General features: G+C 67.2%; 52 protein-coding genes (1 of these 52 cut by a window edge). 23 read left to right on the top strand and 29 right to left on the bottom strand.

Annotated elements, in window-relative coordinates; translation table 11 throughout:
* A partial coding sequence (locus EAH84_RS11925; protein WP_140869304.1) for a transposase occupies positions 1–213 on the bottom strand: 213 nt, incomplete at its 3' end.
* Between the two features lie 1358 nt (positions 214–1571).
* Here EAH84_RS11925 and EAH84_RS11920 point away from each other — a divergent pair.
* The gene (locus EAH84_RS11920; protein WP_140872234.1) at positions 1572–2963 is read left to right on the top strand and encodes a DEAD/DEAH box helicase; all 1392 of its coding nucleotides are present in this window, start codon (positions 1572–1574) and stop codon (positions 2961–2963) included.
* A gap of 110 nt (positions 2964–3073) precedes the next feature.
* Here EAH84_RS11920 and EAH84_RS11915 read toward each other — a convergent pair whose 3' ends face one another.
* Positions 3074–3733: a nitroreductase gene (locus tag EAH84_RS11915; RefSeq protein ID WP_425326457.1), complete on the bottom strand. Its 660-nt coding sequence runs from the start codon at positions 3731–3733 to the stop codon at positions 3074–3076.
* Positions 3734–3799: 66 nt separating this feature from the next.
* On the opposite strand from EAH84_RS11915, the gene EAH84_RS11910 reads away from it, so the two are divergent.
* The 3 genes from EAH84_RS11910 to EAH84_RS11900 all read left to right on the top strand — a co-directional run bounded on the left by EAH84_RS11910 (position 3800) and on the right by EAH84_RS11900 (position 6447).
* Positions 3800–4969 carry an acetyl-CoA C-acetyltransferase gene (locus tag EAH84_RS11910; protein ID WP_140872230.1) on the top strand — a complete coding sequence of 390 codons (1170 nt, stop codon included), beginning with the start codon at positions 3800–3802 and terminating at the stop codon, positions 4967–4969.
* A gap of 106 nt (positions 4970–5075) precedes the next feature.
* Positions 5076–5858, top strand: coding sequence for an SDR family NAD(P)-dependent oxidoreductase (locus EAH84_RS11905; RefSeq protein ID WP_140872228.1), 783 nt, complete (start codon positions 5076–5078; stop codon positions 5856–5858).
* A 151-nt stretch (positions 5859–6009) separates the two neighbouring features.
* The gene (locus tag EAH84_RS11900) at positions 6010–6447 is read left to right on the top strand and encodes an acyl-CoA thioesterase (RefSeq protein ID WP_140872227.1); all 438 of its coding nucleotides are present in this window, start codon (positions 6010–6012) and stop codon (positions 6445–6447) included.
* Positions 6448–6451: 4 nt separating this feature from the next.
* Here EAH84_RS11900 and EAH84_RS11895 read toward each other — a convergent pair whose 3' ends face one another.
* From EAH84_RS11895 to EAH84_RS11885, 3 genes are read right to left on the bottom strand one after another with little or no spacing between them, the layout of a single operon-like run.
* A complete protein-coding gene (locus tag EAH84_RS11895) occupies positions 6452–7150 on the bottom strand; it encodes an NAD-dependent deacylase (protein WP_140872226.1) in 699 nt (232 codons plus the stop codon).
* A gap of 4 nt (positions 7151–7154) precedes the next feature.
* Positions 7155–7520 (bottom strand): hypothetical protein, encoded by a 366-nt coding sequence (locus EAH84_RS11890; protein ID WP_140872225.1) that lies wholly within the window; start codon positions 7518–7520, stop codon positions 7155–7157.
* Complete coding sequence (locus EAH84_RS11885; RefSeq protein ID WP_140872223.1) at positions 7517–8194, bottom strand: EI24 domain-containing protein; 678 nt, start codon at positions 8192–8194, stop codon at positions 7517–7519. Before EAH84_RS11885 ends, EAH84_RS11890 begins: the two co-directional genes overlap by 4 nt.
* Positions 8195–8310: 116 nt before the next feature.
* On the opposite strand from EAH84_RS11885, the gene EAH84_RS11880 reads away from it, so the two are divergent.
* Complete coding sequence (locus tag EAH84_RS11880; protein ID WP_140872221.1) at positions 8311–9309, top strand: adenosine kinase; 999 nt, start codon at positions 8311–8313, stop codon at positions 9307–9309.
* 213 nt (positions 9310–9522) lie between these two features.
* Here the strand turns inward: EAH84_RS11880 and EAH84_RS11875 are convergent, their stop codons facing one another.
* The 7 genes from EAH84_RS11875 to hisB all read right to left on the bottom strand — a co-directional run bounded on the left by EAH84_RS11875 (position 9523) and on the right by hisB (position 14870).
* Positions 9523–11097 carry an amino acid permease gene (locus tag EAH84_RS11875; RefSeq protein ID WP_140872219.1) on the bottom strand — a complete coding sequence of 525 codons (1575 nt, stop codon included), beginning with the start codon at positions 11095–11097 and terminating at the stop codon, positions 9523–9525.
* 96 nt (positions 11098–11193) lie between these two features.
* Complete coding sequence (locus EAH84_RS11870) at positions 11194–11571, bottom strand: histidine triad nucleotide-binding protein (RefSeq protein WP_140872217.1); 378 nt, start codon at positions 11569–11571, stop codon at positions 11194–11196.
* Positions 11571–11897, bottom strand: a complete 327-nt coding sequence (locus EAH84_RS11865; protein WP_140872215.1) for a phosphoribosyl-ATP diphosphatase — start codon at positions 11895–11897, stop codon at positions 11571–11573. The genes EAH84_RS11870 and EAH84_RS11865 overlap by 1 nt, the downstream gene beginning before the upstream one ends.
* Before the next feature lie 31 nt (positions 11898–11928).
* On the bottom strand, positions 11929–12699 hold the full coding sequence (gene hisF, locus EAH84_RS11860; protein WP_140872213.1) for an imidazole glycerol phosphate synthase subunit HisF: 771 nt from the start codon (positions 12697–12699) through the stop codon (positions 11929–11931).
* Positions 12700–12928: 229 nt separating this feature from the next.
* Entirely contained in the window at positions 12929–13681 is a 753-nt protein-coding gene (gene hisA / locus EAH84_RS11855) for a 1-(5-phosphoribosyl)-5-[(5-phosphoribosylamino)methylideneamino]imidazole-4-carboxamide isomerase (protein ID WP_140872211.1), read from the bottom strand.
* The gene (gene hisH, locus EAH84_RS11850) at positions 13669–14286 is read right to left on the bottom strand and encodes an imidazole glycerol phosphate synthase subunit HisH (protein ID WP_140872209.1); all 618 of its coding nucleotides are present in this window, start codon (positions 14284–14286) and stop codon (positions 13669–13671) included. The genes hisA and hisH overlap by 13 nt, the downstream gene beginning before the upstream one ends.
* On the bottom strand, positions 14283–14870 hold the full coding sequence (gene hisB, locus EAH84_RS11845) for an imidazoleglycerol-phosphate dehydratase HisB (RefSeq protein ID WP_140872207.1): 588 nt from the start codon (positions 14868–14870) through the stop codon (positions 14283–14285). Before hisB ends, hisH begins: the two co-directional genes overlap by 4 nt.
* Positions 14871–14945: 75 nt before the next feature.
* Between hisB and EAH84_RS11840 the strand changes: the two genes are divergently transcribed.
* From EAH84_RS11840 to EAH84_RS11825, 4 genes are all read left to right on the top strand, one after another.
* Positions 14946–15431 carry an SspB family protein gene (locus EAH84_RS11840; protein WP_140872245.1) on the top strand — a complete coding sequence of 162 codons (486 nt, stop codon included), beginning with the start codon at positions 14946–14948 and terminating at the stop codon, positions 15429–15431.
* Positions 15432–15618: 187 nt separating this feature from the next.
* On the top strand, positions 15619–17010 hold the full coding sequence (gene fumC, locus EAH84_RS11835; protein WP_140872205.1) for a class II fumarate hydratase: 1392 nt from the start codon (positions 15619–15621) through the stop codon (positions 17008–17010).
* A gap of 59 nt (positions 17011–17069) precedes the next feature.
* Positions 17070–17294: a hypothetical protein gene (locus EAH84_RS11830; RefSeq protein WP_140872203.1), complete on the top strand. Its 225-nt coding sequence runs from the start codon at positions 17070–17072 to the stop codon at positions 17292–17294.
* Positions 17291–17497 (top strand): hypothetical protein, encoded by a 207-nt coding sequence (locus EAH84_RS11825; RefSeq protein ID WP_140872201.1) that lies wholly within the window; start codon positions 17291–17293, stop codon positions 17495–17497. Before EAH84_RS11830 ends, EAH84_RS11825 begins: the two co-directional genes overlap by 4 nt.
* On the opposite strand, the gene EAH84_RS11820 is transcribed toward EAH84_RS11825, so the two are convergent.
* Positions 17494–18099: a DUF2585 domain-containing protein gene (locus tag EAH84_RS11820; protein WP_140872199.1), complete on the bottom strand. Its 606-nt coding sequence runs from the start codon at positions 18097–18099 to the stop codon at positions 17494–17496. The two genes, EAH84_RS11825 and EAH84_RS11820, sit on opposite strands and share 4 nt — an antisense overlap.
* Here EAH84_RS11820 and gmk point away from each other — a divergent pair.
* Positions 18098–18769, top strand: a complete 672-nt coding sequence (gene gmk, locus EAH84_RS11815; protein WP_140872197.1) for a guanylate kinase — start codon at positions 18098–18100, stop codon at positions 18767–18769. The genes EAH84_RS11820 and gmk overlap by 2 nt on opposite strands.
* Positions 18770–18926: 157 nt before the next feature.
* Here the strand turns inward: gmk and EAH84_RS11810 are convergent, their stop codons facing one another.
* Genes EAH84_RS11810 through EAH84_RS11800 form a run of 3 tightly spaced genes read right to left on the bottom strand, consistent with a single transcriptional unit; the run spans position 18927 to position 20472 of the window.
* A complete protein-coding gene (locus EAH84_RS11810; RefSeq protein WP_140872244.1) occupies positions 18927–19607 on the bottom strand; it encodes an ATP12 family chaperone protein in 681 nt (226 codons plus the stop codon).
* Positions 19604–19822, bottom strand: a complete 219-nt coding sequence (locus EAH84_RS11805; protein WP_140872195.1) for a hypothetical protein — start codon at positions 19820–19822, stop codon at positions 19604–19606. The genes EAH84_RS11810 and EAH84_RS11805 overlap by 4 nt, the downstream gene beginning before the upstream one ends.
* Complete coding sequence (locus EAH84_RS11800) at positions 19819–20472, bottom strand: HAD-IA family hydrolase (RefSeq protein ID WP_140872193.1); 654 nt, start codon at positions 20470–20472, stop codon at positions 19819–19821. Before EAH84_RS11800 ends, EAH84_RS11805 begins: the two co-directional genes overlap by 4 nt.
* Positions 20473–20756: 284 nt before the next feature.
* Here EAH84_RS11800 and EAH84_RS16400 point away from each other — a divergent pair, with 284 nt between their 5' ends.
* On the top strand, positions 20757–20969 hold the full coding sequence (locus EAH84_RS16400) for a hypothetical protein (RefSeq protein WP_241656579.1): 213 nt from the start codon (positions 20757–20759) through the stop codon (positions 20967–20969).
* A gap of 1 nt (position 20970) precedes the next feature.
* Positions 20971–22473 (top strand): L,D-transpeptidase family protein, encoded by a 1503-nt coding sequence (locus EAH84_RS11795; RefSeq protein ID WP_241656576.1) that lies wholly within the window; start codon positions 20971–20973, stop codon positions 22471–22473.
* A 41-nt stretch (positions 22474–22514) separates the two neighbouring features.
* On the opposite strand, the gene EAH84_RS11790 is transcribed toward EAH84_RS11795, so the two are convergent.
* From EAH84_RS11790 to EAH84_RS11780, 3 genes are all read right to left on the bottom strand, one after another.
* The gene (locus tag EAH84_RS11790) at positions 22515–23651 is read right to left on the bottom strand and encodes an RluA family pseudouridine synthase (protein ID WP_140872189.1); all 1137 of its coding nucleotides are present in this window, start codon (positions 23649–23651) and stop codon (positions 22515–22517) included.
* Positions 23648–24019: a fluoride efflux transporter CrcB gene (gene crcB, locus EAH84_RS11785; RefSeq protein ID WP_140872187.1), complete on the bottom strand. Its 372-nt coding sequence runs from the start codon at positions 24017–24019 to the stop codon at positions 23648–23650. The genes EAH84_RS11790 and crcB overlap by 4 nt, the downstream gene beginning before the upstream one ends.
* A gap of 63 nt (positions 24020–24082) precedes the next feature.
* Complete coding sequence (locus EAH84_RS11780; RefSeq protein WP_241656575.1) at positions 24083–24826, bottom strand: hypothetical protein; 744 nt, start codon at positions 24824–24826, stop codon at positions 24083–24085.
* A 111-nt stretch (positions 24827–24937) separates the two neighbouring features.
* Here EAH84_RS11780 and EAH84_RS11775 point away from each other — a divergent pair, with 111 nt between their 5' ends.
* A complete protein-coding gene (locus EAH84_RS11775) occupies positions 24938–25156 on the top strand; it encodes a hypothetical protein (protein ID WP_140872185.1) in 219 nt (72 codons plus the stop codon).
* Between the two features lie 229 nt (positions 25157–25385).
* Here the strand turns inward: EAH84_RS11775 and EAH84_RS11770 are convergent, their stop codons facing one another.
* From EAH84_RS11770 to EAH84_RS16115, 4 genes are all read right to left on the bottom strand, one after another.
* Positions 25386–25964 carry a hypothetical protein gene (locus EAH84_RS11770; RefSeq protein ID WP_140872183.1) on the bottom strand — a complete coding sequence of 193 codons (579 nt, stop codon included), beginning with the start codon at positions 25962–25964 and terminating at the stop codon, positions 25386–25388.
* Positions 25965–26062: 98 nt separating this feature from the next.
* Positions 26063–26488, bottom strand: coding sequence for an OsmC family protein (locus EAH84_RS11765; RefSeq protein WP_140872181.1), 426 nt, complete (start codon positions 26486–26488; stop codon positions 26063–26065).
* Between the two features lie 127 nt (positions 26489–26615).
* Entirely contained in the window at positions 26616–26921 is a 306-nt protein-coding gene (locus EAH84_RS11760; RefSeq protein WP_140872179.1) for a glycine zipper 2TM domain-containing protein, read from the bottom strand.
* A gap of 953 nt (positions 26922–27874) precedes the next feature.
* On the bottom strand, positions 27875–28018 hold the full coding sequence (locus EAH84_RS16115) for a hypothetical protein (RefSeq protein ID WP_170209862.1): 144 nt from the start codon (positions 28016–28018) through the stop codon (positions 27875–27877).
* Between the two features lie 89 nt (positions 28019–28107).
* Between EAH84_RS16115 and EAH84_RS11755 the strand changes: the two genes are divergently transcribed.
* The 10 genes from EAH84_RS11755 to EAH84_RS11710 all read left to right on the top strand — a co-directional run bounded on the left by EAH84_RS11755 (position 28108) and on the right by EAH84_RS11710 (position 38252).
* Complete coding sequence (locus EAH84_RS11755; RefSeq protein ID WP_140872177.1) at positions 28108–29634, top strand: acyl-CoA carboxylase subunit beta; 1527 nt, start codon at positions 28108–28110, stop codon at positions 29632–29634.
* Between the two features lie 44 nt (positions 29635–29678).
* On the top strand, positions 29679–29963 hold the full coding sequence (locus EAH84_RS11750; RefSeq protein ID WP_140872175.1) for a hypothetical protein: 285 nt from the start codon (positions 29679–29681) through the stop codon (positions 29961–29963).
* Positions 29960–30178 carry a hypothetical protein gene (locus EAH84_RS11745; protein WP_140872173.1) on the top strand — a complete coding sequence of 73 codons (219 nt, stop codon included), beginning with the start codon at positions 29960–29962 and terminating at the stop codon, positions 30176–30178. The genes EAH84_RS11750 and EAH84_RS11745 overlap by 4 nt, the downstream gene beginning before the upstream one ends.
* Positions 30178–30600, top strand: coding sequence for a methylmalonyl-CoA epimerase (mce, locus tag EAH84_RS11740; protein ID WP_140872171.1), 423 nt, complete (start codon positions 30178–30180; stop codon positions 30598–30600). The genes EAH84_RS11745 and mce overlap by 1 nt, the downstream gene beginning before the upstream one ends.
* A gap of 102 nt (positions 30601–30702) precedes the next feature.
* The gene (locus tag EAH84_RS11735) at positions 30703–31488 is read left to right on the top strand and encodes an enoyl-CoA hydratase-related protein (RefSeq protein ID WP_140872169.1); all 786 of its coding nucleotides are present in this window, start codon (positions 30703–30705) and stop codon (positions 31486–31488) included.
* Between the two features lie 16 nt (positions 31489–31504).
* Positions 31505–33733, top strand: a complete 2229-nt coding sequence (gene scpA, locus EAH84_RS11730) for a methylmalonyl-CoA mutase (RefSeq protein ID WP_241656574.1) — start codon at positions 31505–31507, stop codon at positions 33731–33733.
* Positions 33730–34200 carry a DMT family transporter gene (locus tag EAH84_RS11725; RefSeq protein WP_241656573.1) on the top strand — a complete coding sequence of 157 codons (471 nt, stop codon included), beginning with the start codon at positions 33730–33732 and terminating at the stop codon, positions 34198–34200. Before scpA ends, EAH84_RS11725 begins: the two co-directional genes overlap by 4 nt.
* Positions 34200–35003 (top strand): DUF3445 domain-containing protein, encoded by an 804-nt coding sequence (locus tag EAH84_RS11720; RefSeq protein WP_338326039.1) that lies wholly within the window; start codon positions 34200–34202, stop codon positions 35001–35003. The genes EAH84_RS11725 and EAH84_RS11720 overlap by 1 nt, the downstream gene beginning before the upstream one ends.
* A complete protein-coding gene (gene bioB / locus EAH84_RS11715) occupies positions 35000–36049 on the top strand; it encodes a biotin synthase BioB (protein WP_140872165.1) in 1050 nt (349 codons plus the stop codon). Before EAH84_RS11720 ends, bioB begins: the two co-directional genes overlap by 4 nt.
* 112 nt (positions 36050–36161) lie before the next feature.
* Positions 36162–38252 carry an acetyl-CoA carboxylase biotin carboxylase subunit gene (locus EAH84_RS11710; RefSeq protein WP_140872163.1) on the top strand — a complete coding sequence of 697 codons (2091 nt, stop codon included), beginning with the start codon at positions 36162–36164 and terminating at the stop codon, positions 38250–38252.
* Between the two features lie 6 nt (positions 38253–38258).
* Here EAH84_RS11710 and EAH84_RS11705 read toward each other — a convergent pair whose 3' ends face one another.
* The 6 genes from EAH84_RS11705 to EAH84_RS11680 form a co-directional block, all read right to left on the bottom strand.
* Positions 38259–38876, bottom strand: a complete 618-nt coding sequence (locus EAH84_RS11705; protein WP_140872161.1) for a nucleotidyltransferase family protein — start codon at positions 38874–38876, stop codon at positions 38259–38261.
* Entirely contained in the window at positions 38873–39799 is a 927-nt protein-coding gene (locus EAH84_RS11700) for an XdhC family protein (protein WP_140872159.1), read from the bottom strand. The genes EAH84_RS11705 and EAH84_RS11700 overlap by 4 nt, the downstream gene beginning before the upstream one ends.
* A 154-nt stretch (positions 39800–39953) precedes the next feature.
* Positions 39954–42152, bottom strand: a complete 2199-nt coding sequence (locus EAH84_RS11695) for a xanthine dehydrogenase family protein molybdopterin-binding subunit (protein ID WP_140872157.1) — start codon at positions 42150–42152, stop codon at positions 39954–39956.
* A gap of 76 nt (positions 42153–42228) precedes the next feature.
* Entirely contained in the window at positions 42229–44466 is a 2238-nt protein-coding gene (locus tag EAH84_RS11690) for a xanthine dehydrogenase family protein molybdopterin-binding subunit (protein WP_140872155.1), read from the bottom strand.
* 3 nt (positions 44467–44469) lie between these two features.
* Positions 44470–45450 (bottom strand): FAD binding domain-containing protein, encoded by a 981-nt coding sequence (locus EAH84_RS11685; RefSeq protein WP_140872153.1) that lies wholly within the window; start codon positions 45448–45450, stop codon positions 44470–44472.
* Positions 45447–45809, bottom strand: partial view of a 2Fe-2S iron-sulfur cluster-binding protein gene (locus tag EAH84_RS11680; protein ID WP_140872151.1) — the 3' portion only. 165 nt of this gene lie beyond the right edge of the window; only the last 363 of its 528 coding nucleotides appear in the window; its start codon lies off the right edge, out of view — the gene reads right to left on this strand; its stop codon occupies positions 45447–45449. The genes EAH84_RS11685 and EAH84_RS11680 overlap by 4 nt, the downstream gene beginning before the upstream one ends.

The following is a 45809-nucleotide window of genomic DNA, read 5'->3' as shown; positions in this document are numbered from 1 at the left end:
AGTCACGTCGATCGCCGGTTCGCTCGCGGCCGGCTCCGATCCGAATACGTCCGCCGCGCCCTCCAGCAGCCGGGATCGCCACTGGTTGATGAGGTTTGGATGCACGTCATACTGCTGCGCCAACTCGGCCAGCGTCTTCTCACCCTTTACGGCAGCCAGAGCTACCTTGGCCTTAAACGCCGGGCTGTGATTCCGGCGGGGTCGCTTGCTCATCTTGCCTCCTGGGGCGGCCAACATGGCCGCGGTCAGATCGGCAATCCACTTATCCCCGCTGTTCAGATTTCCCGAGCCACCTCTCGCGGTCGCGGTCCCACGGCGCGGATCGTCGAAATCGAGCTGGTAGAGATTCTGCGGCAGCCCGCCGGTCGCGCCGAACAGGAACAGGTCGATGTCGTCAAGCGAGCCCAGCAGGCCGACGTAATTTTCGGCGGCGCGACGGCGGAAGTCGATCCCGCCGACCCCGCCGGTGTTGCCGACGCCGTTGTTGCCATAGCCATATTCGGCGACATGATAGCCGGTGCCGGTGGTGTCATTGATCGCGTTCGGCACGGGGAGCGCGGAAAACAGGACTGCCCAGGTCGGCACGTTGGTCGCAGGGGTATCGAGCGAGGCAAGCGCCACGTCGCCCTGGAGGAAGTTGCCGCCGACGCCCAGCTTCGTCGAATCGGGATTATAGAGAACCTGGTTGAAGTTGTAGAGATAGTTGGCCTTGTTGGTCTGGTATTTGAGCGCGCCGTTCAGCCACTGGCCGAACGCCGAATTGCCCGCCACGTTGTTGTTCGCGGCAAAGCCGAACGCGATCGGGACGCCGCCTTGCTGCGCGCCGTACGCCCAGGGGTCGCGAAACCCGGTGCTGTTGGCGTTCTCGTTGACGCAATGCGCGGCGAACAACACGGTTCGCGGGTTGATCAGCGTGCCGGTGCACAGGCCGATAAAGCCATTCTGCTGGTCGACGACCATCTGGCCGACGCCATTGACGCCGTTCGGCCCCGAGGTATCGCGTGCGGTCGTGGGCGTGCCCGGCTGGGCGATGACGATCGTGGGATCCTGGATGCTGCCCGCAGGTGCGCTGCCGCCGCCCTGCGCCGAATTGATCATGCCGGTGGGGGCTTCCTGCGCCGCCGCAATGCCAGGGAGCGCGACGAGCGCGGTGGTGGCGAGCAGCGCGCGGCGCGCTACGCCTCGAATCGACGTGGTGATCACTTGACAGAAACTCCCCGATTTTCCGCGATCTGCGGTTATTCGGCGACTGTATTTGAGATTGCTTGCCAGTCAATCGCCTTTTCACCGCGTCGTCATCGTTGTTACTTGAAACATTATTTGGTGTGACAAAAGGCCAACACACCATTCGCGGTGGGCAGCGCAGCGCGGATTGACTTTTGCGATGCAACACGCCACATGGCCGCTATCGAGGCGTCATGCAGCGTGATCGGACGGCGGGATACATCCGCGGTCCAGCTCCGCCTCGGTCGTTTTTAACGGGCTTCCCTTTTCACGCGGGGTGTCAATCACCACCGCCCCTCGTGCGCCGATTCCGTGCGACCGAGCCCGGCCTTATTGAAAGAATACCCATGTCCTTTTCGCATCTTGGCCTCGCCGAGCCGCTCGTCCGCGCGCTCGAAGCCAAAGGCTATACGCAGCCGACCCCGATCCAGACGCAGTCGATCCCGACGCTGCTCGAAGGCCGCGACCTGCTCGGCATCGCGCAGACCGGCACCGGCAAGACCGCCGCGTTCGTGCTGCCGTCGATCCAGCGGATGGTCGAGGCGCAGAAGCGCGTCCTGCCGACGCATTGCCGCATGCTCGTCCTTGCGCCGACCCGCGAACTCGCCAGCCAGATCGCCGATAGCGCGCGTGGCTATGGCCAGTTTTCGAAGATGTCGGTCGCGACGGTGTTCGGCGGCACCAGCATCAACAAGAACAGGCAGGACCTGTCGCGCGGCGTCGACATTCTCGTCGCGACGCCGGGGCGGTTGATCGACCTGATCGAACAGGGCTATTGCAACCTGTCGATGATCGAAATCCTTGTCCTCGACGAAGCCGACCAGATGATGGACCTTGGCTTCATCCATGCGCTCAAGAAAATCGTGCGGATGGTCCCGCGCAAGCGTCAGACCTTGTTCTTCTCGGCGACGATGCCGACCTCGATCCGCGAACTGGCGGGGCAGTTCCTCAACGATCCCATCACCGTGTCGATCAAACCCGCGGCGACCACCGCCGAGCGCGTCGACCAGTATGTCACTTTCGTCAACCAGGGCGAGAAGCAGGCGCTGCTGACGATCACGCTGGGCGACCCCGCGATCGACCGCGCGCTGGTGTTCACCCGCACCAAGCACGGCGCCGACCGCGTCGTGAAGCTGCTCGCGGGGAACGGCATCGCCAGCAACGCGATCCACGGCAACAAAAGCCAGCCGCAGCGCGAACGCGCGCTGGCCGCGTTCAAATCGGGGCAGGTCAAGGTGCTGGTCGCGACCGATATCGCCGCGCGCGGGATCGATGTCTCGGGCGTCAGCCACGTCATCAACTTCGAGTTGCCCAACGTCGCCGAGCAATATGTCCACCGCATCGGGCGGACGGCGCGCGCGGGCGCTAGCGGCATCGCGGTCGCATTCTGCGCCGATGACGAGAAGCCGTACCTGCGCGATATCGAGCGGCTGACGCGGCAGAAGATCACGGTCACCCCGCTGCCCGAAGACTTCCTCGCGCAGGCTAACAAGATCAAGCAGACCCGCACCAACGCGATCGGTGCAGACCCTGCGCCGCGCGAAGATCGTCCGCGTCAGCAGCGTGGGCCTGCGCGTCCGCGCGCGACGCATGCGCCGACCGCGACCAACGGCCGCAGTTATGCGGGCGCGAGCCGCGGCGGGCGTCCCGCTGGTGGCGGTGGCGGCGGCGGCGGTCGTGGTCGCGGCGGCGGCGGTGGCGGTCAGGGCCGCAGCGGCGGATCGTCGGCGGCACGGTAATACTGTTCCCCGGCGCAGTCCGGGGTCCAGTCCTGTCAAAATCGACGCGCGATAGCGCGGCTGTCGACGCTTCGCGTCGAGACTGTTCCCCGGCCTTCGCCGGGGAACAGTTAGTCCTTCACCGTCAACCATTCCTTTGCCGGAGCCCGCGGCGCGCGTAGCGTGTTCGCGGGCTCGGTCGTGTCCTCGTACCCGATCGCCACGCCGCAGAAGAGCATCCGTTCGGGGGGCGTGCCGAGAAACGTTTCGACCGTGTCGGGGTACACCGCCCAGCATTCCTGCGGGCACGTTGCCAGCCCCGCCTCGACCGCAAGCAACATCAAATTCTGCAGATACATGCCGCAATCGGCCCATTGCGGTGGCCCCATCCGGCGGTCGACGGTGCAGAAATAGGCAGCGGGCGCGCCGAAGAACTGAAAATTGCGCGCGAACCAGCTTTTGCGCGCAGCCTTGTCGGCGCGCGGGATGCCGAGCGCGCCGTACAGTGCTTCGCCGATCCCGAAGGTGCGCGCCCTGGCCGCGTCGGTCATGTCCCTGGGGTAGATGTCATAACCCGGCGTCTCGGTCTCGCCACGCGCGATCTTGCCGCGCATGATCGCCTTCAACTCTGCCATCGCGGCGCCCTGGACGATGTCGATATGCCACGGCTGGATATTGCCCCCGGTCGCCGCGCGCGCCGCCTTCAGCGCCAGATCGCGGAGCTGGTCTGGGTCGACCGCCCGGTCGAGAAACCCGCGCACCGATCGGCGCGCCGCGATCGCGTCACTCACTTGCACTGGCGAACCCCTTTGGCCTAACGAGGCGGGCAAGATAACATCTGTTATGGAGAGAGGGAAATGCCCGAAGCGTATATCGTCGAAGCGGTCCGCACCGCCGGTGGACGCCGCGGCGGGCGGCTCGCGGGGTGGCATCCCGCCGATCTGGCCGCCGAAACGCTCGACGCGATCGTCGCGCGCTCGGGGATCGACCCCGCCGCGGTGGAGGACGTCATCATGGGTTGCGTCAGCCAGGGCGGCGAGCAGGGGTTCCAGATCGGGCGCGGCGCGGTGCTCGCCTCGACATTGCCGACCAGCGTTCCCGCGGTGACGATCGATCGCCAGTGCGGGTCGTCGCAACAGGCGATCCAGTTCGCGGCGCAGGCGGTGATGAGCGGCACGCAGGACGTCGTGATCGCGAGCGGGGTCGAATCGATGACCCGCGTGCCGATGGGATCGACGGGGATGTTGTTCGCGCAGGCGGGGCTCGGCAAGGCCAAGTCGCCGCGGCAGGAGGAACGCTTTCCCGGCATCCAGTTCAGCCAGTTCATGGGCGCCGAGATGATCGCGGACAAATGGGGGTTCAGCCGCGCCGATTGCGACGCGTTCGCGCTCGAAAGCCATCGCCGCGCCGCCGCCGCGACCGAACGCGGCGATTTCAGCCAGGAGATCGTCGGGGTCGAGATCGAGACGCCCGAGGGCATGGTCTGCCACGACCGGGACGAAGGCATCCGCTTCGACGCGACGATGGACTCGATCGGATCGGTCAAGCTCTTGAAGGAGGGCGGGGTGATCTCCGCCGCCAACGCCAGCCAGATCTGCGATGGCGCAAGCGCGGTGCTGGTGGTGAGCGCGCGCGCGCTCAAGGAGCATGGACTGACGCCGCTGGCGCGGATCCATAATCTGACCGTCACCGGCGGCGATCCCGTCGTGATGCTCGAAGAACCGCTGTTCGCGACCGACAAGGCGCTGAAGCGCGCGGGGATGCGGATCGACGACATCGATCTGTACGAAGTCAACGAGGCGTTCGCGCCCGTCCCGCTGGCGTGGCTCAAGCATGTCGGTGGGGATCACGCCAAACTCAACGTCAACGGCGGCGCGATCGCGCTCGGGCATCCGCTCGGCGCGAGCGGCACGAAGCTGATGGCGACATTGGTCCACGCGCTGCACCAGCGCGGCGGGCGTTATGGACTGCAGACGATGTGCGAAGGCGGCGGGATCGCCAACGTTACGATCGTGGAGCGGCTTTAACAGCAAACCGTCACCCCAACGAAGGCTGGGGTCTCGAGCCCAAGCGTCGCGCATCAGCCTCATGAGATCCCAGCCTTCGCTGGGATGACGATATAGGAGAAACCCCATGAAACTTACCAACACCATTGCCGCGGTTGTCACCGGCGGCGCCTCGGGCCTCGGCGAGGCCACCGCGCGCGCGCTCGCCGCCAAGGGCGCGAAGGTCGCGATCTTCGATCTTCAGGCCGAGAAGGGCGAGGCGGTCGCCAAGGACATCGGCGGCGTATTCTGCGAAGTGAATGTGACGAGCGACGAGAGCGTCGACGCGGGCTTCGCCAAGGCACGCGCGGCGCATGGCCAGGAATCGGTGCTGGTCTGCTGCGCGGGCACCGGCAACGCGATGAAGACCGCGAGCCGATCGAAGGAAGACGGCAGCATCAAGCATTTCAGCCTCGAGGCGTTCAACTGGCTCATCCAGATCAATCTGGTCGGCACGTTCCGCTGCGTCGCCAAATCGGCGGCGGGGATGCTGACGCTCGCCGCGGGCGACGACGGCGAACGCGGCGCGATCGTGATGACCGCGAGCGTCGCCGCGGAGGACGGCCAGATGGGGCAGGCGGCGTATTCGGCATCGAAGGGCGGGGTCGTCGGCATGACGCTACCGATCGCGCGCGATCTGATGAGCGAGGGCATCCGCATCAACACGATCCTGCCCGGCATCTTCAACACGCCGTTGATGCAGGGCGCGCCGCAGCAGGTGAAGGACAACCTCGCCGCCTCGGTGCCGTTCCCCAAGCGACTCGGCAATGCGCCCGAATATGCGAACCTGGCGCTGACGATGATCGAGAACGGCTATTTCAACGGCGAGGACGTCCGGCTGGACGGCGCGATCCGGATGGCGCCACGATAATCGACATTCCTCCCCGCTTACGGGGAGGGGGACCAGCGCAGCTGGTGGAGGGGGCAGGCGGCAGACGACACGGTTCGAAACCGGCCCGCCCCTCCGTCACGCCTTCGGCGCGCGCCACCTCCCCGCGTGCGGGGAGGAATAGGAGGAAACCATGACCCGTCCCGCGCTCTGGCGGCTCGACGCTGCCGCCTATCCGGTCACGCAGGAGATCGGCACGCGCTATCAGGATCTCGATACCAATGGGCACTTGAACAATGTCGCGTTCGCGTCGCTGTTCGAGAGCGCGCGCGTCCGGATCAATCGTGCGACGCGATCGGAGGGCGGTCGCCCCGCCAACGAGCGCACGATGGTCGCGAGCGTCGCGATCGCCTATCTGGCTGAGGGCAATTTCCCCGATCCCGTTACCGTCACCTCGGGAATCGGGCGGATCGGCACGTCGAGCTGGACGATCGAACAGGCGATGTTCCAGCAGGGTCGCTGCATCGCGACCTGCGACACCGTCGTCGTCTGCCGCACCGACGACCAGGCCAAGCCGCTCCGCGTCGACCTGCGCGCCGAACTCGAAACCCGGATGACGCGGGGGGAATAGCGGATCAGGCGAGCAGGCTGTTGACCCATGCCGGTACGAGCGCGCTCGCCGCGCCGATCCGTGTCTGCGCAAAGAAATAGCTCCCCGCCGATGGCTCGAGGTTGAGCTCGAGCGTGTCGGCGCGCCCATGCCGCGCGGTCTGGACGAAGCCGGCGGCGGGATAGACCGCCCCCGATGTGCCGATCGACACGAACAGATCGGCGTCGGCCAGCGCCGCTTCGATCCGCTCCATCTGGTACGGCATTTCGCCGAAGAACACGATGTCGGGGCGCAACGCCGGGGCTCCGCACGCCGCGCACACGCTCCCCGGCGGCAGATCGCCCGTATGGGCGCGCCGTTTGCTGCACGCCGCGCACAGCGCCGAGCGCAGTTCGCCGTGGATGTGGAGCAGGCGTGTCGCGCCCGCGCGCTCGTGCAGGTCGTCGACATTCTGCGTCACGATCAGCAGCTCGCCCGGCCATGCGGCATCGAGCCGCCCCAGCGCGCGATGCGCCGCATTGGGCGCGACCGTATCGAGCGCCGCGCGCCGCGCGTCGTAGAACCGGTGCACCAGTGCGGGATCGCGGTGCAGCGCCTCGGGCGTGCAGACATCCTCGACCCGATGTCCTTCCCACAAGCCGCCGGGGCCGCGGAATGTCGCGAGCCCGCTCTCGGCCGAAATGCCCGCGCCGGTCAGGACGACGATATTCTCGACCGGGCGCATGCGGCTATTTCCCGCCGCCGCGGCGGACCAGTGCGGCGACGCAGCTTGCGCGGTCGATCGTGCTGCCGTCGGGTTCGCGCGCGTCGAGATAGGTGACGACGGGTTCGCTGTTCCCCTTGGGGTAGAGATACGCGTCGAGCACGCAGATCGGACCCTGAAACTGGAGTTTGCGCGCGGTGTTTTCGCGGACGTCGGCGTCGGGCGGGCCGAACAGCCGGGTCAGCCCCGCTGCGTCCTGCCCGATCACGCGTTCGAGCCCGACACCGCTATACGGTATCACGGTGCGCCCGACCGCAGGCCCGGTGGTCGAAGGGACGGCGCAGCCCGCCAGGCTGAACCCGAGCAATCCCGCCGCGATCAGTCGCTTCATGCCTTACCCCTGTGGAACAGATGCGTCGCCATCGCCGCGCCGATGATCGGCGCGAGGAGGTTGACGAGGGGAACCACGAGCAGCGCGGTCACCGCAACCCCCAGCAGCATCCGTTCGCCCCGTTTCGTCCTGGCCAGCGGGCGGAGTGCCGCAGCGGGGACGTGGCGCGCGGCGGCCATGTCGCCGAGGTCGCGCCCGAGCAGCCAGCCGTTGACGAGGAGGAACGCGATCGGGGTGCCGACCCCGGTCAGGATCAGGACGAGATAGACGGGCAGCATCGCGAGGTTGGCGAGGATCGCGCGCATCGCCGATCCCGCCCCCATCCGTAGCGACGCCGCGACGCCGATCGGGTGCGCGCGGGCGAGCGCGGCGGGATAATATTTCGCCTCGACCGCGGCAACGACCTCGTCGGCGAACAAGCCGATCACCGCGATCGCGACGATCCGAAACGTCAACCACGCGATGCCGACGCCGATGACGAGCGTCGCGATCGCGACGATCCCGACGCCGTCGCGCTGCCCGCTCGCCCAGGTCATCGCCGCATCGAGCGCGACGTACAGCCCGACGCCCAGCGCGGCGAAGGTCGCCAGCGTCAGCCCTAGCGACTTCGCCAGGACCGCGAGGATCGCGCGATCGCCGAGCTGGCGGATCGACAGGAGAAAGGCGGCAATCATCGCGCCAGCGTCGGCGAGGTGCGCGCGCGCGTCAATCTCCGATCGGACGCAGGGCTCGCCTGCGGAGGCGAAGCGCGATAGGGCGCGCGCATTCTTCCTTCTCCGGAGCCATGACTTTGACCGCACCTACCTATGACGTCGTCGCGATCGGCAATGCCATCGTCGACATCCTCAGCTCCGCCGACGACGGGTTCATCGCCGCCAACGGCATGACCAAGGGCGCGATGCAGCTGATCTTCTCGCCCGAGGACGCCGGCGCGCTCTATGCCAAGATGGGGCCAGGGCAGGAGATTTCGGGTGGGTCCGCGGCGAACACTATCGCGGGGATGGCGACGCTCGGCGGCAAGTGCGCCTTCATCGGCCAGGTCGCCGACGATCAATTGGGCGAAGTCTTCGCGCACGACATCCGCGCGTGCGGCATCCGTTTCGACACTGCGGCGCGCAGCGGTGCGCCGACGACCGGGCGCTGCCTGATCTTCGTGACCCCCGACGGGCAGCGGACGATGAACACCTTCCTCGGCGCATCGCACTACCTCCCCGCCGAGGCGCTCGACCGCGATCTGATCGCGGACGCGGCGTATCTCTACATCGAGGGCTATCTGTGGGATCCCGAAGAGCCGCGCGCCGCGATGCGCGCCGCGATCGACGTCGCCAAGGCGGCGGGGCGCAAGGTCGCCTTCACCACGTCGGCGGAATTCGTGATCGACCGCCACCGCGCCGATTTCCATGCGCTGATCGATGCCGGGTTGATCGACCTGATGTTCGCCAACGAGGCCGAACTGATGTCGCTGACCGCGACGACCGACGTCGAGACCGCGATCGCGGCGGTCGCACCCAAGGTCGAGACGCTGGTGGTGACGCTGAGCGAACAGGGCGCGCTGGCGATGCGCGGCGGCGAGCGGACGACGGTGGCCGCCGAGCCGATCGACGCAGTGGTCGATACCACGGGGGCAGGGGATTTGTTCGCGGCGGGCTTCCTCTACGGCCAGACCCACGGGCATGACCTCGAAGCGTCGCTGAAATTGGGCGCGATCTGTGCGGCGGAGGTGATCAGCCACGTCGGCGCGCGGCCGATGGCGGACCTCAAGCTGCTGGTGAAGGCTGTGCTGGGCTGATTAAACAAAAATACCACCCCGGCGGAGGCCGGGGCCCAGTTAGGGAACAGCAGTGATCAGCGCTGCGCTTCGTTGCCTCGACCTCCCCAACTGGGCCCCGGCCTTGGGCCCCATCACAGTAATACTTTGATGGGTGCCCTTCGCCGGGGTGGAACGAAAAAAGGGCCGCGGGAGGATGTCCCCCGCGGCCCCTTTTTCATTCAGTGACCCCGATCAATCGGTGCCGGGAATGTCCGGCTTGAGCCCCGGCTCGTCCATCGTGTGGACCTCGACGATGCCCTTGCCGAGATGGCTGCGGCTGCGGCTGTAACCGAAATAGATCACCAGCCCGACCGCGCCCCAGATCGGCAGCACCAGCATCGCGGCGGCGGGCAGGTTGAGGAACAGGAAGATGCAGCCGATGATCGTCGCAGGGCCGACGAGCCACGCCGCCGGCACCGTGAACGCGCGCTTGCGGTCCTTCGCCGTCTTGCGCAGCACCAGCAGCGCGACGCCGACCATCATGAAGGCATAGAGCGTCCCCGCATTGGCGATGTCGGCGAGCTGCCCGACCGGCAGGAACGCCGCCGCGAACGCGACCGCGACCCCGGTGATCGCGGTGACGATGTGCGGGGTCTTCCACTTGGGATGGACCCGGCTCAGCACCTCGGGGAGCAAGCCGTCGCGGCTCATCACGAAGAAGATGCGGGTCTGGCCGAAGATCAGCACCAGGATGACCGAGGGCAACGCCAGGAACGCCGCGACGCCCATGAAATTGCCGATCGTGCTGAACCCGATCATCCGCAGGGTGTGCGCCAGCGCCTCGTTCGAACAGACCAGCGGCAGCTGATCGACAGCGAAGGTCGCGCACTGACGCGCGAGCTCTTCGGAGCCGGCCGGGAAGGGCACGCCGTTCGGCCCCATCACCGGCTGGCCACCGATCGTCCCGATCGCGCCCGCCGCGACGAGCATGTAGAACACGGTACAGAACAACAGCGATCCGATCAGCCCGATCGGCACGTTGCGCTGAGGGTTCTTGGTTTCCTCCGCCGCGGTCGAGACCGCATCGAAGCCGACATAGGCGAAGAAGATCGTCGCCGCCGCGCCGACCGCGCCGATGCCGCTGCCGAAGCCGCCGAAATAGCCCGCGGGCAGGAACGGGTTGAACCGCGCCATGTCGAAATGGCTGCTGGTCAGCGTCAGCGCGACGAACGCGGTGAGCGCGGTGACCTTGATCGCGACCAACACCGCGTTGACCTTGGCGCTCTCCGACGTGCCGATGATCAGCAGCCAGGTGATGAGCAGCGAGATGATGACGGCGGGCAGGTTGATGAACCCGCCCGCGGTGCCGCCCAGCGCCAGCGGTCCGGCGGACAGCCAGACCGGCAAATATACGCCGAAATATTGGTGGAGGATGGTGCCGGTGAAATAGCCCGACCAGCCGACCGCGACCGCGGACGCGGCGACCGCATATTCGAGGATCAGCGCCCAGCCGACCGTCCAGGCGAGGAATTCGCCCACGGTGGCATAGCTATAGGTGTAGGCCGACCCCGCCACCGGCATCATCGCCGCGATCTCCGCATAGCAGAGCGCCGCGACGATGCAGATCGCGCCGGCAATCGCGAACGCGAGGAGCAGCCCCGGCCCCGCCTTTTGCGCCCCGACCGCGGTCAGGACGAAGATGCCGGTGCCGATGACGCAGCCGATCCCGAACAACATCAGCTGGAACGCGCCGAGCGTCCGGTGCAGCGTCTTGCCTTCGGTGGCGTTGAGGATGGCGTCGATTGGCTTGACGCGCCCGAATATCATGAACTGGTTCCCCCGGGGAAGTTGGCCCGCGCGTTCGCGGTAAACCGGGGAACCTAACCGCAAATCGAGGGTGCGCAATCCCTTAAGTGACCTCGATCAACCCGCCAGCATCGGCCCCAACCGCCTGCCGGCAAAGATGTGGACGTGGAGGTGGGGCACTTCCTGCCCCGATTGCGCACCGGTATTGGCGAGCAGCCGATACCCCGGCGCGACCAGCCCCGCGTCACGCGCCACCGTGCCCACGGCGCGGATGAATCCGGCGATCTCGGCGTCGGAGGCGCGCGCGGAAAAATCGTCCCACGACACATAGGACCCTCGCGGGATCACGAGGATGTGGGTCGGCGCGACGGGCGCGATATCGTGGAACGCGATCGCATAATCATCCTCGTAGACGCGGTTCGACGGAATCTCGTCGCGCAGGATTTTGGCGAAGATATTCTGATCGTCATAGGGCTGAGTGGCATCGATCGGCATCAGGCCTTCCCTTCGATCGTGCGCGCCGCCTTTTCGTCATGCCCCGACACACCCTCGCGGCGCGCCAGTTCGGCGCGGACGTCGTCGAGGCTCAGCCCGGCATCCGCGAGCAGGACGATGAGGTGGAAGATCAGGTCCGCCGCTTCGGGGACGATGCTGGCGTCGTCGCCCGAACAGGCCGCGATCACGGTTTCGACGGCTTCCTCGCCCAGTTTCTGCGCGATTTTCGCGCGGCCTGCGGCGGTCAGGCTGGCGACGTAGGAGGTCGCGGGATCGGCGCCGCGGCGCGCGCGGATCGTGGCTTCGAGGCGGTCTAGCGGGTCCATGCCCCTCGACTGACGCGGCGCGCGCGCGGGGTCAATCCTGGAGCGGGGTGCGGACCGGAATCCCCGCGGCGGCGAGCGCGGCATGCGCGTCGGCGATGCTCGCCTCGCCGAAGTGAAAGATCGAGGCCGCGAGGACCGCGCTGGCGTGGCCGTCGCGAATGCCCGCGATCAGGTCGTCGAGCCCGCCGACTCCGCCCGAGGCGACGACGGGAATTTCGACCTGGTCCGCGATCGCGCGGATCAGCGCGAGGTCATAGCCGTCGCGGGTGCCGTCGCGGTCCATCGAGGTGACGAGCAACTCGCCCGCGCCGAGTTCGGCGAGGCGCAGCGCGTGCGCGACCGCGTCGATCCCGGTGGCGCGGCGGCCGCCATGGGTGAAGACTTCCCAATGATCGCCGACGCGGCGCGCGTCGACGCTGGCGACGCAGCACTGGCTGCCGAAGCGTTCGGCGATGTCGGCGACGATCTCGGGGCGTGCCACCGCGGCGGAATTGACCGCGATCTTGTCCGCCCCCGCGAGCAATAGCGCGCGCGCGTCGTCGGCGGTACGGACGCCGCCGCCGACGGTCAGCGGCATGAAGCACACCGCCGCGGTGCGCGCGACGACATCGAGAATGGTGTCGCGGCCTTCATGGCTGGCGCCGATATCGAGGAAGCATAATTCGTCCGCCCCCGCCGCGTCATAGGCGCGCGCCTGCTCGACCGGGTCGCCCGCGTCGATCAGGTCGACGAAGTTGACGCCCTTGACGACTCGGCCATTGGCGACGTCGAGACACGGGATGACGCGGGCGCGAACGGTCATCGTGCGCCTGGATATTGTTCACGCGGAGACGCGGAGACGCGGAGATTTTGGTTCGCGCAGAGGCGCAGAGGACGCAGAGACTGTACCGCGCGCGGCAGCGCGCAGCGGGCGACCAACTTATGTTGATCAAAGACCGCGTACGCGGTCGGGAACGACACCTCTGCGTCCTCTGCGCCTCTGCGCGAAAAACCCCTGACGCCTCCGCGTCTCCGTGTCTCGGCGTGAACCATTATGCGGCCGCGGCGACGTGCAGCGCCGCCGCGAGATCGAGCCGGCCATCGTAGAGCGCGCGGCCGGTGATGACGCCTTCGACGCCCCCCTTCTGGTCATTGGCGCGCGCGTGGAGCGCCAGGACGTGGATTTCGGCGATGCCCTTGACCCCGCCCGATGCGATCACCGGGATGTCCACGCTGCGCGCGAGATCGACCGTCGCCTCGACGTTGCAGCCCTTCAGCATCCCGTCGCGCCCGACATCGGTGAACAGCAGCGCGGCGACCCCCACATCCTCGAACCGGCGCGCGAGATCGACCGCACTGGTGGTCGACACGTCGGCCCAGCCCTTGGTCGCGACCATGCCGTCCCTGGCGTCGACCGCGACGACGATCCCGCCGGGGAAGTCGCGCGCGGCGGCGCGAACGAAATCGGGGTCGTCCAGCGCGGCGGTGCCGATCACGACGCGCGACACGCCGAGGTCGAACCAGCGTTCGACGTTCGCGCGAGTGCGGATGCCGCCGCCGAGCTGGACGTGGCCGGGGAAGCGTTCGACCACCGCGCGCACCGCATCGCCGTTGACGCTGGTCCCTGCGAACGCGCCGTCGAGGTCGACGACGTGGAGGTACTCCGCGCCCTGATCGGCGAAGATCATCGCCTGCGCGGCGGGGTCGTCACCATAGACGGTGGCGCGGGCCATATCGCCCTCGGCGAGGCGGACGACCTGCCCCCCTTTGAGGTCGATCGCGGGAAAGATGATCAGGGACGCCATGCCAAAAACCTTTCGAGCAATGCGAGGCCGTAGCGCTGGCTCTTTTCGGGGTGGAACTGGACGCCGATCATGTTGTCGCGCGCGATCGCGGCGGTGACGGGTCCGGCGTGGTTGGTCGTCGCGATCACGTCGTCGCCCGCGGCATCGTCCTCGAACGCATAGCTGTGGAGGAAATACGCCTCGCCCGGTTCGATCAGCGGGTGGGCGCGGGTCGGGACGACGTCGTTCCAGCCCATGTGCGGGACCTTGGTCGCGATCGTCGCGGGTTCGATCCGGCGGACGCACCCCACGATCCAGCCGAGCCCGTCGTGGATGCCGAGTTCCTCGCCCGCGGTTGCCATCAACTGCATCCCGACACAGATGCCGAGGAAAGGGACGCCGTCGCCCCTGACCCGCCGTTCGAGCGCGGCGATCATGCCGTCGACGCCGCGCAGCGCATCGGCACATGCGCCGAATGCGCCCACGCCGGGGAGTACGATCCGGTCGGCGCGCGCGACCACGTCGGCATCGGCAGTCACTGCCAGATCGTCGCACCCCGCGGTGCGCAGCGCGTTTTCGACCGACCGAAGATTGCCCGCGCCATAATCGATCAGCGCGAGCGTCACAGCATCCCCTTGGTCGAGGGGATCGCGTCGCCCTTGCGCGGATCGATCTCGACCGCGATTCGCAGCGCGCGGGCGAGGCCCTTGAACGCCGCCTCGGCGATGTGGTGGTTGTTCTCGCCGTGGAGCGTTTCGATGTGGAGCGTGATCCCCGCGGCCTGTGCGAAGCTGTGGAACCAGTGCTGGAACAGCTCGGTATCCATCTCGCCCAACCGCTTTTGCGTGAATTCGGTCTTCCACACGAGCCAGGGGCGACCGGAAATGTCGAGCGCGACGCGGGTCAGCGTTTCGTCCATCGGGCTGAGCGCATCGCCATAGCGACGGATGCCGCGTTTGTCGGCGAGCGCCTGCGCGACCGCTTCGCCGATCGCGATACCGGTATCCTCGACGGTGTGGTGCTGGTCGATATGCAGATCGCCCTCGGTCCGCACGTGCAGGTCGATCAGCGAATGCCGCGACAATTGTTCGAGCATGTGATCGAAGAAACCGATTCCGGTCTGGATGTCGTAAATCCCGGTGCCGTCGAGGTCGACGGTGACCGCGATCCGGGTTTCGGCGGTGTTGCGGGTGATCGTGGCGGTGCGCATGGTTTCGATCCCATAGCGCCGCCGGTGTCGCATGCAATCTTGACCGACACCCAAAGCCCGCTACCCAAGGGACATATGACCGATGGACTGCCCGATAGCCTGATCCCCTATGACGAGATCGTTCAGGAAGCGCTGCGCGCCGTCGTCGGGCGGGTGCTGACGACGATTGCCGAATCGGGTGGGCTGCCCGGCGAGCATCATTTCTACATCACCTTCAAGACGCAGGCGCCCGGGGTCGACATCCCGCAGCGGTTGATCGAGCGGTTTCCCGACGAGATGACGATCGTCCTGCAGAACCGCTATTGGGACTTGCTGGTCGACGACGAGCGGTTCTCGGTGGGGCTGTCGTTCAACCAGGTGTCGTCGAAGCTGGTGATTCCCTATTCGGCGATCACCGGATTCCACGATCCCGCGGTGAATTTCGAACTCCGCTTCCAGGCGCAGGATGGCCCTGACGATGGCCCCGACCCGCATGATTCGGCGGAAAACGACGGCCCGACCGCGGTACCGGTCGAGGATGGCTCGAACGTCGTCGCGGTGGATTTCAAAAGGAAGAAATAGGGAACGAGCTGGATAGCGTCAGCTATGCAGCGGTCGCGATCGCGACGCGAACCGTCGGCCGGGCTCGGCAAAGCCGAGCTTCGACGTCACGGGATTCATTCCCGTGGCGGCGGCGCTATCTCACCATGTTATCGTGAGCGGCGCGATGGATGCCGGAACAAGTCCGGCATGACGGAGTAGGTTCCAGATGACCGACACCCGCACCGAAACCGATTCGCTCGGGGCCATCGAGGTTCCCGCCGCCGCCTATTGGGGTGCGCAGACGCAGCGCTCGATCGCCAATTTCCCGTTCGGCGCGCGCGAGTCGATGCCGATCGAGATCGTCCACGCTCTCGCGCTGGTCAAACAGGCCGCGGCGCGGGTCAATCGCCAGCACGGGCTCGGTGCGGACAAGGCCGCTGCGATCGAGGCCGCCGCCGCCGAGATCGTCGCGGGCACGCTCGACGACCAGTTCCCGCTCGTCATCTGGCAGACCGGCAGCGGCACTCAGTCGAACATGAACGTCAACGAGGTGATCGCGGGCCGCGCCAATGAGATGCTGACCGGCACCCGCGGCGGCAAATCGCCGGTCCATCCCAATGACGACGTCAACCGCGGGCAATCGTCGAACGACAGTTTCCCGACCGCGCTCCACGTCGCCGCCGCGCTTGCGACGACGCGGCGGATGATCCCCGCGCTCGACCGGCTGACCGCGGCGCTGCTCGCCAAGGCGGAGGCGTGGGACGACATCGTCAAGATCGGCCGGACGCATCTTCAGGACGCGACCCCGCTGACGCTGGGGCAGGAATTTTCGGGCTATTACGCGCAGTTGCGCCTTGCCAAGACCCGGCTGATGCCGCTGGTCGAGCATGGCCTCGCGCGGCTGGCGCAGGGCGGCACCGCGGTCGGCACCGGGCTCAACGCGCCGCCGGGGTTTGGCGAGGATATCGCCGCCGAACTGACCCGGCTCACCGGATTCGCATTCGCGACCGCGCCGAACAAATTCGAGGCGCTGGCGTCGAACGACACGCTGGTCGATTTCTCGGGGCGGCTCAACACGCTCGCGGTCGCGCTGACCAAGATCGCCAACGACATCCGACTGCTCGGCTCTGGCCCGCGATCGGGACTGGGCGAACTCGATCTGCCCGCCAACGAACCCGGCAGCTCGATCATGCCCGGCAAGGTCAACCCGACGCAGTGCGAGATGCTGACGATGGTCGCCGCGCAGGTGATCGGCAACCACGCCGCGATCACCGTCGGTGGGCTGCAGGGGCATCTGGAACTCAACGTCTTCAAGCCGTTGATCGGGGCGGCGGTGTTGCGGTCGATCGATCTGCTCAGCACCGCGATGGAATCGTTCGCGGAACGCTGTGTCGGGGGGCTCGAACCCAACCGCGCGCGGATCGCCGAGCTGGTCGACCGGTCGCTGATGCTGGTCACCGCGCTCGCGCCAACGATCGGCTACGACAATGCCGCCAAGATCGCCAAGCACGCGCACGAGACGGGTCAGACGCTGCGCGAAGCCGCGCTCGAGCTTGGGCTGGTCGATGCCGACACGTTCGATGTGACGGTTCGCCCCGCAACCATGGTCGGTCGCTGAGCGGCGGAACCCTTGACCGCCTCGCGCGCTGTGCGGTCTCATATCGAAGGGATTACGACGTGGGTGCAACAACCTTGGGCGCGCTGATCGGGGCGGGGATCGATTCGATGTCGGGCGATGACGGCAATGCCGATGGCGCGATCGTCGGCGCGGTGACCGCGAATGTCCTCAAAGTCGTGATTCCGCTCGCCGTAACCTACGCAGTCGGCTGGGCGGTGTTGCGCGGCGCGGCCGAACTCAAGGACAAGGCATTCGGGTCGCTCGATCCGGAGGCCGGATCGTGATTCGCAGCGCGATCGGCGCGCTGGTCGGGCGTGAGATCGACCGGCGTGACGGCCAGGGCGGGCTCAAAGGGGCCGCGATCGGGCTGGTCGCGGCGCGACTGCTCAGCCGGATGGGGCCGCTCGGCCTGGTCCTGGGGGGCGGATACGTCGCCAAGAAGGCGTATGACCGTCGTCAGGCGCGCCGACGCGGCGAATCGGTCTAGCTGCCCGCCTGCCACACCCGGATCGCCTCGACCGGGTGGACCAGCATCAGGACGTTGAGGGTCAGGTTGTCGCGGATTACCGCAAGCGTCAGCAGCTCGAACGCCACCGCTAGCGCGATCGTCATCCACACCGGCAGTCGCCGCGCGATCGCGAAGCCGATGATCATGCAGGTGATGTCCGACAGCGAATTCAGGACGCTGTCGCCGGTATAGCCGAACGCCATCGTCACCGCGCGATAGCGATCGATGATCAGCGGCGAATTTTCGAGAATTTCCCACCCGGCCTCGATGACCGTCGCGATCACCAATCGGGCCTGCCACGGCCAGCGGCGTAGCAACAGCCAGCCGCCCGCGTAGAACAGGAATCCGTGGATCAGGTGGCTGAAACTATACCAGTCGGTCAGCTGCTGGCTGTTTTGGTCGGACTGGACGCCGCCCCACCATAATCGCACGGTGCCGCACGGGCAGGTCGGGGAACGCCCCATTGTCAGCAGGATAACCGCCGCGACGACCATGATCGCGACGACCAGCCAGCCACTTTTCGCCGCGATCCAGCGGCTGATGCTTGACGCTAACCCCACCGCCACGTCAGTAGCGCGCATGGACGCACCCGCAAGCCCGACCACGACCCTGGCCGCGAACGATCCGCACGACTTCAAGCGTCGCGGCGTGTTGTTCGTCCTGTCTTCGCCATCGGGCGCGGGGAAATCGACGATCGCGCGGAAATTGCTCGGGGCCGATGACGAGATCGGGATGTCGGTGTCCTACACCACCCGCCCGATCCGTCCGGGGGAAGTCGACGGCAAGGATTATCATTTCGTCGATCTGGAGACGTTTCGCGACATGGTCGCGAAGGGCGAGTTCCTCGAATGGGCGCACGTCTTCGACCATCGCTATGGCACCCCGAAGGCGCAGGTCTGGAACGAGCTCGAACAGGGGCGGGACATCCTGTTCGATATCGATTGGCAGGGCGCGCAGCAGCTCCACCAACTCGCGGGGGGCGATGTCGTCCGCGTGTTCATCCTGCCCCCGTCGATGCCGATCCTGCGCGAACGGCTCGAACGGCGCGCGACCGATTCGATGGTCGTCATCAATGCGCGGATGGCGCGCGCCGCGAACGAGGTCAGCCATTGGGACGGCTATGACTATGTACTGGTCAACGACGACGTCGAACATTGCTTCGCGTGCGTCCAGACGATCCTGGCCGCGGAACGGCTGAAACGATCGCGCCAGACCGGGATCATCGGCTTCATCCGCAAGCTGCTGCGCTAGGACGCGGTGATCTGATATACACCCGTTCGTGCTGCGCTTGGCGAAGCACGGTGAGGCCCACGCCCTTCGACCCGGCCCCATGAAAGTATTACTTTCATGGGAACCCGGAAGGCTCAGGGCGAACGGTTGAGGGTGTGATCAATCTAGCGTCAATGCGCTACAGCAGCGCGAGGAACCGTATCGCGGCGTCATATTCGCTGCGCTGGGCCGCGCGGGTTTCGATGGCGAGATAATCCTCGCCCCACATCTCGGCCTGCCAATCCTCGTCGACATGTGCCGCGGCCCAGATCGTGTCGGCGTCCGCCGCGTGATCGAGCAGCGCGAGGGTGACGATCAGCGATCCCGTCAGCGTGACGATCGGTGCCGCCGCGGCGAGGCGGAAGGCGTCGTAGGAAGCAATCGCGTCGGCGAGCCGCTGGACCGTGGCCAGTGGCTGCGCGACGTGGATCACCCCCGCGGTCGTTTCGAGGTGGATATCGTAGCGCGCCCGCGCCCAGCCGAGCAGCGGATCCCACGCCGCGCGCTGGCGATCGACCAGCGGTTCGGGCAATTCGGCGCGGTAACACAGCAGGTCGGTCTCGCCATAGGCGGCGAGTCCCGCCGCGAATCCTGCGCGATCGGGCGCGACGAGATCGATCGCGGCGTTGGCGAGGCCGGTCAGCGGCATCGCGCGCGGATCGACGTCGCCCTCGACCGCGCGCCATTCGTCCGCGATGACGGCGGCGAGCGCGTCGGTCGGCGCGGCGAGCGGCACCCGGCCCGGCGTGCGGACAGGGCGCGCGTCGAGCATCACGACGCGGTCGGCGTCGACCGACACGGTGCTCCAGAAGCGCTTCATTCGTCGGGCGGGGTCCGCCACCGGCGCGCGAAGCTGCGCGGGACGATGGCGATCATCACCAGCGCCGACATCATCAGCGCGATCCCGATCACCTTGGTCAGGGTGTCGGGTGCGCGTCCGATCAGCACCAGCCCGAATACTGCGCCTGCCACCCCCGCGAGCCGCGCCGCGGCGATCGTGAAATAGCGCTGCTTCGCCTGATCCTCGTCGGTCATGCGAGCAGCCCCGGCAATTGGTCGACGCGATCCGCGATTACCGCCGCGCCCGCGTCGGCGAGGTCGCGGACGTCGTGATAGCCCCATGCCACGCCGACCGCGCGGGCGCCCGCCGCTGTGGCCATCGCCATGTCGAAACTCGTGTCACCGATCATCACGGTGCTATGGGGCGCGACGCCGGCCTCGTCCATCGCGGCGATCAGCATCGCGGGATCGGGTTTGGACGCATGCCGGTCCGCGGTCTGGAGCGTCACGAACCGATCAGCGATACCGTGCGCGGCGAGTATATGCGCGAGCCCGCGGTCGGACTTGCCGGTCGCGACCCCGAGTAGCCAGCCATCGTCGGCCAGCGTCGCCAGCACCGCCGCGATCCCGTCGAACAACGGTTCGTCGGCGAGCGCGCCGGTGGTGCGCATGCGGTAATAGGCCTGCTTGTAATCCGCCGCCATCCGCCGGTGGAGCGCGTCGTCTTCGCGCGGCAACAGCGTTTGCACCGCTTCGACCAGGCTCAGCCCGACGATCCGCCGGATCGCGCGCCTATCGGGCAGCGGACGCCCGGCGATCACGAACGCCTCCTCCATCGCGACGCAGATGTTCGCCTGGCTGTCGACGAGCGTGCCGTCGCAATCGAACACCGCCAGGCGGGTCATCGGGGCAGGGCGCTACGAACCATGTACGGGTCGTAGGCGATGCGCGCGCGAAGGGAAACGGCGGTGTCGCGACGGCAGCCCGGACGGTACGCTGTCCCAGATCGGGAAGGAATTGCGCGGCGTATCGCATTGGCGGCGCGCGATATGGTAGCGTCGGTCGAACGCGGTCGAGCGATTGGCGAGTCGCGAACATGGGAGGCACGTTGATGAACAAGGGAATGTGGGGCGCACTGCTCCTCGCGCCGGTGCTGCTGGCGGGCTGCGACACCTATGATCACGGCGGGATGTACGACGCGCCGCCGCCGCCGCCGCCGATGGAGCGCTATGCCGCGCCGATCGGGCCGGGCGCGATCGCTGGCACGATCGCCGCCGATCGCAACGGCGACGGGATTGTCGACGGCTTCTACACCAGTGACGGTGCCTATCACCCGATCCAGGGGCCGCATTGCCCACCGCCGCCGCCCCCGCCACCGACCCGCCGCGGCGAGCGCGGCTGAGGTGACCCGCGCGCGGGGTTTCGCCCGGCGCGCGGGGTGGATTGTGGCGGTTGCGCTGGTGACATGGTCGCCGGTAACGGCCAGCGCGGCGACGCAGCAGGCACCCGATTCGACTGCGGCAGCCGATGGCGCGGTCGCCGCGGCGATTCGCGCGTCGGCGCCCGCCGCGCTCGAACCGTTCTATCGCCAACGCGGCTTTTGGCCGCTGTGGAGCCGGAACGGGCTGCCCGCACCCCAGGCGGCGGCGCTGGTCGACCTGGTCGATACCGTCGCGGTCGATGGGCTCGACCCCGATCGCTACGATCCGTCTGGCTTGCGACGACAGCTAGCGGCGGCACAAACTGGTAACCCCGCGGCGATGGCACGCGCCGATATCGCGCTGTCCGCCGCGCTCGCCGCGCTCGTGTCCGACATGCGGCGTCCGCACATCGACTTGCGCTATGTGGACGCGGGGCTGGAACCGGCCAAGTCCGATGCGCTCGACGTGCTCCGCCGCGCCGCGCTCGTGCCGTCGCTCGCCGCCTATGTCCGTGGGCTCGAATGGATGAGCCCTTTTTACGTCGGGCTGCGCCGCGCGCTCGCCGGGCAGCCCGATCTCGCCGCGCCACGGATCGCGCCGCACGTCGCGCTTCGAGACTATGATCCCGCCACGCCGCCGCGGATCGAGCTCGACCGATCGGACAGGTCGATCTTCGGTGCGCCCTATCGCAGCATGCCGCGCGGGGGTGTCGCCGCGCCCGAGCCGGTATCGAATGTCGGCGCCGAGCGGACCCGGCTGCTGCGGCTCAACCTGGAGCGCGCGCGGCTGCTGCCGGGGCCGTGGACGCCGCATATCGTCGTCGACACCGCGACCGCGCGGCTGTGGTATGTCGATGGCGGCGCGCAGCAGGGAACGATGAAGGTCATCGTCGGCACGCCCGCGACCCCGACCCCGACGATGGCGGGGATGGTCCGCTATGCGACGCTCAACCCCTATTGGAACGTCCCCACCAGCCTGGTGCGCAAGAACATCGCGCCCAAGGTCGTCTCGGGCGCGTCGCTGTCGTCGCTCGGCTACGAATTGCTGTCGGATTGGAGCGCCGATGCGCGGGTGATCGAGGCGCGCTCGGTCGACTGGCGCAAGGTCGCGGCGGGCGAGCTCGAGGTGCGGGTGCGTGAGCTGCCGGGGAACGGCAATTCGATGGGGACGGTGAAATACCAGTTCCCCAACGACGATGGCATTTACCTCCATGACACCCCCAACCGCGCGCTGTTCGCGAAGGACGATCGCCATTTCAGCAATGGCTGCGTCCGGCTCGAGGATGCGCCGCGGCTGGGGCGTTGGCTGGTCGGTAAGACGCTCCACGCGCGCTCGTCGGACCCCGAACAGGTGCTCGCACTGCTGCGCCCGGTGCCGATCTATCTGCTGTATTTCACCGCGCTGCCCACCGACGACGGAGTCGCCTACGCCGCCGATCCGTATCGCCGCGATGACGCCTCGATCAAGCAGCTCGCCGCGCGGTAGAGCGCGATCGATTCACATGGGCTAGGTAAAGTCAGCGCGTTCTAGCGCTTGGCATCCTTCTCGCGGGTGCCGCGCCCGCGGCGTTCGCCGCGGCGTTCCTTGCGGATGCCCTTCGAATGCGCCTTGGCGCGTTGCTTGAGCTGGGTCTTGGAGGGCGGGGTCTTTTCATCGAGCGTCAGCGCGTCGCCGAGCGCCTGGTCGAAGCCCAGCTGGACAAGGCTTTCGGCGAAATGGGTTGGCAGATCGGCGGTCTGGTCGATCGATCCGCCATCGGGATGGTCGATGCGGATGCGGCGCGCGTGGAGATGCATCTTGCGGCTGATCCCGCCGGTCAGGAACGCCGCCGCGCCGCCGTATTTGCCGTCGCCCACAATCGGATGGCCGATCGCGGCCATGTGGACCCGCAGCTGGTGGGTGCGCCCGGTGAAGGGCTGCAATTCGACCCAGGCGGCGCGATTGCCCGCGCGTTCGATGACGCGATAGCGGGTGCGCGCGGGCGAGCCGTTCTCCTCGTCGACGTGCATCTTTTCGCCGCCGGTGCCGGGCTGTTTGCCGATCGGCAATTCGATCATGCCGTCGTCGATGCTCGGCACGTCGACGATCAGCGCCCAATAGACTTTCCGCGCGGTGCGGCCCGAAAATGCCTTGGCGAAGAACGCGGCGGCGCGGCTGGTGCGCGCGACGAGCAGCGCGCCGCTGGTATCCTTGTCGAGCCGGTGGACGAGCTTGGGGCGACCCTCTGCGTCGTACTGAAGCGCGTCGAGCAGGCCGTCGACATGCTCGTGGGTCTTGGTCCCGCCCTGCGTTGCGAGGCCCGGGGGCTTGTTGAGGATGAGCGCCTGGAGATCCTTGTGGATTACCAGGTCGCGCGCGAACGCGATCTGGTCGTCGGCCAGCGGCGCGCGTTCGCGCTTGGGCTTCTCGTCGCTCCTGACGGCTTCGGGGGGCGGCACGCGCAGTACCTGGCCCGCAACGATCCGATCGCCCGGCGTCGCGCGTGCGCCGTCGATCCGGAGCTGCCCGGTCCGCGCCCATTTGGCGACGGTGGTGAAGCTCGTCTCGGGCTGATGGCGCTTGAACCAGCGGTCGAGCCGGATGCCGTCATCGTCGAACCCGACGTTGAATTCGCGCACGCCCCTGTCTTTCTGGTCGTTCTTGTCGGCGGGTGTGTCGCTCATGCCACCGCCCTCACCAGCGACAGCCCCGCGACCAGCGCGACGATCGAGGCGACGACCGACACGAGCACATAGCCGAGCGCCACCGCGACCGCGCCGCGCTCGTACAGATTGACCACGTCGAGCGAGAAGGACGAAAAGGTCGTGAACCCGCCGAGCACGCCGACCCCGACGAACAGCCGCCAGCCCTCCGTCGCGCCGGTGCGCGCGAGGATGCCGACGAGCAGGCCCATGAAGAGCCCGCCGAGGATGTTGACGGTCAGCGTGCCGTACGGAAAGCCGACGCCAAGCCACGCCAGCGTCGCGCGCCCGACGAGGTGACGCGCGCCGGCACCGAGGGCGCCACCGGCCATGACGAGAAAAAGAGGCATGGCGGCGCTTTAGAGCGCGCAGGCGTCAAGGTCACGCGCGTTGTTGGAGCAGGCGACGCGTCGTCAGCTTCCCTGGTTGGTCACCAGATCGACGTCGCTGCCGCCGCCCGCGCGCGGCGAGACGTAGATGACATAAGCGGCGTCGCCGCGCGTGCCGCCCAGGACATGTTGCGCGCCGTCGCGTTGATGCTCGGCGGCGTACCCGGCGTTATGGGTCTTGGTGTAATACCAGTCGATCACGCGGGTCACCGGGGCCGCGGTCGCGAAGCTGACGACGCGCAACCCGCATGGCTGTGCGCCCGCCGCCTCGGCGACTCGCGCGTCGGGATAGAGCGGTACGTCGGCGGGTAACCGCGCCGCCCACGTCGCCGAATAGCCGAGCTGACCCGCGCAATGCGCGATCGAGGCGTTCTTCTGTCGCTTCGCCAGCTCGCCCAGCGTCAGCGCGCCCGCGGCGGCACGGCAATCGGGGCAGTCGCGTGCGGCGGGCGCGGGTTTCAGCGTTGCCGGATCGACCCCGTCGGGCTTGGCGCCGATCCCGTCGGGGGGGATCGCGTTGGGATCGGGGCGGCTCGGCGGGCGGATCGATTTCTCGTTCGAACTTTGCGTAAGGCCGGGGTCGACCATGATCTGGCCGCGCACCGCGGCGGTCATCGCGGGATCGCTCTGATTGGCCGCGGTCAGCTCGTTGTCGAGCCGATCGAGATCGGTCTGGTCGGCGGGCTTCTTGCCGCACGCGACGAGCGCGAGCGGCAGGGCGACGAGCAGCAGGGCGCTGGTGAGCGAGGCGCGGGCGGAATAGGTCACGCCCCCGACATACCCGCGAAGCGTTAAGGAAGCATCGTCGATCGCACGACGGGCCACCGCCCATATCGCGGTGTCTTGCATCGGTGAAACACTACCACCATCTTCGCTGGCATGAACATCCTGTCCATCCTCATCGGCCTCGTCACCTTGGTGCTCGGCCTGGTCGCCTTCGTGCCGTTCCTCGGGTGGATGAACTGGCTCGTGATCCCGATCGGCATCGTCGGCGCGGCGATCGGCGCGGTGTCGACCGCCAAATCGGGGCGCAACCTCAATCTGGTGCTGATCGTGATCTTCGCGATCCGCCTGAGCCTCGGCGGGGGCATCTTCTGATCCAAACGAAATGAGGGCCCGGCGGCGTTCCGCCGAGCCCTGATTGACGCATCGCTGCCTCGAGCGCGATATCCTTCGCTTAAACCGTTCGTGCTGAGCTTGTCGAAGCAGGGTGAGTCTCAGGCCCTTCGACTTAGGCCCTTCGACCGGGCCCCATGACAGTACTACTTTCATGGGAACCCGGTAGGCTCAGGGCCAACGTTCCAGGTCTGTTCGCGGTCACCGATGCTTAGCGGCAGGTGACCTGACCGCGGTCGATCGAGCGACCGAGCAGCGCGCCACCGCCCGCGCCGAGCAGCGTACCGAGCAGCCCCGAACCGCCGCCCGCGATGATGTTGCCGAGCGCGCCGCCTGCGATGCCGCCGACGATCAGCCCGGTAGTGCCATCGCTGCGGCGGCAGTAATAGCGCCCGTTCTGGCCACGATAGATCCGGTCGTTCCGGCTCAGTCGGCGCGTCTGGTAATAGCGCCCGTCACGATAATAGCGGCTGGCGTCATAGCCCCGCTGGCCGGGCTGCGGCCGGTTATAGTCGTAATTGCGGTACGACCGATAATCCCGTGCGACCTCACGGTTGTCCTTGCGACGGTCCTTGCGCGCATCGCGGACCTCGTGGCGGTATTCCTTGCGCGCCTTGCGAACATCCTTGCGCGAATCGGCGTGGCGCACGTCGTGGCGATAATCGCGTTGAGCGTCGCGGATTTCGCCGCGATATTCCTGGTTCGCACCACGATAGGTCGATTGCGCGGCAACCGGTACGGCAGTGATGGTGACCGCGGCCAGCGCGGCGGTCAGAAAGGCGGTACGCATGGGAAACTCTCCTTGGTTCGTTACTTAATAAACGGACGGGGAGCGCCGCGGGTTGCGTGAACCGGAAACTACGTCCGGTTCACGTCCCCGCAAGGTCGTTACCCGAAATTGATGTCGAGCGTGATCTCGGTATCGAGCAGCTTCGAGACCGGGCAGTTCACCTTGGCGTCGGCGGCGATGGTCTCGAATTCGGCGCGCTCCATGCCATCGACCTTGCCGGTCAGCGTCAACGCCGATTTGGTGATCGTGAAGCCATCGCCGTCCTTGTCGAGACTGACGTTGGCGTCGGTCTTCAAACTGCCCTGATCATGACCCGCCTTGGCGAGCGCGAAGCTGAGCGCCATCGTGAAACAGCCTGCGTGCGCGGCGGCGATCAGTTCCTCGGGGTTGGTGCCGGGTCCGTTCTCGAACCGGGTATTGAAGCCGTAGGGGCTGTCGCTGAGGACGCCCGACTGGGTCGAGATGTGGCCTTTGCCGTCCTTGCCGAGGCCGTCGTAGGTCGCCGAAGCGCTGCGGGTTACCATGATCTATTCTCCATATCGGGGATGCGTTCGACGATCCAACGAGCGCGCCGGGGCGGCGTTGCATCGACGACGAAAAAAGGGCGCCACGACCGGTGGTCGCGACGCCCCTTCGGATCGGACGGTCGGATCAGCGGCAGCTTTTCGAACCGCTCTTCTCGATCGCGCGACCTGCCAGCGCGCCAGCGACCGCGCCGCCCAGCGTGCCGATCGTGCGGTCGCCGCGGGTATCGATCGTCCGCCCGACCAGCGCACCGGCGACGCCGCCGATGATCGTCCCGGTCGTACCATCGGGCTTCTTGCACCGCCAATGGCCGTTGCGATCCTTGAATTCGCGATATTTGTAGCGCCGCTGCGCATCCGCAGACGACACCGGCAGGACCATCGAGGGGACGACCATCGCGGTACATCCCAGGGCGAGCATCAATTTACGCATGTGTTACTCCCGTTCTGATTTGGTGATGCAAGGTCAACGCGGGTTGCCTGGGGCGGTTTCATGAACCTGAAACAACGTCGCGTTCATGTCGCAATATGCATCCACGTTATCCACGGTATCCACAGGGACGGGCGGTGATTATTCGGTTTGCGCGACTCGGTTTCCATGACACCTTCTGTCTTACAAGGCGACGACGGAGCGGCGGGAAACCAAAGCGAAATCAGCGACTTGTACCCGATTTCGGGCGGTGCCACCGCAAGGGGGAGCCAAGCGGAAACGGGAAGATGGGTCGAAGCTCGCGACCAATGATTCCGGCGCGCTGTGCAAGCAGCGGCGACGGGTCGGCGGAACCGGCGACGGACCATCGAACATGATCGGCTGGAGGCCGCCTCGGCGGTGCTTGGACGATGATGTCGGTCGATGATCGGCGCAGGCGCGCGGTCGGCTCGCAAGAGCGGACAAGCGGCGGGTGAGGGATGCGACCACCAGCGACATTGCTGCCGGTGTCTTCGGGGACGATGGCGGCGGACGAATGCCTTCGGGCAGGATGCCGACGCGATGTGCCTTCGGGCGCGACAGCAATCGAGCAGGCCGCCGGGGTGCATGACGGACGACGTCTTCGGGCGATGTCCCGATCGCCCCCGGGGACCGAAAGGCGAAGCCTGTGTCCTCGCGGCACAGGGGGAGTCTGCCGCCGAAACCGGACGGCGCGGCGATCGACGCTTCGGCGACGATGGCAAGCGGATCACGGCGCGGCGACAGGGGGGTCGGCAGCAATGCCGGCCCCCTTTTTTGTGTGTGCGGCTTTTTGTGTGTGCGGCGGCTTAGCTCGGGGTGCGCTAGAGCATGATGACGTGAGCTTGAGCACCTGCTGGCCTGGGTCTCACCGTGCTTCGACAAGCTCAGCACGAACGGCATTAGGTGAACGTCATCAGACGCTCCGCGCGGTGTGGTCAGTCGTGCGATTCCGCTGATGCCGCCGCCGCGCGCCTGGCGCGCCAATAGCGCGCGGCGATCGTCGCGCCGAGGATGAAGCCACCCGGCATTAGCATGATCGCGGCGGCGATTCCGGTTTTCTTGAGATGATCACGTTGCATGGAACCGGCTCTATCACGCGCGGCTGAATGCGGCGTTACACTTGCATTTGCGCGGGGGCTCCGGAAAGAGGCGGGCCGAGGAGAGCTGTATGTCGTCGACGATCGAAGAACTCGCCCGCCGCCGCGAGGCCGCGCGGATCGGTGGCGGTGAAAAGCGGATCGCGGCGCAGCATGCCAAGGGCAAGCTCACCGCGCGCGAACGGCTCGACGTGCTGCTCGACGAGGGAAGTTTCGAGGAACTCGATATGTTCGTCGAGCATAATGCGATCGATTTCGGGATGGCCGAACAGCGGATTCCGGGTGACGGCGTCGTCACCGGATCGGGGACGATCAACGGCCGCCTCGTGTTCGTCTTCAGCCAGGATTTCACCGTCTTCGGCGGCAGCCTGTCGGAACGCCACGCGCAGAAGATCTGCAAGGTGATGGACACCGCGCTGAAGGTCGGCGCGCCCGTCATCGGCCTCAACGACAGCGGCGGCGCGCGCATCCAGGAGGGCGTCGCGAGCCTTGGCGGCTATGCCGAGGTGTTCCAGCGCAACGTGCTCGCCAGCGGCGTGGTGCCGCAGCTGTCGCTGATCATGGGGCCGTGCGCGGGCGGCGCGGTGTATTCGCCGGCGATGACCGACTTCATCTTCATGGTGAAGGATTCGAGTTACATGTTCGTCACCGGCCCCGATGTGGTGAAGACGGTGACCAACGAAATCGTGACGCAGGAGGCGCTCGGCGGCGCGGTGACGCATACCACCAAGACGAGCGTTGCCGACAACGCGTTCGAGAACGACATCGAGGCGCTGCTCGCGGCGCGCGACTTCATCGATTTCCTGCCTGCGTCGAACCGCGAGAGCGTGCCCGAACGCCCGACCGCGGATGAATGGGACCGCGTCGAGGACAGCCTCGACCTGCTGATCCCGGCGTCGGCGAACCAGCCGTACGACATGCACGAACTGATCCGGAAGGTGGTCGACGAGGGCGATTTCTTCGAGACGCAGCCCAAGCACGCCGCCAACATCATCACCGGGTTCGGGCGGATCGAGGGGCGCACGATAGGGGTCGTCGCGAACCAGCCGATGGTGCTGGCGGGTGTGCTCGACATCAACTCATCGAAGAAGGCGGCGCGGTTCGTGCGGTTTTGCGATGCGTTCGACATCCCGATCATCACTTTCGTCGATGTCCCCGGCTTCCTGCCCGGCACCGCGCAGGAGCATAACGGCATCATCAAGCACGGCGCGAAACTGCTGTTCGCCTATGCCGAAGCGACCGTGCCCAAGATCACCGTGATTACGCGCAAAGCCTATGGCGGCGCGTACGACGTGATGGCGTCGAAGCACCTGCGCGGCGATCTGAACTACGCCTGGCCAACCGCCGAGATCGCGGTGATGGGCGCGAAGGGCGCAGTCGAGATCATCTTCCGCGGCAAGACGCCCGAAGAGATTGCGGAACATACTGCGGAATATGAGGCGCGCTTCGCCAACCCGTTCGTCGCGGCGAGCAAGGGCTTCATCGACGAGGTGATCCAGCCGAGGAACACGCGGCGCCGGATCGCGCTGGGATTGCGGAAGCTGCGCGGCAAGCAGTTGGAAAATCCGTGGAAGAAGCACGACAATATTCCGTTGTGATCGGTCGTCCTGAACATTATAAGCACATGTGAAGGAGTCGGATGATGCAGACGGAACGCGTCACATTTTTGACCACCCCCGATCACAAGGCCGGGCTCGCCCGGCGAGCGGCCGCGCAGGGGATTTCCGTCGGAGAGTATGTTCGGCGGAAGACCGACGAGGACGACGAGCTGACACCTGAGCAGGAAGCGGAACTTGTCATGCTCGTGGCGCACGTCAACGAGGCCATTCCCCAGATGGCGGCAACGTTGGATGCCATGATCGATACAGTGCGGCACACGCGGGAGGAAATTGCTGGCACGCTTGATCGGTTGGATCGTTCAGAATGAGCGCTGTCGGCGATGCATTGGCGGCGCTGAAAAATGCTGTTTTGCTCCAGGAGCGCCTAGACGTCGTTCGTCGCGAGCTATCTAGCCTTTCCGACAACGTCAGACGGCTTGATGATCGGGTGATCGACCTCAAGGAGAGGATCGTGAAGATCGAAACGCTTATCGAGCTGACGCGAGGCGGGGGTGGTGTCGGCCCGCAGCCGAAACTCTCATGATGACCCTCGGCCGCCTCAACCATGTCGGCGTCGCGACACCGTCGATCGAACGCTCGATCGCGATGTATCGCGACCTGCTCGGCGCGACCGTGATCGGGGCGCCGTTCGATCTGCCCGCGCAGGGGGTGCGCGTGTGTTTCATCGATACGCCCAACACGCAGGTCGAATTGATCGAGCCGTATGACGACGCTTCGCCCATCGCCGGGTATCTGAAGAAGAACCCGGCGGGGGGGCAGCATCATGTCTGTTTCGAGGTGGCCGATATCGATGCCGCGGTCGCCGACCTGCAGGCGAAGGGCGCGACGGTGCTGGGCGAGCCGCGGATCGGCGCGCACGGGACGCCGATCGTGTTCGTCCATCCCAAGGATTTCGGCGGCGTGCTCGTCGAACTGATGGAAACGCCGACGGGCGAGGGGCATTAGCCTTTCCCGTCTTACGTGACACGGGCGCGGTGGACTGCCACACGCCCTTCGACAAGCTCAGGGCGAACGGAGTAAGGCGGTCGTCCAGCCGGTGGAGACGACATGACCGAATACCAGCACATCCTGACCGAGCGGCGCGGCGACGTGCTGGTGGTGACATTGCACCGGCCCGAGCGCCTCAACGCCGCGCCACCCGCGATGTTCGTGGAATTGCGTGACGCGTTAGCCGATCTGGGCGGCGCGCGTGCGGTGCTGGTGACGGGGGCGGGGCGCGCGTTCTGTTCGGGGGCGGATGTCGGCGGTGGCGCGCTAGGTAGTGACGATCCGGGCAACACGACGTTCACGGCGCTGACCGAGTTTTACAATCCCACGATGCTCGCGCTCGCCGACCTCAGCGTGCCCGTCGTCAGCGCGGTCCGCGGACCCGCGGCGGGGATCGGGTGCAGCCTCGCGCTCGCGGCCGATTTCTGCGTCGCGAGCGAGACCGCGTATTTCCTCCAGGCGTTCGTCAACATCGGGCTCGTCCCCGACGGCGGCGCGTCGTGGATGCTGCCGCGGCTGATCGGGCGCGCGCGCGCGACCGAGATGATGCTGCTGGGCGAGAAGGTGCCCGCCGCCAAGGCGTTGGACTGGGGGATGGTCCATAAGGTCGTGGCGGACGACGCGCTCGACGCGCAGGCGTTCGCGTTGGCCGAGCGACTCGCCGCGGGGCCGACCGTTGCGCTGGGGCTGATGCGTCGTGGCCTCGCGCAGGCGCTGCAAAGCGACTATGCGACCGCGATGGCGACCGAGGCGGACAACCAGCGCCATGCGCGCGGGAGTGCGGATTCGATGGAGGGGGGCATGGCGTTCCTCCAGAAGCGCAAGGCGCGGTTCAACGGTAATTGATGGTCAAGGGTAGTTGATGGCGGAGATCGAGACCAATCTGGGCGAGGATGCGGCCAGCACGCGCGAATCCGCGCCGCAAGACGAGCCGACCGCGCGCCCTACACTGGCCGATTGGCAGGCGCGCGCCGCGAAGGAATCGAAGGGCCGCGATCTCGACTGGACGACGCCCGAGGGGATCGTGGTCAAGCCGCTCTACACCGAAGACGATGTAACGCCGGATAAGGTTGGCGATCCCGGCCTGCCCGGCTTCGCGCCATTCACGCGCGGGGTGAAGGCGACGATGTACGCGGGGCGGCCGTGGACGATCCGCCAATATGCGGGGTTCTCGACCGCCGAGGAATCGAACGCCTTCTATCGCCGCAACCTAGCCGCGGGGCAGAAGGGCCTTTCCGTCGCGTTCGATCTGGCGACGCACCGCGGGTACGACAGCGACCATCCGCGCGTGACCGGCGACGTCGGCAAAGCAGGCGTCGCGATCGACAGCGTCGAGGACATGAAGATCCTGTTCGACGGCATCCCGCTCGACAAGATGTCGGTCAGCATGACGATGAACGGCGCGGTAATCCCGATCCTCGCCTTTTTCATCGTCGCGGGCGAGGAGCAGGGCGTCGCACGCGACCAACTCGACGGGACCATCCAGAACGACATCCTCAAGGAGTTCATGGTCCGCAACACATACATCTACCCGCCCGAACCGAGCATGCGGATCATCTCGGATATCTTCGGCTACACCAGTCGCGAAATGCCGAAGTTCAACAGCATCTCGATCAGCGGCTATCACATGCAGGAGGCGGGCGCGACGCAGCTCCACGAGCTGGCGTTCACGATCGCGGATGGCATGGAATATGTGAAATACGGGGTCGCGAGCGGGCTCGATATCGACAAGTTCGCCGGCCGGCTGAGCTTCTTTTTCGCGATCGGCATGAACTTCTTCATGGAGATCGCCAAGCTGCGCGCCGCGCGCACGTTGTGGCATCGCGCGATGACGCAATTGGGCGCAGCTGACGAACGGTCGAAGATGCTGCGGACGCATTGCCAGACCTCGGGCGTGTCGCTGACCGAGCAAGACCCGTATAACAACGTCATGCGCACGACGATCGAGGCGATGGCGGCGATGCTGGGGGGGACGCAGTCGCTCCACACCAACGCGCTTGACGAAGCGATCGCGCTGCCGACCGATTTTTCCGCGCGGATCGCGCGCAATACGCAGATCGTGCTGCAGGAAGAGACGGGGATGACCAACGTCGTCGACCCGCTCGGTGGCAGCTATTATATCGAGAGCCTGACCCAGAGCCTGGTCGATGGCGCGTGGGAATTGATCGAGCGGATCCAGCGCGAAGGCGGGATGGCCAAGGCGGTCGCCGCGGGCTGGCCCAAGGCGATGATCGAGGAGGCCTCCGCAGGCCGCGCCGCGCGGGTCGATCGCGGCGAGGACGTGATCGTCGGGGTCAACAAATACCGGCTCGAGAACGAGGATCCGATCGACATCCTCGATGTCGATAACGTCGCGGTGCGCGAGGCGCAGGTGCGGCGGATCGAACACGTCAAGGCGACGCGCGACGAGGCGGCGTGTCGGGCGGCGCTCGATGCGTTGCGCGAGGGGGCAACAGGCGACGACAACCTCCTCGCGCTTGCGGTCGAGGCGGCGCGGGCGCGCGCGACGCTTGGCGAAATCTCGTCGGCGATGGAGGATGTGTTCGGGCGGTACGATACCCAGCCGACCCCGGTCAGCGGGATTTATGGCGGGGCGTATGCCGACGATGCGCGCTGGGAGCGGCTGACCGATGGCGTCGAGGCGACCGAGCGACGGCTGGGGCGCAAACCGCGGATGCTGGTCGCCAAGATGGGACAGGACGGGCATGACCGCGGCGCCAATCTGGTGAGCAGCATGTTCGGCGATCTGGGGTTCGAGATCGTGCCGGGGCCGCTGTTCCAGACTCCCGCCGAAGTGGCGCGGCTGGCGCTGGAAAAGGATGTCGATGTCGTCGGGGCGTCGAGCCTGGCGGCGGGACACAAGACGCTGATCCCCGCGCTGATCGACCACCTCAAGGATGCGGGCCGCCCCGATATCAAGGTGATCGCAGGCGGCGTCATCCCCGCGCAGGATTACCAGGCGCTGCGCGATGCGGGGGTACAGGCGATCTTCGGCCCCGGCACCAATCTGATCCAGGCGGCGGAGGAGGTGCTGCGGCTGCTCGGCCACAACATGCCGCCGCAGGATAGCGTGCAAGAAGCTGCCGAGTGAGCACCGCGCCGCATCCCGCCACCGCGCTGCTGCTGTCGCTGCTGATGCTGGCGGCGGGGATCGGGATTCCGATTATGGCAACGCTCAACGCCGGGCTCGGGCAGCGGCTGGCGAGCCCGGTCGCGGCGAGCGCGGTATTGTTCGCGGGCGCGTTCGCGCTGGCGGCGATCGTGCTCGCGGTGTTCGGCCAGCCGCCGTCCGTCGCGCGCTTTGCCGCGACCCCGCCGGTCTATTATCTCGGCGCGTTCTTCACCGTGTTCTACATCCTCGCGATCACCTATGCGGGGCCGAAGATCGGGATCGGCAACGCGGTGTTCTTCGTGCTGCTCGGCCAGATGGTCGCGGCAAGCGTGATCGATCATTTCGGGCTGTGGGGCGCGATCGTGACCCCGGTCACCGCGCGGCGGATCATCGGGCTGATCGTGATGACCGTGGGCGTCTATCTCGCGCGAAAGCCGACCGCGTGATGCTCGGCTTTTCGGTCGAAGAGCTGGCGATGGCGGGGCGCGGCGGTGGTGCGCCGCGGATGGGTCTGTCGCGGGTGTCCGAGGCGGCGTGGCTGCAGCGCGATGTCGACCGGGCGGCGCGCGCGCACGCGTTCGATGCGCATCCCGACGCGGTTCGGGTGCTGCCGGGCGCCGAGGCGGCGGGGCGTGAGGTCGCCGCGCTGATCGGGGTTGCGGGCGGGCTCGCAGAAGCGGCGCGCGCGACGTGGGAGGATCTGTGCATCCTCCAGGCGGATGGCGATGCGTATGTGCTGACCGGGGCGGCGGTCGCGTTTCCGACCGACTGGCGCGTCGAGGACAAGATCGGCCAGCCGCTCGCCGCGATCCATGCGCCGATCCACGGTTATGCCGAGCAACTGGCGGCGGGGGTCGACCATTTCTTCGCAACGCTGGCGGCGGGGCCGATCTTCGGGCGCGCCAATTGGTTCGTCGTCGCCGATGATGCGTGGCGGTATCTGCCGACCGACGACCCCGCGACACGGTTCGCGCAGGTGACGAGGGAGAATGCCGGGCAGACGCTGTACCTGCGCTGCGAGCGGCAGACGCTGCGACGCCTGCCCGATAGCGGCGCGGTGCTGTTCACGATCGGCGTCGCGGTCGCTGCGCTGGACACGCTGTCGGTGCGCGTGGTTCGCCGGGTGTCGGCCGCGCTCGACACCGGCCCCGCGGGCGAACACGCCCGTCGCGCCGCGCCCTATTATGCCCCTGCGCTCGCGGCTTATGCCACGCTGCGCGACGATCGATCCATCGAGGAAGCTGCATGACTTTCGACCTAGCTACCCTTGCGCCCACGACTGCGGGAGCCGCGCACCACGAGACTGGCGTGACCACCGACTGGACCCGCGACGAAATCGCCGCGCTGTTCGACTTGCCGTTCGACGAGCTGATGTTCCGCGCGCAGACCGTCCACCGCGAATATCACGCCGCGGGCGAGGTGCAGTTGTGCACGCTGCTGTCGATCAAGACGGGCGGCTGCCCCGAGGATTGCGGCTATTGCTCGCAATCGAAGAGCGCCGACAGCGGGGTCAAGGCGACCAAGCTGATGGACCCGCGCAGCGTTCTGCAGATGGCGGCGCAGGCGAAGGATTCGGGGAGCCAGCGGTTCTGCATGGGCGCGGCGTGGCGCAACCCCAAGGACCGCGACATGCCCGCGATCGTCGAGATGGTGAAGGGCGTGCGCCAGATGGGGATGGAGACGTGCATGACGCTCGGCATGCTGACGCCCAAACAGGCGGATATGCTCGCCGAGGCGGGGCTCGATTACTATAACCACAATATCGATACCTCGCCCGAACGCTATGACAGCGTCATCACGACGCGGACCTTCGCCGACCGGCTCGAGACGCTGGAAGAGGTGCGGCGCGCGGGGATCAACGTGTGCTGCGGCGGGATCGTGGGCATGGGCGAGACGCGCGAAGACCGCGTCGGCTTCGTCCACGCGCTCGCGACGCTGCCGCGGCATCCCGAGAGCGTGCCGGTCAACGCGCTGGTGCCGGTGCGCGGCACGGTGCTCGGCGACATGCTGGCGGATACCCCGCTGGCCAAGATCGACGATATCGAATTCGTGCGGACGGTGGCGGTGGCGCGGATCACGATGCCGCTCAGCATGGTGCGGTTGTCGGCGGGGCGCGAGAGCATGTCCGAAGCGACGCAGGCGTTGTGCTTCATGGCGGGCGCGAATTCGATTTTTACGGGCGACAAGCTGCTGACGACGGGCAATCGTGGCGACAGCGCGGACGCGGCGCTGTTCGCGAAGCTGGGCGTACGACCGATGACGGCGGAAGAACCGATGCGGGTGGCGGCGGCGTAGTTCCCCTCCCGCTCGCGGGAGGGGTTAGGGGAGGGCGTGTCCCTCGAGAAGATCGCCCAATTGCGGACAGGCCCTCCCCCGGCCCCTCCCGCAAGCGGGAGGGGAGAAGTAAGTGTTCAAAAAAATCCTGGTCGCCAATCGCGGCGAAATCGCGTGTCGCGTGTTCCGCACCGCCAAGAAGATGGGGATCGCGACCGTCGCGGTCTATTCGGATGCCGACGCACGCGCGCCGCATGTGCTGATGGCAGACGAGGCGGTGCGGCTCGGGCCGGCACCCGCGGCGGAAAGCTATCTCAACGCCGATCTGATCCTGCTCGCGGCCAAGGAGACCGGCGCGGATTGCATCCATCCGGGCTATGGCTTCCTGTCGGAGCGCGAGAGTTTCGCGACCGCGTGTGCCGAGGCGGGGATCGCGTTCGTCGGGCCGCCGCCGAATGCGATCGCGGCGATGGGGGACAAGATCGAATCGAAGAAGCTGGCCAAGGAAGCGGGGGTCAACGTCGTGCCGGGCTATCTCGGCGAGATCGCGGATACCGACGAGGCGGTGCGGATCGCGGGCGATATCGGTTACCCGGTGATGATGAAGGCGTCGGCGGGCGGCGGCGGCAAGGGGATGCGGCTCGCCTATGGCGAACAGGACGTCCGCGAGGGCTTCGAGGCGACCAAGCGCGAGGGGCTCGCCAGCTTTGGCGACGACCGTGTCTTCATCGAGAAATTCATCGAGACGCCGCGGCATATCGAGATCCAGCTGATCGGCGACCAGCATGGCAACGTCATCTATCTCAACGAGCGCGAATGTTCGATCCAGCGGCGGCACCAGAAGGTGGTCGAGGAAGCGCCGTCGCCGTTCGTGACGCCGAAGATGCGCCAGGCGATGGGCGAGCAGGCGGTCGCGCTGGCCAAGGCGGTGGGCTATTATTCGGCCGGGACGGTCGAGCTGATCGTCAGCGGCGCGGACACAACGGGGGAGGGGTTCTACTTCCTCGAAATGAACACCCGGCTCCAGGTCGAGCATCCGGTGACCGAGGAGATTACCGGCGTCGATCTGGTCGAGCTGATGATCCGGGTCGCTCACGGAGAGAAGCTGCCGTTCGCGCAGGCCGACATCGGCATCAACGGGTGGGCGATCGAGAACCGGGTCTATGCCGAGGATCCGTATCGCGGGTTCCTACCGAGCATCGGGCGGTTGGTGCGGTATGCGCCGCCGCTTCAGTCCCCCTCCCGCTTGCGGGAGGGGCTAGGGGAGGGCGTGTCCGCACCCGGCTCGTTTGCCTCGACAAGCCCTCCCCCGACCCCTCCCGCAAGCGGGAGGGGAGCAGAGCCCATCGTCCGTGTCGACGATGGCGTGCGCGAGGGCGGCGAGGTCAGCATGTTCTATGACCCGATGATCGCCAAGCTGATCACCTGGGCACCGACGCGCGAGGCGGCGATCGATGCGCAGATCGCGGCGCTCGATGCGTTCGAGATCGAGGGGCCGGGCAACAACATCGATTTCCTCTCCGCGCTGATGCAGCACCCGCGGTTCCGATCGGGCAACATCACCACCGGGTTCATCGCCGAGGAATATCCCGACGGCTTTCACGGCGCGCCCGCCGACGCCGATCTCAAGCGGACGCTGGCGGCGGTCGCCGCCTTCGCCGCGACCGCGCACGCCGATCGCGCGCGGCGGATCGACGGGCAACTGGGGCGGACGCTGCGCCCGCCCGCCGACTGGGTCGCGACGATCGACAAGGTCGATTCCGCGGTCACGGTGTCGACCGACGGGCTGATCGTCGACGGCGAGATGCTCGACCTGGCGCTCGAATACACGCCCGGCGACCGGATCGTTCATGTCGAGAGCGAGGAACAGGGCGACCTGTCGATCCGGCTGGCGATGGTGCCGGGCGGATTTCGCCTGACGACGCGCGGGGCGAGCCATGTCGTGCGGGTGCTGCCCGCGCGGTTCGCGGGGCTGACGCGGCACCTGATCGAGAAGGTGCCGCCCGACCTGTCGAAATTCCTCGTCAGCCCGATGCCGGGGTTGCTCGTCCGGCTCGACGTGAAGGTCGGCGACAAGGTCGAGGCGGGGCAGCCGCTCGCGGTGGTTGAGGCGATGAAGATGGAGAACATCCTGCGCGCCGAAAAATCCGCGGTGGTGAAGGCGCTCGAGGCGGCGACCGGGGACAGCCTCGCGGTCGATCAGGTGATCCTCGAACTGGAATAGCGCCGCTCAGGGCCGCCGGTGGTGCCGCGTATAGGCCTCGGGCGCGTGGACGAGTTCGCGGAGGCGTTCGAGCTCCTCCTGGGTATCGACGTCGATCAGCTCGGCGGGGGTGGTCACGACATGCTTGCCGCGGCGGACCATATCGCGCGCGCCCGAATCGCCCTCGAGCGCCAACAGGAAGTCGAACTGCGCGCAGCCGAACAGCGCGGGCGGGCTCGGGCGTTCGCCGTCGCTCGAGGCGACCACCGCGGCGTCGTCATCGAATGCGTCGAACAGCGTATAGACATGAGTCGCGGTGATCCGCGGCATATCCGCCAGCGCGATCAGCACCGCCTTCGCGCCGATCGCCTTGGCGTGTTCGACCCCGATCTTGACCGATGAGGCCATGCCCCGGCTGGGGTCGTGGTTGGTCAGCACGCGAAAGCCGTGGCTGGGAAAATCGACCTTGGCGTTGCCGACCACCGCGATGCGCTCGCGAAACGGCACCGCTTCGAGCGCGACCGCGACATGGAGGCCGAGCGGTCGGTTGAGGAAGGGTTCGTCGAGCTTGCTGCCGATATCGCCGAACCGCTCGCTGCGCCCTGCGGCGAGCAGGATCAGGACGACGTCTTCGGGGCGGATCATGTGCGCTTCTCGTGGAACGCGGCGATCATCGCGGCGGCGACCGACAGCGCGATCTCCGACGGCCCGATCGCGCCGATGTCGATCCCGACCGGGGCATCGATCCGATCGAGATTCGCAGGGGTCACGCCCGCCGCGGCGAGCCGTTCGCGCCGCGCCGCGTGGCTCTTGCGCGATCCCAGCGCGCCGACATAGGCGGCATTGCTCGCCAGCGCCGCGATCAGCGCGGGGTCGTCGATCTTGATGTCGTGGGAGAGCGTGACCACTGCGGTCGCAGGACCGGGCTTGAGCGCCTCGATCGCCTCGTCGGGCCAGCGATCGTCGAGCGTGACGCCGGGGAACCGCTCTTCGGTCAGGAAGCGCGCGCGCGGATCGATCAGCACGGTCTCGATTCCGAGCGCGCGTGACAATTGCGCCAGCGCCTGCGCGATCTGGACCGCACCGACGATCAGCAGCCGCCGCGGCGGATCATAGCGGTTGACGAAGACCTCGCCGGTCTGCTGCGGGCGCAAATCGCTGTGGCCCGATGTCAGGTCGGTCGTGACCACCAACGCCTGCCCGGCATCGCGCGCATCGGCGATCCGGTCGAACAGCTCGGGATCGAACCCCGCGGCGGAGACGGGCTGAACCATCACCTCGATCTCGCCGCCGCACGGCAGGCCGACTTCCCACGCCGCGGCATCGGCGACGCCGTATTTCTTCACGACGAACGGCGCGCCCGCGATCACCTGTGCGGCGGTATCGAGGATGTCGCTCTCCACGCAGCCGCCCGATACCGAGCCTTCGAAGCGCCCGTCTTCGTGGACCAGCATGTGGCTGCCACGCGGGCGCGGCGCCGATCCCCAGGTCGAGGTGACGGTCGCGATCGCGAGTCGTTCGCCCTTCCAGGCAGTGGCGGCGGCGAGGACGGAATCGTTTTCGGCCATGGTCACTTCCTCAAATCCTCCCCGGTACGGGGAGGGGGACCGCGCTCGAAGAGCGGGGTGGAGGGGCAGCCACAGGCGATATGCTGCTGGGCTGCCCCTCCACGACGCCGCTTTGCGGCGCGATACCCCTCCCCCGGCGGGGGAGGAGTAAGCATTACACCGGCGGCAACCCCGCCAGCAATTTGTCGAGCGTCACCGGAAAATCGCGGACGCGCACGCCGGTCGCGTTGTAGATCGCGTTGGCGACGGCGGCGCCCGCGCCCGAGATGCCGAGTTCGCCGACGCCCTTGGCGCCCGCGGGGTTCGCCGAGGTGTCGACCTCTTCGATGAAATGCACCTCGATCTGGGGGACGTCGGCGTTCACCGCAACGTGATATTCGCCGAAATCGGGGTTCACGAAATGGCCCGTCCGGGTGTCGACGATGCCGTCTTCGGACAGCGCATAGGCGATGCCCCAGACCATCCCGCCGATCAGTTGGTTGGCGGCGGTCTTGCGATTGAGCACGCGCCCGACGTCGTACACCCCGATCATCCGCCTTACCCGGACCTCGCCGGTCACCGCGTTGACCGCGACTTCGCAGAATTGTGCGCCGTGGCTCGCCTGGCTGGTGCGCTTGCTTTCCGCGCCAGGGCCGGACTTGGCGCGCGCAACGATCGGCTCGCCGCGGACCAGATCGGCAAGCGCGGTTTCGCGCCCCGCGACCCGGACGCAGCCGTCCTTCAGCCGCAGTTCGTCGGGGCTCGCGTTGATCCGTCGCGCGAGTTCGGTGAGGATATCTTCGCACGCCAGCACCGCCGCCGAACAGGCCGAGCCCGCGCCGAACGACCCGCCCGAGCCCGCGCTGGGTGGCAGATCGGTGTCGCCGATCCGCACCTCGACATCGGCGATCGGCAGCCCGAGCATCTCGGCCACGGTCTGCGCGAGGATCGTGTAGGTGCCGGTGCCGATGTCGGTCATGTCGGTTTCGACGATCGCGCGGCCATCCGCCTCCAGCCGCACGATCGCTTCGGCGTTGACGGTGAAGTTGCCGCGCAGCGCCGCCGCCATGCCGGTGCCGATCAGCCATTCGCCCTCGCGAACCGAGGCGGGGGGCTGGGGGTTCCAGCCGAACCGCGTCGCGCCGTCGTCATAGCAATCGATCATCCGCCGGGTGCTGAACGGTTTGCCGCTGAGCGGATCGGTGTCGGGCTCGTTGCGCTTGCGGAGCTCGATCGGGTCGAGCCCGAGCTGTTCGGCGAGTTCGTCCATCGCGCATTCGACCGCGAAGGTGCCAACCGCCTCTCCCGGTGCGCGCACCGCGCCGGTCGCGGGCAGGTCGACCCGGACGAGGTCGGTCTTGAAGTGGCGCACCGCGCCGCGATACAGCGGCAGCGTGCCGAACGGCACCGGTTCGAGAAATTCGCCATCGTCGTGCTGCGCCGCGACGCTGAGATGCGCGAACGCCGAGATGATGCCATTTTCGTCGCAGCCGATCTTGATATGCTGGACGGTGTCGGAGCGGTGATGGACAAGATACGCGGTCTGGCGGCGCGGCAGCGCGACCTTGACCGGGCGACCGATCTTTTCGGCCGCGATCGCGGCGAGGATCACCTCCGGCCCCACCCCGGTCTTGCCGCCGAACCCGCCGCCGACATAGGGCGCGAGGACGCGGACCTTGTCCTTGTCGATCCCCAGCGCCTGCGCGATTGTCCCGCGTGCCGCGCCGATCACCTGGTTGCTCGAGCGGACGATCAGCTTGTCGTCTTCCCACCACGCGGTCGACGCATGCGGCTCCATCGCCGCGGGAAAGTGGATCGGGGTCGTATAGGTCTGGTCGAACACCACCGCCGCCTCGGCGAGCGCGGCGTCGAGGTCGCCCTTCGCGATCGGTGGCAGGAAGCCGATTTTTGGCGCGGTATCGATCGGCTCCGCGCGCGGGTCGAACCGGTCCTGGCCCGGAGTCATCTCGACGACGACCAGTGCCGCAGCTTCGCGTGCGACCGCCTGGTTTTCGGCGACGACGATTGCGACGGGCTGGCCATAATGGAACACGGTGTCGCTCGCGAAGCTCGGCATCGCACGGCTGTTGGCTTCGCCCGCGGGCATCCGCGGGTCGCCATGAATGACCGCGATGACGCCGGGCAGCGCCTCGGCGGCGCTCGCGTCGATCCGCTCGATCGTGCCCGATCCGCGCGGGGCGCCGACGATCCCGGCGTAGGCGATGCCGGCAGGCGTGCCTTCATACGCATAGGTCGCCTGGCCGGTGACCTTCGCGGCGCCCTCGATCCGCGGCAGCGGTTGGCCGAGCACGCCCTGTTCGCCGTTCGTCAGCCCGTGGGGACGATACGGTGCATCCATCATCTGTTCGGTCATCAGTCGGTCAGAGCCCCTCCAGCGATCGGCATGCCCTAGGTCGTGCGCGCGCCCGCGTCGAGGCTCGTCGGGCAGGTCACACCGCGGGCAGCGCCGCGATCAGCTTGTCGAGCGTGATCGGGAAACCGCGCACCCGGATCGCGGTGGCATTGTAGATCGCGTTGGCGATCGCCGCGCCCGCGCCGCAGATGCCGAGTTCGCCGATCCCCTTGGCGTGGATCGGATTGGCGTGGATGTCGCGTTCGGGGAGGAACACGACCTCGAGCTGTGGCACGTCGGCGTTGACCGGCACATGATATTCGGCGAGATCGCGATTCACCAGCTTGCCCGTCCGGGTGTCGTGGATCAGATCCTCGGTCAGCGCCGCGCCGATCCCGAAGGTCATCCCACCCAGGCATTGCGAGCGCGCGGTCTTTTCGTTGAGGATGCGCCCGGCGGCGAACACGCCGAGCATCCGCCGGACGCGGGTTTCGCCCGTCACCCGGTTGACCGCGACCTCCGCGAAATGCGCTCCGTACGATGCCTGGGTGAACAGCTCTTCCTGCTCGCCCGGTTTGATCGTGCCGATCGCTTCGATCCCGTCGCCGACCAGGTCGCCGATCGGGGTCGAGCGGTTGTCGCCGATCGCCCTGCCGTCCTTGAGCGTCAGCGCCGCCTCGGCGACGTCCATCGCGCGCGCGAGTTTGCCGCGGAGCGCCTCGCACGCGAGATAGATTGCCGATCCCGACGAGCACGCCCCCCAGGATCCGCCCGATCCGGCGGCGGGGACGTCGTTGGTGTCGCCCAGTTCCATCGTGATCCGGTCCATCGGCACCCCCAGCATCTCCGCGGCTACCTGGGTCAGGATCGTATAGCTGCCGGTGCCGATATCGGTCATCGCCGAGGAGACGGTGACGCTGCCGTCGGGGTGGATCGCGACCTTGGCGGAGGTCTCCATCAGCATGTTGGCGCGCGCCGCCGCGGCCACTCCCATGCCGATCAGCCACTCGCCCTCCCGCCGCGTGCCGGGGCGCACCGGGCGCTGTTCCCAGCCGAATCGTTTCGCGCCCGTGTCGAGCGCGGGCATCAGCGCGCGCGACGAGAAATCCACGTCCTTTTCGGGGTCGCGCGCGGGCTCGTTGATCCGGCGCAGCTCGATCGGATCGATGTCGAGCGCCATCGCGAGTTCGTCGACCGCGCATTCGAGGCCGAGCAGCCCCACCGCCTCGCCCGGCGCGCGCATCGATCCCGACAGCAGCCAGTTCAGCCGAACCAGATCGTGGCTCACGAGCCGGTTGTCGCCCGCATAGAGGAAATGCGTCGAGATGCCCGCCGGCTCGAAGAAATCCTCGGTCGACAGGTTGGACGCGGTTGTCTCGTGGCCGATCCCGATCAGCGTGCCGTCCGCCCTCGCGGCGAGCCGCATCCGCTGCGACGTGTTCGACCGGCGCACCGTCGCGTCGAACACCTGCTGGCGCATCATCACCGCCTTGACGGGGCGCCCGAGCCGCTTCGCCGCCACCGCCGCCGCGACGCTCTCGGGCGCGATGCCGAGCTTCGATCCAAACCCGCCGCCGATGAAGTGCGCGATGATCCGCACCTTGTCTGCCGCGATACCGAGCGATTCGGCGAGCTGCTGCGCGTCGGAGGTCGGCATCTGGTACGCGCCGTACAGCGTCAGCGAATCGCCCTCCCACGTCGCGATCGAGGCATGCGGTTCCATCGCCGCCGAATTCTGGCTCGGCGTCGTATAGGTCACATCGACGCTTACCGCCGCATCGCGCATCGCCTGATCGATATCGCCCTGCTCGGTGCGCGCGGGGACAATGTTTGTCGGCAGATCGCCATCGCGCGCGTCGTCCATCGAGAACGCGAAGACACCGTCGCCGCGTTCATACTCGACCGGCAACCGCTCGGCGGCATCGCGTGCCGCCTCGAACGTCTCGGCGACGACGATCGCGATAATCTCGCCGAAATATTCGATGTCCCGGACGCCCTGCGTCGGTGCCTCGGTCTCACCGCCCTGCTGCGACACCCGGATGAAGGTGTCGAAATCGGTCACGACATCGATCACTCCCGGCATCGCCTTGGCGGCGGCAGCGTCGATCGAGACGACCCGGCCCTTCCCGATCGCCGCGCCGACCAGCACGCCATAGGCCAGGTCGTCGAGCGCATATTCCGCCGCGTAGGTCGCCGCACCCGACACCTTGTCCGGGCCATCGACTCGCGACAGCGGCTTGCCGATCACGCCCTGAACGCCCGTATCGAGCAGGCTGACGGGATGGGCCTCGTCCATCGTCAGCGTCACATGGTCGCCTTTGTCGAGTCCCAGCATCGCTTATTCTCCGGTTAGGTCGCGCAGGCACGCGATCAGCGTGCGGCGCGCGAGCGGGATCTTGAAATCGTTCGAGCCGAAACCCTGTGCGCCCTTCAACAGCGCATCCGCCGCCGCCGCGAACCCGTCATCCGAGGGCACTTTGCCGACGAGCGCAGCCTCGACCGCAGCGTCGCGCCACGGCATCGGCCCGAGCCCGCCAAAAGCCAGCGCCGCACTTGCAATCTTGCCATCCTCGACGGCGACGACGCCGGCCACCGACACCAGCGCGAATGCATAGGAGGCGCGGTCGCGGACCTTGCTGTAGAGTTGCCTGGCCCCCTGTGGCGGGGCGGGAAGCTCGACATGGGTGATGAGCTCGCCCGGTTCGAGCACGGTTTCGATATCGGGGGTGTCGCCCGGCAGTCGGTAGAAATCGTGGATCGACAGGCGGCGCTTGTCGCCGTCGTGCTTCAGCGTGACGATCGTCGCGTCGAGCGCGCGCATCGCGACCGCCATATCGCTGGGGTGCGTCGCGATACACTGGTCGCTGGTGCCGAGCACCGCGAGAATCCGGTTGAACCCGCCGATCGCCGAACAGCCGGTCCCGCGCTCGCGCTTGTTGCACGGCGTCGAGGTGTCGTAGAAATAATAGCAGCGCGTCCGCTGGAGGAGGTTGCCCCCGGTCGTCGCCTTGTTGCGCAGCTGCCCGGATGCGCCCGCGAGCAGCGCACGGCTGAGAACTTCGTAGCGTTCGATGACGCGGGAATCGGCGGCCAGATCGCTGTTGGGGACGAGTGCGCCGATCCGCAGCCCGCCGTCGTCCATGTCCTCGATCTCGGCGAGCGGCAGGCGGCTGATGTCGACGAGCTTTTCGGGGGTTTCGACCTGGAGCTTCATCAGGTCGAGCAGGTTGGTGCCGCCCGCGATGAACCGCGTTGTCGCCGCGGTATCCGCTACCGCGGCTTCGGCGCTCGTTGCTTTTTCGTAGGTGAAGGTTTTCATGCGTCCGCTCCCGCAACGTCGCGACCAGCGGGCGCTCGCCCGGCAACTTCACGAATCGCATCGACGATGTTGGGATAGGCGGCGCAGCGGCAGATGTTGCCGCTCATCCGTTCGGAAATCTCGGCGTCCGACAGGTCGCTATGTTCCAGATCGGCTGACACATGGCTCGGCCAGCCCTTCTTCGCCTCGTCGAGCATGCCGACCGCCGAACAGATCTGGCCGGGGGTGCAATAGCCGCATTGATAGCCGTCGTGCGCGACGAACGCCGCCTGCAAGGGGTGGAGATCGTCGGGGGTGCCGAGCCCCTCGATCGTCGTGATCTCGTCATCCTGGTGCATCACCGCCAGCGTCAGGCAGCT

The sequence above is a fragment of the Sphingomonas oligophenolica genome, from assembly GCF_006438955.1.
In the GTDB taxonomy this organism is placed as follows: domain Bacteria; phylum Pseudomonadota; class Alphaproteobacteria; order Sphingomonadales; family Sphingomonadaceae; genus Sphingomonas; species Sphingomonas oligophenolica_A.
Note: the sequence above shows the minus strand (reverse complement) of the source record. Positions and strands in the feature narration are given on the sequence as shown.

Bases quoted from the DNA above. Each gene is read 5' to 3' on its own strand.
- EAH84_RS11920 (WP_140872234.1), top strand. From the start codon at position 1,572: ATGTCCTTTTCGCATCTTGGCCTCGCCGAGCCGCTCGTCCGCGCGCTC.
- EAH84_RS11910 (WP_140872230.1), top strand. From the start codon at position 3,800: ATGCCCGAAGCGTATATCGTCGAAGCGGTCCGCACCGCCGGTGGACGC.
- EAH84_RS11905 (WP_140872228.1), top strand. From the start codon at position 5,076: ATGAAACTTACCAACACCATTGCCGCGGTTGTCACCGGCGGCGCCTCG.
- EAH84_RS11900 (WP_140872227.1), top strand. From the start codon at position 6,010: ATGACCCGTCCCGCGCTCTGGCGGCTCGACGCTGCCGCCTATCCGGTC.
- EAH84_RS11895 (WP_140872226.1), bottom strand. From the start codon at position 7,150: ATGCGCCCGGTCGAGAATATCGTCGTCCTGACCGGCGCGGGCATTTCG.
- EAH84_RS11890 (WP_140872225.1), bottom strand. From the start codon at position 7,520: ATGAAGCGACTGATCGCGGCGGGATTGCTCGGGTTCAGCCTGGCGGGC.
- EAH84_RS11885 (WP_140872223.1), bottom strand. From the start codon at position 8,194: ATGATTGCCGCCTTTCTCCTGTCGATCCGCCAGCTCGGCGATCGCGCG.
- EAH84_RS11875 (WP_140872219.1), bottom strand. From the start codon at position 11,097: ATGATATTCGGGCGCGTCAAGCCAATCGACGCCATCCTCAACGCCACC.
- EAH84_RS11870 (WP_140872217.1), bottom strand. From the start codon at position 11,571: ATGCCGATCGATGCCACTCAGCCCTATGACGATCAGAATATCTTCGCC.
- EAH84_RS11865 (WP_140872215.1), bottom strand. From the start codon at position 11,897: ATGGACCCGCTAGACCGCCTCGAAGCCACGATCCGCGCGCGCCGCGGC.
- hisF (WP_140872213.1), bottom strand. From the start codon at position 12,699: ATGACCGTTCGCGCCCGCGTCATCCCGTGTCTCGACGTCGCCAATGGC.
- hisA (WP_140872211.1), bottom strand. From the start codon at position 13,681: ATGGCGTCCCTGATCATCTTTCCCGCGATCGACCTCAAAGGGGGGCAG.
- hisB (WP_140872207.1), bottom strand. From the start codon at position 14,870: ATGCGCACCGCCACGATCACCCGCAACACCGCCGAAACCCGGATCGCG.
- EAH84_RS11840 (WP_140872245.1), top strand. From the start codon at position 14,946: ATGACCGATGGACTGCCCGATAGCCTGATCCCCTATGACGAGATCGTT.
- fumC (WP_140872205.1), top strand. From the start codon at position 15,619: ATGACCGACACCCGCACCGAAACCGATTCGCTCGGGGCCATCGAGGTT.
- gmk (WP_140872197.1), top strand. From the start codon at position 18,098: ATGGACGCACCCGCAAGCCCGACCACGACCCTGGCCGCGAACGATCCG.
- EAH84_RS11820 (WP_140872199.1), bottom strand. From the start codon at position 18,099: ATGCGCGCTACTGACGTGGCGGTGGGGTTAGCGTCAAGCATCAGCCGC.
- EAH84_RS11810 (WP_140872244.1), bottom strand. From the start codon at position 19,607: ATGAAGCGCTTCTGGAGCACCGTGTCGGTCGACGCCGACCGCGTCGTG.
- EAH84_RS11805 (WP_140872195.1), bottom strand. From the start codon at position 19,822: ATGACCGACGAGGATCAGGCGAAGCAGCGCTATTTCACGATCGCCGCG.
- EAH84_RS11800 (WP_140872193.1), bottom strand. From the start codon at position 20,472: ATGACCCGCCTGGCGGTGTTCGATTGCGACGGCACGCTCGTCGACAGC.
- EAH84_RS16400 (WP_241656579.1), top strand. From the start codon at position 20,757: ATGTACGACGCGCCGCCGCCGCCGCCGCCGATGGAGCGCTATGCCGCG.
- EAH84_RS11790 (WP_140872189.1), bottom strand. From the start codon at position 23,651: ATGAGCGACACACCCGCCGACAAGAACGACCAGAAAGACAGGGGCGTG.
- crcB (WP_140872187.1), bottom strand. From the start codon at position 24,019: ATGCCTCTTTTTCTCGTCATGGCCGGTGGCGCCCTCGGTGCCGGCGCG.
- EAH84_RS11775 (WP_140872185.1), top strand. From the start codon at position 24,938: ATGAACATCCTGTCCATCCTCATCGGCCTCGTCACCTTGGTGCTCGGC.
- EAH84_RS11770 (WP_140872183.1), bottom strand. From the start codon at position 25,964: ATGCGTACCGCCTTTCTGACCGCCGCGCTGGCCGCGGTCACCATCACT.
- EAH84_RS11765 (WP_140872181.1), bottom strand. From the start codon at position 26,488: ATGGTAACCCGCAGCGCTTCGGCGACCTACGACGGCCTCGGCAAGGAC.
- EAH84_RS11760 (WP_140872179.1), bottom strand. From the start codon at position 26,921: ATGCGTAAATTGATGCTCGCCCTGGGATGTACCGCGATGGTCGTCCCC.
- EAH84_RS16115 (WP_170209862.1), bottom strand. From the start codon at position 28,018: ATGCAACGTGATCATCTCAAGAAAACCGGAATCGCCGCCGCGATCATG.
- EAH84_RS11755 (WP_140872177.1), top strand. From the start codon at position 28,108: ATGTCGTCGACGATCGAAGAACTCGCCCGCCGCCGCGAGGCCGCGCGG.
- EAH84_RS11750 (WP_140872175.1), top strand. From the start codon at position 29,679: ATGCAGACGGAACGCGTCACATTTTTGACCACCCCCGATCACAAGGCC.
- EAH84_RS11745 (WP_140872173.1), top strand. From the start codon at position 29,960: ATGAGCGCTGTCGGCGATGCATTGGCGGCGCTGAAAAATGCTGTTTTG.
- mce (WP_140872171.1), top strand. From the start codon at position 30,178: ATGACCCTCGGCCGCCTCAACCATGTCGGCGTCGCGACACCGTCGATC.
- EAH84_RS11735 (WP_140872169.1), top strand. From the start codon at position 30,703: ATGACCGAATACCAGCACATCCTGACCGAGCGGCGCGGCGACGTGCTG.
- scpA (WP_241656574.1), top strand. From the start codon at position 31,505: ATGGCGGAGATCGAGACCAATCTGGGCGAGGATGCGGCCAGCACGCGC.
- EAH84_RS11720 (WP_338326039.1), top strand. From the start codon at position 34,200: ATGCTCGGCTTTTCGGTCGAAGAGCTGGCGATGGCGGGGCGCGGCGGT.
- bioB (WP_140872165.1), top strand. From the start codon at position 35,000: ATGACTTTCGACCTAGCTACCCTTGCGCCCACGACTGCGGGAGCCGCG.
- EAH84_RS11705 (WP_140872161.1), bottom strand. From the start codon at position 38,876: ATGATCCGCCCCGAAGACGTCGTCCTGATCCTGCTCGCCGCAGGGCGC.
- EAH84_RS11700 (WP_140872159.1), bottom strand. From the start codon at position 39,799: ATGGCCGAAAACGATTCCGTCCTCGCCGCCGCCACTGCCTGGAAGGGC.
- EAH84_RS11695 (WP_140872157.1), bottom strand. From the start codon at position 42,152: ATGACCGAACAGATGATGGATGCACCGTATCGTCCCCACGGGCTGACG.
- EAH84_RS11690 (WP_140872155.1), bottom strand. From the start codon at position 44,466: ATGCTGGGACTCGACAAAGGCGACCATGTGACGCTGACGATGGACGAG.
- EAH84_RS11685 (WP_140872153.1), bottom strand. From the start codon at position 45,450: ATGAAAACCTTCACCTACGAAAAAGCAACGAGCGCCGAAGCCGCGGTA.